Genomic DNA, 57,671 nt, shown 5'->3' on the forward strand with positions numbered 1-57,671 from the left:
GCGAGCCATCATTTCACTGGGTAACTCCATCAATACGCCACTGATTGCCGAGGGCGTAGAAACTGCTGAGCAATTACGCATTCTGGAGGAAGAAGGGTGTAGTGAGATCCAGGGCTTTTTATTTGGTAAACCGACAGACATAGACCATTTATAACGCACTTTGCATTCCTCTGTTTTCCTCTCGCCGGGAAAGTGTGATCCTCCCGGCATAATCTTGTTAACGCTACGCAAAATGTCTTTTAAGGCGTAATAAAACGGCTACGGATGCCGATGTCATTGGTATTGCTTTCTTTGTACCCCTTATAAATTTAAAGAGAGTTATTATGGAAAGGGCAACGACATCTGCACAAACTATATCCGGGTCTGTTCGTTTCTGGCACCACATCCGTCTGGTTCCCCTCTTTTCCGCCATTCTGGGCGGGGTGTTACTACTGTTTGCTTTATGTATCGGTCTTGCTGGCTATTTCCTGGTTCAGGGTAATAGCTCACTCAGTGATGTGACCGATGAAATACAGGTGCGCATGGGCATCTCCAACAGCTCCAACCACCTGCGTACCGCCCGTATTTTATTAATTCATGCCGGGGCGGCCGGGCGTGTCGCAGATATGGATGTCATGAGCAAAGATATTGCTGATGCAGAAGCGCGTATTAAAAAAGCTCAGGAAGGGTTTGCTGTTTACATGGACCGCCGGTCGAAAACACCGCAAGACACCGCACTGGATGGCGCACTGAAAACCCGTTTTGACGACTATGTCGAAAAGGGCATGAAGCCAATGATCAAATATGCCAAAAATGGCATGTTTGAAGCGATTATCACCCAGGAGAATGAACAACTGCGCAAACTGGATGATGACTATAATGAGGTTTTGCTGAAGGCGATTGCCATTCGTACTGCGCGCTCCCAGCAACTTAACGCTATGGCGCATCACGATACAAATATTGGTCTGATGGTGATGGGGGGCGCTTTTGTGCTGGCTTTATTTATGACAGCTATGACCTTCATCATGTTGCGAAAAATAGTGATACAACCCTTGCAACGTGCTGTTAAGCGAATTGAGGCTATTGACGCTGGCGACCTCACACAACCAGAAGAATTAACCAGCCGCAGTGAGATTGGCATGCTCAACAAACATTTGCAACACATGCAGCAATCTCTGGTGAGAACTGTCACCACTGTGCGTGATGGCGCCAGTGGCATTTACCAGGGCACCAGTGATATCTCTGCCGGCAACGTCGATTTAGCTTCACGAACTGAGCAACAGGCAGCCGCTATTGAACAAACTGCCGCCAGCATGGAGCAACTGACGGCAACCGTGAAGCAAAATGCGGAAAACGCGCACCATGCAAGCAAACTGGCTGGAGAGGCCTCACAAAAGGCCTCGCACGGTGGGCAGATTGTTACCGGTGTGGTTTCTACCATGAACAATATTTCAGCCAGTTCACGGAAAATCTCAGAAATCACATCGGTTATTAATAGCATCGCGTTTCAGACCAATATTCTGGCACTGAATGCCGCCGTTGAAGCTGCGCGTGCAGGAGAGCAGGGGCGTGGGTTCTCTGTGGTAGCCAGTGAAGTTCGTACTCTTGCACAACGCAGTGCACAGGCGGCCAAAGAAATTGAGAACCTGATTAATGAATCTGTTTCACTCATTGAACAGGGTTCCGGTGAAGTGCGGGAAGCAGGCAGTACCATGACTGGTATTGTAGAGTCGGTGAAAAGCGTGACTGGCATTATGCAGGAAATAGCTTCTGCATCTGATGAACAAAGCCGCGGTATAGAACAGGTAGGCCAGGCTATTACTGAAATGGATAATGCCACACAGCAAAACTCAGCTCTGGTGCAGGAGGCATCAGCCGCAGCCCGTTCACTTGAAGAACAGGCCGCGATACTGTCTCAGGCTGTCGGTATCTTCCGGTTATCTGGTGACAGCCACAGTGAGCGTACTGCGCCCGGGCGGGCGAAAAAAACGCAGGCCGCATTACCACAGGCTTCATCAACTGGTCAGGAGAACTGGGAGACGTTTTAACACTGCTCGCCATTAGCTGAATACAACCCACAAGCAGATGCCTGTGGGTTGTTTATTTAAACCAGGCGCAAATCTGGATGCGGTTGCGAAGCAGTGATACTCACCGGTACAGATTTGGAAGTAGGAGTCCCTGTACCATCACCAAAGCTGGACAATGGAATTAACGGGTTAGTTTCCGGGTAGTAAGCTGCCAGGTTACCACGGGGAATGGCATAACTGACCAGTTTGAAACCGGTAACTTTTCGTTCAATACCGTCATTCCAGTGGGTTTCGATATCAACGTCATCGCCCGGTTCCAGCCCAAGCGCTGCAATATCATCGGGGTTCATAAATAACACTTCACGCTGCCCGTAAACACCACGATAACGGTCGTCCAGACCATAAATTGTCGTGTTATATTGGTCATGAGAACGCAATGTCTGCAATATGAACGGTGCTTCCACCGGGGTTACTGACTGCGGCAATGGAGCCGGGCTGAACTCTGCTTTACCACTCGGTGTGGCAAAACGGTAACTTGCCGCCGCATTACCCAGCCAGAATCCGCCAGGCTCTGCACATTTCTCATTGAAATCAGTGAACCCAGGTATAGTGGCTGCAATATGGTCACGAATCAGGTTGTAATCAGCACTCAGGGCAAGCCAGTCCAGTTTCTCACATCCCAGTGTCGCTGCGGCGATTCCGGCAACAATTGCCGTTTCAGAGCGTTGCGTGGCTGCCAGTGGTTTGCCTATCCCTTCAGATGCATGCACCATACTGAAAGAATCTTCGACAGTAATAAACTGACGGCCACTTTCCTGAAGATCTTCTTCAGTGCGCCCAAGCGTGGGCAGGATTAGTGCTGAATCGCCAGGATAAAGGTGGCTGCGGTTCATCTTGGTACTGATATGTACTGTCAGCCCACACCGGGATAAGGCTTCAGCGGTACGCTCGCTATCAGGCGCTGCGGCGGCAAGGTTGCCACCCAGTGTTATCAGAACCCGAACTTCATCACGCAGCATGGCCTCAATTGCTTCAACCGTGTTATGGCCTGGTGCTCGTGGTGGCGTGAAGTCGAAATGTTTCGCCAGGCTGTCGAGTAATGCAGCAGAGGGTTTTTCATCAATCCCCATTGTACGGTTCCCCTGAACATTGCTGTGCCCACGCACCGGGCATAGCCCAGCGCCGGGTTTGCCCAGGTGCCCCCCCAGCAATTGCAGGTTAACAATTTCCCGTACACTATCCAGCGAATGTTTATGTTGGGTAATACCCATCGCCCAGGTGCAAATAACCCGTTCGGCATTTTGCCAGATACCGGCTGCTTCACGCAGTTGCTGCTCACTCAGGCCAGATTGCTGAGTGATAAAGTCCCAACTGGTGTTATCGATTTCAGCAAACCACTGTTCAATCCCCTGGGTGTGCTCACTGATAAAAGCATCATCAAAAATGCCAGGTAAGCCATCTGCCAGGTGTTGCCGGTGGGTTTCCAGCAGTGCTTTTGCCATGCCGCGCACCGCTGCCATATCGCCACCTAAATTCGGTTGATAATACGTAGAGCTGATGTTTCCAGCTAAAGGGGTGACGACTTCAAGCGGTTTTTGCGGGTCAGCGAACCGTTCAAGCCCACGTTCACGCAGGGTATTGAACGTTACAATACTGGCACCGTTTTCAGCTGCATGGCGCAGGCTGTGAAGCATACGCGGGTGATTTGTACCAGGGTTTTGGCCAAATACAAAAATGGCGTTTGCTTTGTCGAAATCATCGAGGCGAATTGTGCCTTTACCAACGCCAATACTGCGTTTCAGCCCGCTACCACTGGCCTCATGGCACATATTCGAACAGTCGGGGAAATTATTTGTGCCCAGCATCCGCCCGAATACCTGGTAGAGATAAGAAGCTTCATTACTTGCACGCCCGGAGGTGTAAAGCTCCAGTTGGTTAGGATTGTCCATTTCCTGAATATGGCGGGCAACCAGTGCAAAAGCATCCGGCCAGGTGATGGCTTCGTAGTGATCGGTTTCAGGGTTGTAACACAACGGTTCTGTCAGGCGGCCCTGGTACTCCAGAAAATAGTCACTTTGTTTGCGTAGCGCGCTGACTGTGTGTTGGGCAAAAAACTCTGCGGTGATATGGCGACGGGTGGCTTCCCAGGTAACAGCTTTAGCGCCATTCTCACAAAAACTGAATGTACTTTTATTATCATCACCCCAGGCACAGCCGGGGCAGTCAAAGCCTTTGGCTTTGTTCATGCGCATCAGGTTGCGCAAATTCTTAATTGCGCGTTTGCTGTCAAACACAAACCGGGTTGTTGCTTCCAGTGATCCCCAGCCACCTGCGGCCGCGTGATAAGGTTTAATCGCTGTTTTAAATTTCATAGTGTGACGTCCATACTGGAAATTTACGCAATAGTGTGCGTAATCAATACATGCAGTATACGCCGCAAATTTCCAACATTCGCGCAACAATGTGCGGTTATTGTTTCCTGAACGTTCTAACAGTGTTACTTATCATGCAAGTTGCGCAACACAATACAATCAGGCAATAGTTTGGCGAATGGCATTAATTAATGTTACGGCGTGAACAGAAAGCGGGGTGTCGACACGGGTCAGAATACCAACCGGTTCGCCATTTCCCGGTATGGCAACAGGTAATGAGACCAGTACACCCGTTTTAAGATCTTCTTTTACCGCGCCAGAGGGCACAAACCAAACGTAGTCATAGTCAATTGCGAGTTGCCGGGAAAGTGAAGCAGACAAAGTTTCAACATGGCAGGGCGAAAGTGTACAACCTTGTTCTTTAAGCAAGGCTTCAGTTTTGTCCCTGGGCGGTGTACCTTCAGGCAGCACAACGGCTGGCCAGTCGAGAATACGGCGAAATGTCAGGGTTTCGTTGAGTAGTGGATGCCCCGGGTGAACCACCAGACGCAGTGATTCCAGAAACAGCAATTCGTAGCTTAATCCACCCATTAATTCCGGGTCAGACATGCGGCCGATTCCAAAATCCAGTTCACCACTTTTTAACCCGGATAAGATCATGGTGTTATTCATGGCTGCCACTTGCAGGCTGACACCAATTTGATGGCGATGGAATTGGCCTATTACAGCAGGCAATAACCCCAGTAGTGCCGTTGGCAGTGCACCAAGGCGCACTACCTGAGGCTCACCTTGTGTGGCGGAATGCAAAGAGTGCCCGGCAACCTGAAGTGCATCAAGAATGCGCAGTGCATGGGTCAAAAATTGCTCGCCAGTGGGGGTGAGATGTGCCCCCATACGCCCCCGCTCAAGCAGGCGGGCCCCAATCAAATTTTCCAGCTCATTTAATGTCTTGGATAATGCTGGCTGGCTGAGGTTAAGCGTTTGTGCCGCGCGCCCAAGAGTTCCCTGCTGAGCGACGGCAACAAAAGTGTGTAAATGGCGCAAGCGAATGCGCTGCATGAAGTGACCATAATTTTCCATAACGGATGTTAAAACCAGTTTTTTGCTATTTTCAAGTGACTTAGCTGTATTCTGATAACTTCATTGCAAAATTACATTAACAAACATCGCAATTTTTAAACAAAGTGCGGATTCTGGCTACGCTGACGTTCCGGGTTGCCCGGCTGAATCGAGGCAAATCAACGCCGGTAATTTTTATGTGCCAGGCAACCATATGCTCCGGTTATATAAACGAAGACTGCAGGGGATAAGACCACTAAATTTGGCGCGTTGCCAGGATCACAAAAGCTGAATAATTTCAGTGTGGCGCAAAGGTGTTATCTAACCTTTGGGAAAAGACCTGAGGAAAATAACATGGGCGAGTATGTCAGTGCAGATGAAATTCGGGAAATGTTCGCACAGGCGATGTCTGTGATGTATCAGCAAGAAGTACCGCAGTATGGCACGTTGTTGGACCTGGTTGCCGACGTCAACATTGGTGTGCTGGAAAAACACCCCATGTTGCTTGAACAACTGACAAACGATGGAGAAATTGGTCGGCTCAATGTTGAGCGGCATGGCGCTATTCGTGTTGGCACGCCAGAAGAACTGGCGGGGTTGCGCAAGGTTTTTGCCATCATGGGCATGTACCCCGTGGGGTACTATGATTTGTCTGTTGCCGGGATACCGGTGCATTCAACCGCGTTTCGCCCCACAGAAGACGCCGCGCTGGCACGTAATCCATTTCGTGTTTTTACCTCATTACTGCGCCCGGAACTGATTGAAGACACAACGCTTCGGGAACAGGCGCTGCATATTCTGGCGCAGCGTTCAATTTTTACGCCAGGCTGCCGTGAACTGGTAGATACCCACGCACAACAAGGTGGTTTAACCGCCGTGCAGGCGCAGCGCTTTGTCAGTGAAGCTCTGGAAACATTTCGTTGGCGCCAGCAAGCCTGCGTGGATGCGCAAACATACCAGGCACTGAACAGTGCGCACCGGCTGGTGGCCGACATTGTCAGTTTCCCCGGGTGCCATATTAATCACCTGACCCCCCGTACACTGGATATTGACCGGGTACAGGCACTGATGCCTGAATATGGCATTACTCCCAAGAATGTGATTGAAGGCCCGCCGCGCCGTGTATACCCCATTCTTTTGCGCCAGACCAGTTTCCGGGCACTGGAAGAAAAAGTGGTATTTGGCGAAGGGGCTCAGGGAGCGCATACCGCACGTTTTGGTGAAATAGAGCAGCGAGGAGTGGCCCTGACCCCGAAAGGGCGGCGGTTGTATGATTCTCTGTTAGCTGAAGCGGGTGTCGCTGCGGATAATTTTGCACACCAAAATCAGTTACGTAATACCTTTGCCCGTTTCCCCGATGACGAAGCGACACTGCGCCAGGACGGGCTCGCCTGGTACCGATACCGGTTATTACCTGCCGGAGACGCAAACCGCCAGGCGATTAAACCGGACGACAACCCACAGGCACTAATTGAACGAGGCTGGCTTGCTGCATCCCCTGTTACTTATGAAGATTTCCTGCCTGTCAGTGCCGCCGGGATTTTTCAGTCCAACCTGGGAGCGGAAACGCAGGTCAGGGAGCGGGGGCATGCCAGCCAGCAAGCCTTTGAAACAGCACTGGGCTGTGCGGTGAAAGACCCGTTTGCTTTATATCAGGACACTGAAAACCGCAGCCGTCGCCTGTGCGGGCTGGCTGCGGTTAACAGGCTAACGGATACCGACTAAAGCGCATTCAGGCGTTCGATGTACGCTTCAGGCAGTTGCAACTTCGCGGCATCAATATTTGCCAGCAAATGCGCTGGCTTGCTGGTGCCCGGAATCAACAAAATATTAGGTGACCGCTGTAATAACCAGGCCAGTGCGACTTGCATGGGGGAGGCCGAGAGTTCACTGGCAACAGCGCTGAGTTCGGCCGATTGTAGCGGCGTAAAGCCACCGAGCGGGAAATAAGGTACGTATGGGATGTCGCGTTGTTCGAGCCAGTCAATCAGCGCATCATCACTACGTTCAGCCAGGTTATAACAGTTTTGTACGCAGGCGACAGGGGTTAATGCCAGCGCCTCTTTGATTTGCGTGGGGGTAACATTACTGAGCCCAATATGGCGAATTAACCCCCGAGACTGCAGGTTAAGTAATGTCGTTAACGGGCCTTCGAGGCTACCTTCGGCTGGTTTATGCACATCATACATACTTCTCAGGTTGACTATCTCTAACTGGTCAAGACCGAGGTTTTCCAGGTTTTCTTCCACCGCCCGGGTCAGTTCACTTTCCGACATCGCCGGTATCCAGTTCCCTTTATCATCACGCCTGGCGCTGACTTTCGTCACCAGGCATAACTCTTTTTGATACGGATGGAGTGCCTGCCTGATCAGTTGGTTAGTAATGTGCGGGCCATAGAAATCTGAGGTATCAATATGGTTAATACCTTGCTCGATAGCCAGGCGCAGAACTTCAATTGCCTGTTCCGGGTTATCCGGGGGGCCAAAAACACCTGGACCGGCGAGTTGCATTGCGCCATAACCCATCCTGAATACTTGCTTATCGCCTAATTGCCGGGTGCCTGCCAGTTGAACGGTTGTCATGGGATACCTCCTGTTAGTGTACTCTGAATTGTAGGCAAGCCAGTCTTGTGCGACTATTCCAGTTAATCACGACACTATGTACGGAAATCCGCACAATGGCATATGATTTGAACGACCTGCAGGCGGTGGTTGCTGTTGCAAGGGCGGGCGGTTTTCGTGAAGCAGCCCGTAATCTCAACACTAATCCGTCGCGGCTCAGTGATGCAGTACGGCGAGCAGAACAACAACTGGGTGTGCGTTTGTTCAACCGAACTACCCGCACAGTCGCCCTGACTGAAGCAGGGCGCGCTTTGGTTGAAAACTTGCGCCCGGCGCTGGATGAAGTCGAAACTGCGCTGGATAAAATCAACGGTTTTCGCCATACCCCCCGTGGCACATTGCGCCTGAACGTACCCGTAAGTGCCGCCCGGCTGATCCTGCCAGGTATTATTCCGGCATTTCTCGCCCGTTACCCGGAGATTGACGTAGACATCATCGCTGAAAGTAACCTGGTTGATATTTTCAGTGCCGGTTGTGATGCCGGGATCCGTTATGAAGAGAGCCTGGCACAGGATATGATTGCCGTTCCCTTTGGGCCACGCACACAACGGTTCGCGGTAGTGGCCTCACCTGAGTACCTGGCGCTTGCAGGCCAGCCCGAACACCCGACGCAATTAATGCAACACCGCTGTATTCGTTGCCGCTACCATAGTGGAGTTATTTCAGACTGGGAATTTCACAAAGGCGATGAAACAGTGCGGGTTCAGGTAAAAGGCCCCCTGGTCGTCAGCATCGGTGCCGCAGTTGACCTGGCTGTGGATGCAGCGATTAAAGGCGCGGGAATTATTATGCTTTTCGAAGACTGGCTGGCCCCGGCAATCGCCCGTGGCGAACTCAAGCCGGTGCTGGAGCCCTGGTGGCCTGAATTCAGCGGCCCGTGGCTCTATTACCCGGACCGCCGCCTGGTGCCTGCGCCATTGCGGGCCTTTATTGATTTTATTCATGAACTAAATGCGTATGAAAGGGAAAGCGGGAAACATGATACTGGCACACTCAGTGGATAATTGTCAGGTTATGACAACCAACGGATTGCTTGAAGGGAAGTGTGAAGCGGGTGCTCGGGTATGGCGTGGTGTTCCTTATGCCAGACCACCTGTTGGGGAATTGCGCTGGCGGGCACCTCAACCACCTTCCGGCTGGCAGGGAATAAAACAGGCATATATATATGGCCCGGCCAGTTGGCAGAGTGAAGAATACTGCCGCGAACTGGGTGGCGGGGACCCGGGTAGTTTTAGTGAAGACTGCCTGTATTTAAATATCTGGGCTCCGGCAACACCGCCCGCGCATCCTTTGCCGGTTATGGTCTGGCTGCATGGCGGCGGTTTTACCATTGGCGCCGGTGGGCTGCCGCCTTATGAAGGCCACGGTTTAACCCGGCGCGGTGTCATCCTGGTTACCGTGAATTACCGCCTTGGACATCTCGGTTTTTTTGCCCACCCGGCGTTAGACGGGGAAGACCCCCGAGGCCCGTTACACAACTTTGGTTTACTTGACCAAATTGCGGCACTGAACTGGGTCAGGGAGAACATCGCGGCTTTTGGTGGTGATGCACAGCAGGTAACGTTGTTCGGCGAATCTGCAGGAGCACGAAGTGTGATGTCACTGATGGCCTCACCCCTTGCCAGCGGGTTATTTCACCGGGCGATAATTCAAAGCGGTTACACGTTACCAGACACTCCACGGCCAGAGGCATTACACAATGGTGAACAAGTAGCGGCAGTTCTGGGGTTAAAACACGCCACTACTGAACAGCTGCGAGAATTACCGGGCGATGCCTTCTGGCCTCTGGCCGCACCTTATTCACCAGCACCTGTGCCAATAAGTGGTGATATTGTGCTACCCCAACCGGCACTGGACTGCTTTATGGATGGCAGGCAGCATCCGGTACCGGTCATTGTAGGAAGTAACAGCGATGAAGCCAGCGTGCTCTCTGTGTTTGGCGTGGATGCCGCACAACAAATCCGCCAGATGCGCAAAACTCACCGGGGCGGACTTGCCCTGATACGCACGCTTTACCCGCATGCTTTACAGGATGATGTGCTCGGGCGCGAGGTTTGCCGTGATATGGCGTTTACCACACTGGGCCTGATTATCAGTGATGCACAAAAGAGAGCAGGCCAGGCTTGCTGGCGTTACTGGTTCGATTATGTCAGTGAAGGTGAACGGGACAGCCTGCCTTTTGGCGCGTCGCACGGTAATGAAGTTGCTTATGTGTTTGATACGCTGGCAACCATGATAACCACTACTGGGGCAGACCAAAGAGTTGCCGCTATTCTTGCTGATTACTGGGCCGCATTCGCCAGCCAGAAGAATGGAGAAGCGCATGCTCTTGCCGGGCCGGTCGCCTGGCCGGCACAAGGCGTTTTACAAATTGGCCAGCGGCGGCAGTTTGGTTTTCGCCATCGTCGCTGGTTTATGCCTTTGCGCCTGCGGTTGTTTAAACGGGTGATGAAACACCATGTAAATCTGGACTAAGTAACGCCTGGCGGAAGTCGTTTAAATTGCCTGCTTCGCTACCAGGCTTGCGCAACACCAGGCGGTATGCCGCCCCCGTAGGAACTGCCTGTTCAGACAGCCGCACCAGCCGCCCGGCATTAATATCCGCAGCAACAAGGTGTTCATCGGCAATTGCAACACCAAAGCCCTGAATTGCGGCGCTGATAGCCAGATCCATGGTATCGAAGTGCTGGTTTTTACGCATTACCGGCCAGGGGCGGGGCTGGCTGTTCCACCACAATAACCAGTCAGTTTTATCCCGGGTGGGGTGTAAAAATGTCAGGCGGGATAAGCTTTCAGGTTGTGCTGCCAGTTGTTTTGCCAGCACCGGGCTTACTACCGGAGTCAGGCACTCATCAAACAGTAATTCACCACGTTCAGCTTTCCCATATTCAATCGCAGCGTCGAAGGGTTCGGCATGGAAATTAATGCCGTGATCGGTTGTGGTGGTTAACACCACATCCAGATCCGGGTGGTGGTGTTCAATGGCAAGAAGGTTGGGCAATAACCAGCGCATAGCGCAGGTTGGCGCTTTAAGGCGTACTGATTGCGGTTTCTGGCGTGCCTGCTCAGCTACTATATGCACTTGCCTGAAGGCCTGTTCAAGTTCCGGGAGCAGCGCTTTCCCCCGAGGAGTCAGGTGCAAACCCCGGGCGTGGCGTTCAAATAACGCGAAGCCAAACCAGTTTTCCAGTGAGGCAATTTTGCGGCTTACTGCGCCCTGAGTCAGGTAAAGCTCTTTCGCTGCATGAGTCAGGTTAAGGTGCCGGGCGGTAACAATAAAGGCTTCAAGCGCATTCAGTGGCAGGGAATGGCGGGGCATACACATCTCCAGCTATGCAATTTTTGCATGGCTATTATGACAACAATTCGGTTGTGCTTGCAATGCCGTACCGCTTGAATAGTTATGCAATTCGTAGCTATCACAGGAGCAGCCATGTCCATGCAATCCCCGGTACAGTGCAAGTCAAAACTGCCGGATGTAGGTACCACCATTTTTACCGTAATTGGGCAACTTTCATCCCAGCACAATGCTATTAACCTTTCCCAGGGTGCGCCAGGCTTTCCGTGTGACCCGGCACTGGTCGATGGCGTAACAAAAGCGATGAAGGAAAACCGTAACCAGTACGCTCCAATGACGGGTTTACCTCTTCTCAAACAACTGATTAGTGAAAAAGTCGCACTGGCTTATGGCCAGCATTATGATGCCGCAGATGAAGTGCTGGTCACTGCCAGCGCCAGTGAAGGGATCTACTCTGCTATCAGTGGCCTGGTTCACCCGGGCGATGAAGTAATTTACTTTGAACCCTCCTTCGACAGCTATGCGCCGGTAGTGCGTTTGCAGGGGGCAACACCTGTTGCCGTCAAACTGACTCAGCCTGATTTCCGGATTAACTGGGATGAAGTGTCGGCCGCGATAAACAGCCGTACCCGCATGATAATTATCAATACTCCGCACAACCCGAGTGGCCAGGTGCTGAGTGAGTCAGATTTGAGCGAACTGGTTCGTTTGACCCAGGGTACCGATATCATTTTGCTGGCAGATGAAGTGTATGAGCATATCGTTTTTGATGGTGCACGCCACCACGGTATGGCTACCCACCCACGCCTGGCAGAGCGCAGTGTCATTATTTCTTCGTTTGGCAAAACGTTCCACGTTACAGGCTGGCGCGTAGGGTACTGTGTTGCGCCAAAAGTATTGATGGACGAGATAGTCAAAGTGCACCAGTTCTTAATGTTTGCGGCAGACACCCCAATGCAGTATGCCTTTGCCGACTACATGACGAACCCGGTCACCTGGCAAAGCCTGGGGCCGTTTTACCAGCGTAAGCGCGATTTACTCCAGTCTTTGCTGGCCGATTCACCCTTCAAATTATTACCGAGTGCCGGGTCATTCTTTATGCTCGCCAGTTACGGGCATTTTAGTGACGAACCCGACAGCGAGATGGTAAAACGTCTGATTGTGGAGCATGGTGTAGCTGCCATTCCGTTATCTGCGTTTTACACCGATGGTACAGACAATAAACTGATTCGCCTCTCTTTTGCGAAAGACGATGCGACATTAAAGGCAGGCGCACAGGCGTTATGCCAGGTTAAGCCACGTTAAGCAGGGTTATTCATGAAAAAAATCACATCACTGTTATTAGCCGCTGGGTTGTTATCTTCTTTATCTGCTATTGCTGCAGAAAACACGCTGCGTTTTGGGCTGGAAGCTGAATACCCACCGTTTGAAAGCCGCAATGCTGCAGGCCAGCTGGAAGGGTTTGATATCGACCTGGGCAAAGCTGTTTGCCAAACGGCAAAACTGAAATGCGAATGGGTGGAAACGTCATTTGATGCCCTGATACCGGGCCTGATGGCAAAAAAATTCGACGCCATTAACTCCGCAATGAATATCACGGAGCAGCGTGAAAAAAGCATCGACTTCACTCACCCAATTTACCGGATACCAACCCAACTGGTAGGTAAAGAAGGCAGTGGGATGGATGCAACAGTGGCATCTCTGAAAGGTAAAACCATTGGTGTATTGCAAGGTTCTATCCAGGAAGTTTATGCCAAAGAGCACTGGGAAAAACAGGGTGTAACTGTTGTTTCATATAAAGACCAGAACATGGCATGGGCCGATTTACTTAATGGCCGTATTGATGCCTCACTGGTAATGTCTGCGGCAGGCCAGGCCGGGTTCCTGAGCAAGCCTCAGGGTAAAGGTTTTGGCTTTATCGGCAAGCCGGTCAGTGATGACAAAATTTTGGGGAGTGGGATTGGTTTTGGCCTGCGCAAAGGCGATGCCGAAACGAAAACACGCCTGGATGCGGCTATCAGCAAATTACAGGCCGATGGCACCGTCACCACCCTGGCGAAAAAATATTTCCCTGGTATTGACGTGAGTGTGAAATAACACCGTTTTTGCTGCGACCTCAGGGAGACATGTCTGAAAAACAGGCGCTCGTGCGGGTCGCAGCGTTGTGTTGTTGGATTCACAATAAATTTTGTCTAGAGTGTCATGGCAACGGGCTTAAGTGCATAGTGGGAATGCCCGTTAACTTAACGCTACTATCCTGACAAAAAGGACGATGAATCCGGCATGAATCGCAGACGTTTTATAAAAGCTTCTATGGCGCTGGCTGCTGCCTGTGGCACTCCGGCACTTGCCACTTTCTTCTCGCGCGCTGCGTGGGCACAAGAGTCAGGAATTGCGGATGGCAGTACCCGCACTTTCGATTTTTCCGTGTTGCAGTCTATGGCCCATGATTTGGCGCAAAAGGCCTGGGGTGGCGCACCTCGTCCGTTGCCGAAAACGCTGGCCGATTTAACGCCTCAGGCATACAACAGCATTCAGTATGATGCAGCGCATTCTTTGTGGCACAACATTGAAGACCGCCAACTGGATGTACAGTTTTTCCACGTAGGCATGGGTTTTCGCCGCCGGGTAAGAATGTTCTCTCTCGACCCGGCAACCCACCAGGCCAGGGAAGTGCATTTCCGCCCGGATTTATTCAACTACCACGATGCCGGCGTGGATGTCAGCCAACTGGAAGGGCAGCCAGACCTTGGCTTCGCAGGTTTTAAAGTGTTTAAAGCACCTGAACTGGCACGTCGTGATGTGGTTTCATTCCTTGGGGCGAGCTATTTCCGTGCAGTAGACAACACCTGGCAATATGGCCTGTCTGCCCGTGGACTGGCAATTGATACCTTTACAGATAAACCAGAAGAGTTTCCTGATTTTACGGCATTCTGGTTTGAAACCCCCAAAGCCAGCGACACCACTTTTGTGGTATATGCCTTGCTGGACAGCCCAAGTGCTACTGGCGCTTACAAATTTACCATTCAGTGCGAAGAAACCCAGGTGATTATGGAAGTCGAAAATCACCTGTATGCACGCCAGGACATCAGGCAACTGGGGATAGCCCCAATGACCAGTATGTTCAGTTGCGGCACTAATGAACGCAAAATGTGCGACACCATTCACCCACAAATTCATGACTCAGACCGCCTGTCTATGTGGCGTGGTAATGGTGAGTGGATTTGCCGCCCACTCAATAACCCGCAACGCCTGCAGTTCAACGCATTTATGGACGAAAACCCGAAAGGTTTTGGGTTGTTACAACTCGACCACCGCTTCGAAAGCTACCAGGATGTAATGGGCTGGTATAACAAACGCCCAAGCCTGTGGGTTGAACCGCGCAATGCCTGGGGGAAAGGCCATGTTTGCCTGATGGAGATCCCAACAACAGGTGAAACGCTGGATAATATCGTGTGTTTCTGGCAGCCGGAAAAACCGGTCAAAGCAGGTGACACACTGAACTTCCAGTACCGTTTGTACTGGAGCGGGGAGCCGCCTTATCACACCAATATGGCGCGAGTCTATGCAACCCGCACAGGTATGGGGAGCTTCCCGGAAGGCTGGGCACCTGGTGAACACTTCCCGGAAAAATGGTCCCGCCGTTTTGCCATCGATTTCGTTGGTGGAGACCTGAAAGATGCTGCGCCTAAAGGCATTGAGCCAGTTATCACGTTGTCCAGTGGTGAAGCGCGTCAGGTAGAAATCCTGTACGTTGAGCCATTTGATGGCTACCGTATCCTGTTCGACTGGTATCCAAATTCTGATTCCGTAGACCCGGTAGAAATGCGCATGTTCCTGCGTTGCCAGGGGAAAGCCATTAGTGAAACCTGGCTTTACCAGTATTTCCCGCCAGCACCAGATAAACGCAAATATGTTGATGAACGCCAAATGCGTTAATACCGCGGGGTAAAAAAAACCGCGCAAGGTTTGCTGCCTGCGCGGTTTTTTTATAATTAAAGCAGGGTCAGGCCAACGGGCCGCCCATCACGGTATCTTCAATTCCCGCCATAATGCGCTCTCCGGTTTCCGTTTTCAGTTCATCATACCAGGCATGTGTTGCCTGTTGATCCTTACCGTGTGTCACATCGCATCGTTTACGTGCTTTCAGAACCAGGTCTTTTACCCGCTCATTGCGTTTTTCCTGGTACCGCTGCAGAGCATCTTCAATTCCCAGCGAGTTGGTTTGCAGGGCAATTGCGAGCACCACCGCATCTTCCATCGCCGCACAACCGCCCTGGCCAATATCCGGAGTGGTACTGTGCCCGGCATCACCTAACAGCGCCACCCGGCCACGTACCAGTTGCATAAATGGCTCGATGTCGTGAATTTCTATGCGGTTAGTGGTTTGCGGGTCCAGTGTATCAATCAGCTTTTGAACTGGCGGGCACCAGCCAGAAAAATAGCGTTTAAGATCGCCCCTGAGAGTATCTCTGTCTTCGTCCAGCCCTTTGGGTAAAGGGACATCGAAGAAGAAGTAAAAACGGTTACCGGCAACCGGCATGAGGGAAACGCGTTTCCCTTCTGCAACAAAAGTGGTCCACTGGTCTGCCGGAGCAATAGTTTCATCAATATCAACCAGTCCGTTCCAGTTTACATAACCCGCATAACGGCGTTCCGTCTGGTAACCCAGTACCCAGTTACGGATAACCGAGTGGGTGCCATCGGCTGCAATCAGCAGGTCACCCGTTGCTTTGTGCCCGTCTTCAAACCAGGCACAAACACCATCTTGCTGTTCTTCTATATGGGTAACCCGTTTACCGAATTGCACTGCGTCTTTGCCATATTGCTCCAGCAACATGTTTTGTAATTCTGCGCGCGCTACAGGATAGGGCCGCTCACCCACCGCCTGAACCAGCGGCGACAGACTGAAACGGGTGAGGGTAGTTGCACTGTGCCCGTCATTGTAGGCGAGGTATGCCATATTGCCGCCAAGGGCGGTGATATTTTCATGCAGGCCAAGATAATTCAGGCATTTTACCCCGTTTGGCCAGATTGAAATTGCTGCACCAACAGGTTTAATTTCTTTTACGGCTTCATACACCTCGGTTTCGATGCCGCAACGTTTCAGCGCAATCGCTGCGGATAACCCGCCAATGCCACCACCAATTATGACTGCTTTCATGCTTGTCTCCTGTTCTGTAACAGAAATTTTGCAATTTCTGTACCAGGTTCGGTTATCGCATGATTGAAACTTTAGTTACATAGCGCATCAATGGTTTCAACAACATAACTACAATCATGGCAGAGAGTTGCAGGGCCTGGCATTGCCTGCTTGTGGTGCAATAACAGCAATTGCGCACAATAAAGGGGCAGATAAAGCGCAAGACTTTTCATTAAGAATCCCTTAGTCTTTGAAAATAGTGAAAAGAAAAGAGGTATACCTGTGAATACGCCCCAATCATGGCAGGATGAAGTGATTTCTGTGGATTCGCATATTCAATTGCATTCAGTTCATGAACGCTTTGTTGATCCTCTGTTTGAACTGATTCTGCGTAACAAAGACTGGCTGCAACAAAGTATGAACTGGCCGCAATTTGTCAATGCACGGGAAGATACCGTGAAAACGGTTCAGGGTAATTATCTGTTGCACCACCGCAATATCACCAAAATGTTTATGATTCTGAGTAAGTCAAAACTGGTTGGTGTGGTGTCTTTTAACCTGATAGAACCAACAAATAAAGCTGCCTATATTGGCTACTGGCTGGACGAAGCGGCTCAGGGTAAAGGTATTTTGTCCCGTTCGTTAAACGCAATGATGATGAAATATGCCCGTGAAGGGCTGGTACGCCGCTTTGTTATTAAATGCATTGTAACCAACACGGCCAGCAACCAGGTTGCCCGGCGTAATGGTTTCACTCTTGAAGGCCGGTTGCGTGAAGCAGAATTTCTTAATGGCGAATATCACGACCAGAACATCTACGGGCGGATTATTGATGCCAGCCAGGCGAACAAAGCAGAATAAATTAACACTCAAAAGGCAGGAAAGGGCTGGCGCGGGTGATGCGCTGGTCACCTGTCAGTATTTTTGAGTCGCGCAATAAAACGGTTTCGTTATCCCAGGTTTCAATACAGGCGTTATCCCGGAGTTCTGTGGCATTCTCCAGGCGAACATTTCCCGCAATACGCCCGTGCCCCCGAACGGTGACATGGTCGCATAATACTACCGGGCCGCCGTGCAGGTTTGCGTAATCAAGCAGAGCCACACAGCCGGACAGAACACAGTTGCCTTCAACCACCGCATAATCAGCAACCCGCGCACGCCCGCGCAAAACAGGGATAGCATCTGGATCCTGCCCGGCAACAATACGGGCATGGTCACTCACACTGGTATTGTCACACAGCCAGACATTACAGTTATCGTTCCCCTGAATAATGGCATACCCACTGACACAAGCCCGGTGTTCAAGAAAACCAAAATCAATATATGCATGCCCGCAGACACACACCTGGTGAGCCAGTAAACTCCGCCTGATATGCGCATTGCCGCTGACAGTAAGGATTTGGTCAGGGTCTGCGGTAAATCCCAAACAGGCTATGATGCGGGTGTCGTACAGTTGCGCTTCCCCGCTAATAAGCGCCGGGCCATCTATCTGGCAATCTTTTACCCGCGCGCTTGCTGTCACATTCAGCTTACCCGTTAACCGGCTGAGGCCAAGAATTTGCGCATCACCACTCACTTGTGCACCACCAAAGACTTCAACTTGTTCTTCAAGCCAGGCGCTACCTTGCTGACTCAGGTTGTCTGGCCCTTCTACCCAGCCGCCCAACTGGCCTGCGCATACCGAACCAAAGTGCGCCAATGCACGTATCTGAAACAGGGTGATGCTTTCTCCCTGTGGCGAAATAAGCGTGCGGGATTGGTCGCTCAACTGGTATTTTTTCATTATCATCTCCGGTTATTGTATTAATTTTGGCAGACGATAAAGGCTTTGCCACTGGTTACCGGCGGTGGCAGGAGAAAACCATGCGCACAGAAAACTATTTTCATGAAAATTACGGGCTGACTTTACCTCACTCTGAACTGCGAAGTGCTGTTAACCGGCTGACACCCCACAGCCAGGTGCTGGACCTGGGCTGTGGTAACGGGCGCAACAGCCTTTACCTGGCAGATGCAGGGCACCAGGTTCAGGCCTGGGACAAAAACGTTGCCAGCATAGAAAACCTGCAGCGTATTGCCCGGCAGGAAAAACTGGGGAATCTCGAAGCAGCAGTGGCTGACCTGAACCAGGTCAGTTTTCACGGCGCATATGATTTATTGTTATCAACAGTGGTTATGATGTTCCTTGAGCCTGCGACTATTCCACGGCTGATTAACCAGATGCAGGAAGCTACACGCCCGGGTGGGTTGAATTTAATTGTCTCAGCAATGAGTACCGCTGATTTCCCATGTTCCGTTGGCTTCCCTTTTACCTTCAAAGAAGGTGAGCTGGCGGCGTATTATGCAGGCTGGAACCTGCATAAATACAATGAAGATGTGGGGGAATTGCATAAAACTGACAGCAACGGGAACCGCATTAAACTCAGATTTGCGACGCTGCTTGCTCAGAAGGTGTAACCGGCCATGCGCTTTGCTGAATAACAGTGCGGTAGCCATCATGGTCTATAAACGTCTGCCCGTGATGGTCCCAATAAGGGTTGTAACTGTTAATGGCATTAAAACCGGCAAGGCGCATTTTTTCGCAGCGCTGCCGCCAGCTGGTTGGGTCCGGGTAATAGAGAACCAGTAAGTCCTCGCTCCCGGGTGCAGGTATAACAGGGTGGCGGTGGCACACTGTAAACTCAAGGTGCCATGCAGCCTGCGGGAGCGACAGCATAATGCCACTAAAACCATTATGCTCACTGAATCGCCCCGTTACCTCCAACCCAAGCCCTGTACAGTAGAGCGTTTCACTTTGTGTCAGAGAGGTAACCGGTCTGGCAATGCGTAAATGTGGCGTGTTCATTGTGAAGGCCCTTTATTGACAGTACTTTATGCAGTGTTGCAGTTTCTGGTTTGCCTGTGTTGTCAAAAGTGCCTTTGTGTTACACGCGCCACACTTTTCCTGCTACTTCGGGTGTCAGGCGCTCTTCAGCCGCAACCCGGCACGTAATTTATTGACCGGCACAAACATCACCAGGTTGCCCGCAAGGATCAGAACCAGGCCAATAACCGCATTACTTTTCCACTGGTAATTTTCAAAAACGGTTGAAATAGTTAATGCCACCAGGGGAAACAGCAGGGTACTCCAGGCCGCATTTGCCGGGCCAATACGCCCAACCAACGTAAAATAAGCACCAAATGCAATCACTGAACCAAAAATCCCCAAATAAAGCAGTGCGCTAATATAACGGGTATCCCATTCAGGCATAAAATGGCTGCCACTGAACAGGCCAATTGCTCCCATCACCAGCGTACCGTACAGCATAGCCCAGCTGTTGGTAGTGAGTGTATCCAGCCCACGTTTCTGGTGGCGGGCACTGATCATATTTCCCAGCGAGAAACCATAGGTACCCAGTGCGCTTAACCCAATACCACCAAGTAGCGTCAGGGATAGCGTCTGGCCTACTACATCGTCCCAGAACAACACCACCATACCCACCAGTCCGAGTAGCGCGGCAGCATAAAAACGCGGTGCCGGGCGCTGGCCAAAAAACAGAAAACTGTTCACTGCATTAAACAGTACGGCCATAGAGAAAATCACTGATTCCAGCCCACTGGTTATCCAGGCGGCTGCATGGTAGAAGCAGAAGAAGTTGAAACCGAAAACACAGCACCCTTGTAGCAGGCAGAATAAATGGTCTTCTTTGTGCATAGATTTCAGGCGGCGGGTCATCAACATCACTGGCCATAACACGGCACAAGCCACAGCAAACCGCCAGAAAATAGAAACGGGTACAGCGACCGGCCCTTGTTGCATGGCAATGGCAATCCAGGTAGTTCCCCAAATAACAACGACCAAAATATACAGTACTGCGTTCATAACCAGCCTCATTACCCTGAAAAAGTAACCAGTAGTGTGCCGTGGCCTGCGCAAAGCGGCTTGCAGCGGGTTGTGGTGCACTTGCATATTCTTGCGCTTTTTTTTCCGGTAATGGCTGGCAGAGGAGAAATTGCCACCGTAGACTGTCAAACAGATGAAGCAATGGCAGGGCGATATGGGCTACCACGCATTTGAAAACTTGCGCCAGCACAAGGCAGTATTACACGACAGTGTGCAGCTTAACTCCGGGGTGCAACTGGCATCCTGGTCAAATAAGCATGACACTATCACGCAGATGAGTGACCACCATACACTGAGTTTGTATGTGGCAGACGGATACGAAACCTACCACAAAACACGCCAGGGCTGGAAAAATGGCGGCGGGCCAGACAGATTTTGCCTGATGCCAGAACAGAGTGAATCCACCTGGGATGTGCGGGCAGCCCTTTCGTTTGTCCACCTTTATTGTACCGATACGCATTTACGCACAATCGCGGAAGAGATTTGGGACCGCAGCCCGGCCAGTATTCAACTGGATGAACGGACGTTTGCCGAAGATGCCCAGATTACCCAACTTTACCGCCAGTTTTTGCTTAATAACGCCTGGGGGGAACAGGCAAACCACCTGGTGCTCAGTACTGCGTCTACATTGCTGCTCACCCATATTGTGCAGCATTACAGTACCGTTCAGTGGAAATTACCTCCTGTAAAAGGCGGGCTGGCGCCAGTGGTGCTACGCCAGACAATGGAATGGATTGAACATCACCTTGATACATCTATTACTCTGGATAAGCTGGCAGCACAGGCAGGGCTCAGCGAATTTCATTTTGCGCGCATGTTCCGCCAGTCGGTTGGTGTTGCGCCGCATCAGTATGTAATGCAGCGCCGAATGATCAAAGCCGAACAACTGGTGAAAGCAGGGCAATTACCGCTTACCGATATCGCCCTGCAGTGTGGTTTTAGTTCTTCAAGCCATTTTTCAAACCGTTTCCGCGCTGTTTATGGCTGTACACCTTCCGCTATGCGTGCTTTAGGTGCCAGGCAGGCATAGCATACGCCACCGGCAACCAGCCCCCAAAATGCACTCCCCACACCGCCAAGTGTTACCCCGCTGGCGGTAATTAAAAAAGTAATAATCGCGGCGTCACGTTGATGGGGGATATTCAGTGCCTGAACCAGGCTCCCACTGATAGTGCCCAACAATGCTAATCCGGCAAGCGTCTGGATCCAGGCCTCGGGTACGGCGGCCATCAATGAGGTAATAGTGGCACCAGATAACCCGGCAAGCAGGTAAAATACCCCAGCCGTGGCTGATGCCTTCCAGCGTTGTTGTGCGTCAGGGTGTGCCTCCGGGCTTTGGCAAATCGCGGCAGTAATTGCGGCGATACATACAGAGAACACCCCGAATGGCGACAGCAGCAGCGACAACCCGCCGGTAACCACCATCAGTAATGAAACAGGCAGGTGGTAACCGGATGCTTTCATGGTAGCCACACCCGGTGCATTTTGAGATGCCATGGTGACCAAAAAGAAAGGCACACCAACCCCCAGCAGAGCAGAAAGAGAGAAGTGGGGCGTTACCCACTGCGGTATAACAAAATGGGTATCAATATGCCGGGTATTTATACTGCCGGTCATGGCACAAATAACCAGCCCGGCAACCAGGGTGAACACAATGGCATAGCGTGGCGCGATACGGCGGGCTATGACCCAGCAGGCTAACATTGTGCCGGTTAACGCCAGGTGGCCTTGCAGGTTAGCAAAGGCATCCAGCCCGAAGCGCAATAAAATACCGGCCAGCATCGCGGCAGCCAGGCTGTGAGGAATAATTTGCATTAACCGGGCAAACAGGCCGGTTACGCCGCACAAAACAATCAGCAAGTTGGCAAACACAAAAACGCCAATAGCATCATTGATGGTCAGCCCATGCAGGCTGGTTGCCAGTAATGCCGCACCCGGGGTGGACCAGGCTGTCAGCACCGGAATACGGTACCAGCAGGATAAAATTAACGAACTGGCCCCCATCGCAATTCCCAGCATGGTCATCCAGCCCGCAATTTGGTCAGGCGTGGCGCCAGCCGCGGTCGCCGCCTGCCAGATAATGGCAGCAGAACTGGCATAGCCAACTAATACTGCGACAAAACCGGACATTAACGTGGGGAACGGAAGGGATGTGTGCCTCATAGCGGCTCCTGTATTGTGCGTTATAACGTCCGGACTATATCACCGTGCGTTATAACGCACAAGGCGCTATACTTACCGGCCACACAGGAGAAACTTATGGATGATATAGCAGCCTGGTTGTCATCAACGCTGAAACAGCTACGTCAGCAACGCGGGTGGAGCCTGGCACAAGCCGCAGAGAAAACGGGTGTATCAAAAGCTATGCTGGGGCAAATTGAGCGCAACGAATCCAGCCCGACAGTTGCCACGCTGTGGAAAATTGCCACTGGTCTGAATGTGCCGTTGTCGCGTTTTATCACCACGCCAGGCAGTGAACGGCCTGTCTATGATGCCCAGCAGCAGGCAATGGTAGTAACACCACTTTTCCCATATGACCCGGTATTACGTTTCGATATGTTCAGCATTACACTGGCACCAGGAGCACAAAGTGACTCCAGCCCCCATGAACAGGGTGTTATTGAACATGTGGTTGTTCTTACAGGCGAATTATCGTTGTGTGTTGATGGGCAATGGCACACACTCACCGCCGGTGAGGCATGGCGCTTTATTGCAGATGTTCCCCACAGTTATGCTAACCATAGCGCTATAACCACGGTATTTCAGTCGCTGATTCACTATCCATCGTCTACGGTTTAAAACAGAGCGACTTTCCCGTGAAAAGCGGTTTTGCTCGTACCCGAATCTGACTACAATAGCCGCCTTTCAATAAACCTGAATAAGACAATTATGCGCCTGCAAACTCATAAACTTGAACTGCTCAGCCCGGCACGTGATGCCGAAATAGCCCGCGAAGCCATTCTGCATGGCGCTGATGCGGTCTATATTGGCGGCCCGGACTTCGGGGCACGCCATAACGCATCTAACAGCCTGAAAGATATTGCTGAACTGGTTCCTTTTGCCCACCAGTTTGGTGCCAAAGTGTTTGTGACACTGAATACTATTCTGCATGACAATGAGTTGGCTGGCGCACAAAAGCTGATTACTGACCTGTATCAGGCCGGGGTGGATGCCCTGATTGTTCAGGATATGGGGATCCTTGAGCTGGATATTCCCCCCATTGAGCTGCATGCCAGCACTCAGTGCGATATTCGCAGTGTGGATAAAGCCCGCTTTTTAGGTAATGCCGGTTTCTCACAAATCGTTCTGGCGCGTGAACTGAATCTCAACCAGATTGCCGATATTCATGAAAATACCGATGCCACCATTGAGTTTTTTATTCATGGCGCGTTGTGCGTAGCGTACTCCGGGCAGTGCAACATTTCTCATGCGCAAACCGGGCGCAGTGCTAACCGCGGGGACTGTTCCCAGGCCTGTCGTCTGCCTTATACCCTGAAAGACGACCAGGGCCGGGTAGTTGCTTATGAAAAACACCTGCTTTCGATGAAAGATAACGACCAAAGCGCCAACCTGGAAGCGTTAATCAACGCGGGTGTGCGCTCTTTTAAAATCGAAGGGCGTTATAAAGACATGAGTTATGTGAAAAACATAACCGCTTATTATCGCCAGTTGCTGGATAACATTATTGAGTCGCGTAGCGATCTTGCTCGTGCTTCTGCCGGGCGCACTGAACACTTTTTTATTCCGTCTCCAGATAAAACTTTTCACCGCGGCAGCACAGACTATTTTGTGAACCAACGTAAACAGGATATTGGCGCTTTTGATTCACCCAAATTTATTGGCTTGCCTGTTGGTGAAGTGCTGGGTGTAGCGGCAAAACACCTCGATGTGGAAACCAGTGAACCTCTGGCTAACGGCGATGGCCTGAATGTCATGATCAAACGCGAGGTAGTGGGTTTCCGGGTGAATACCGTTGAGAAAACGGGAGAAGGGCGTTATCGGGTCTGGCCGAATGAAATGCCTGCTGATTTACATAAAATCCGCCCTCATCACCCACTCAACCGTAACCTGGATCATAACTGGCAACAGGCTTTACTTAAAACTTCCAGCGAACGGCGTATTGCAGTAGACCTGGAATTAAGTGGCTGGCAGGAACAACTGGTACTAACCGCAACCAGCGAAGATGGCGTAAGTGTAACGCATACCCTGGATGGTCAGTTTGATATTGCAAATAACCCGGAAAAAGCGCAAAGCCAGCTTCATGATGGCGTGGCTAAACTGGGGCAGACGTGTTATTACCCACGGGAAGTGAACCTGGCTTTAGCAGCCCCATTGTTTGTACCCAACAGCGTACTGAACCAGTTACGCCGTGAAACCATCTGCATGTTAACCGATGCCCGCATGGCAAATTACCCGCGCGGCAGCCGTAAACCGGTGAGCGTTCCACCACCAGTTTATCCTGAATCACACCTGACTTTTCTTGCCAACGTGTACAACCATAAAGCCCGGGATTTTTACCACCGCTACGGGGTTAAACTGATTGATGCGGCGTACGAGGCCCACGAAGAGAAAGGTGATGTACCGGTAATGATCACCAAACACTGCCTGCGTTTTGCGTTTAACTTGTGCCCAAAACAGGCCAAAGGCGTGCAGGGTGTTAAAGGGCGGGCCACCCCCATGCAACTGGTGCATCAGGATGAAGTGCTGACCCTGAAATTTGACTGTAAACCCTGTGAAATGCATGTCATTGGCAAAATGAAAAACCACATTATGAAAATGCCGTTGCCGGGCAGTGTGGTGGCATCAGTGACACCGGAAGAGTTAATGAAAACATTGCCAGGGCGGAAAGGGCGGTAATTTTCAGGCTGTTGGGCTCTGTTGCCCCGTGTACCGGGGCAACAGGTCTACAGAGAATCATCGTGACAGAGTTAAGAAATCAGTCCTCGAATTCCCCGTCAGGGTTAATTGCAAGCAGTGCTAATCTGTTATATCTGAGTGCATGGTATTTTGCATTCATAATCTCAGGGGTTTTCTCTGTGATAATTTTCTCGCATGTGTGGTGCTTGGTTCCACTATAATCGAAACTCCTCCCAAGTACGTTATTGATATATTCCCCATCCATTTTTCCATAATAAAGAATAAGTTCTTTTTCGCTTATGGCGTAAGAGAATTTTCCCATAGGCTGATTTCCTCCTTTGGACACAAATAAGTCCATAAAAGAGTCACTGAAAGTTATTGTGTGTGGGTAGTTAACAGTAATGGCAGAGAAGGCATCATTAAAAACATCAATAATCTCATTTTTATTTTTAACCATCTCGTCAATTTGTAAATCAGTCATCCCATAGTAGGCAGGATCTTGCGCTATATCATCACGAGTAACTTTAGGTATCCAAAGATAACCTGCCACTTTGGGGAGAGACCCGGTAAAAGGGACCTTTAAGGCACACCAGGTACTGGATCGGAATGTATAGGGATTAGTGTATTTGCCCTCTAGTGCCTTGGTATAAACAATAACACGTGCATTTTCCCAGTTAACAGAAGCGGTATGTTCCCCTGTTTCCAGTAAGCCTGCCCTGGCGAGGCTTTGCAAATCAACCGTATCAAAAACTTTGGTTTCTTCTGGTAAATCAGTGATGGTGAGGTTGACATGGGTTTTATGCGGTGTTCGCCGCCGCTCTGCTTTGACCAGTGCTTCGTCCACCCATTCACGGGTATGCTTTGCTTCACCTAATTTCACATAAAAAATATATGTGCCGCCTGATTTTTTCAAATCAGAAACAGTAATTTGCTCACTGGTGAACTTTAGCTTTGTATCAGAAAACAGTGAAATAATCGCTCCGGCATTGAAGGTGTTATGGTCCCCGGACCATTCACCAATAATATCAGGCTCCTTACACCCGGTTAATAGTAGAATTGTGGTGAGAGCAGTCAGCACTATTTTCATTATAACTCCATTTACTTATTGACTTGTCATCCTGTGTTTCGGCGAAGAATATCATGGCGTTGTATTCTATTACAGATATAAACAGGAATTAATAACCGAGTTCTCAAACAGTAATTAGCGAACGAACCACATATTTGATAATGCGAAAATTAAGAAAGAAATGGCAGGTCTCACTGCAAAATAAATACCCCGAAAAACCCCACTTATATGCGGGGTTTTGCTCAAAACTGGTAACGTATTGGTTTACGGTGAGTCACTTCATGGAGTTGTTCGCGGGAATCATGAGCCGCTTCTTCTGCTACTGCGCGGAGCTCATCGGTGTCTGCTTCATGCAGCAACTGGTAATCCAGGCTGCGCAACCCAACCTGCTCAGGTGTCAGCGTCCAGGCGGTGACCTGGTCGGTCGCCAGTGAACAAAAGATTAAGATTAAACAAACGGCTGCATGGCGCATTGCTACACTCCCTCTGGCTGACCCGCTCACTATTGCAGAGAAAAAATCAATCTGTCAGGAGTTTTGCAAAACCTTGCAAAGGGAGTGTAAGAAAAGTAAATGCAGAAAAAGCTGATGGCGGCTCTGGCAGAAATAAAGGCCAGAGCACAGCCCTGAGCATTAATGAGAAACAGTATGAGAAAACAGGTTGATCACCATAACACCGGCGATGATTAGCCCCATTCCCAGCATTGCTGGCAAATCAAGTTTTTGCCCCATATACAACCAGCCAACAATGCCAATCAGCACAATACCGGTACCCGACCAGATGGCATAAATAATGCCGATGGGTAAGGTTCGCATGGATACGGCAAGAAAATAGAAAGCCACGCCATATCCCAGTACCGTCACCAGTGAAGGCCACAGGCGAGTAAAACTGTCGGACAATTTCAGGGCGGAAGTGGCGATAACTTCGCTGATAATCGCAATACTCAGATAAAACCAGGTCATAGACATTACTCCGTCAGCGCTAACAGGCGCTGAACAAGGGTTTCACGTTGTGTGGCTGTCATAGGGTGCACATTACATAAACTGGCATAACACAGGCCATCTGCTGCCATGCGGCAGAACAGGGCAGTAGTGCCATCATCACTGCCTTTATCATCGGCAGGCATACGGGTGTTGATAAAATCAGCCCAGCGCTCACGCAATACCGGGTCTGCAAATAATGCAGCCATAATCCCTTGATTAAGAGCGACTTCCTGCTCACTCATCTCCCTGCAACAAGCGCGAATATAGGCGCGTGTTGCACGTAAACCCGGCCGGGTATCAGCCGCCATTTCGGCTTCTACTTCAGCAAGAAATTGTTGCATCGTCGTGTCAAAAACGGCATCTACCAGTGCCTGGCGGGTAGGAAAGTGGTACTGAAGCCCGCCTTTACTGATACCGGTGCCTTTAACCACTTTATCCATAGTCAGCCCATGCAGGCCTTGCGTAATAATCAAGTGGGTGGCGAATTCCAGCAGTGACTGGCGCAAAGCCTGGGGATCTTTATTGCGGGAGCGGGCCATTGGCATTCCTTTACTGAACAATCAATCTATACGGATTGTTTTGATTTTGCCACAAGAGAAAACCAGCAGCAAGTTTGCAGCCAGTAAATATTTACTGAATGGAAAGGGCTATTTGATGTAGGAATCCAGCACTTTCAGCACAACTTCCAGGTCTTCTTCACGCTTGAGCTCTTCACCCTGGTGGACAATATGCTCAGTCAGGTGGCCCTTGATAACCTCGCGCAGTAAGCCATTTACCGCGCCTCGTATTGCCGCAATTTGTTGTAGCACGGCGGCACACTCATGGGGTTCATCAAGCATTTTATTCAGCGCAACAACTTGCCCCTGAATTTTACTGGTACGGGCTTTGAGTTTCTTCCTGTCACGAATGGTATGTGGCATAGCGCGATCCTGAATACAAAATATTACTACATTATAACATAACCAAAATACTGGGTGGTAGTATTTTTTACTGGGGGGGAGTACAATCCTCGAACTGTCATAAGCTAACTAAGAATTATTATCATGAATGAGTTCACAGTACTTCTTCAGCAAGGAAATGCCTGGTTCTTTATTCCCAGTGCAATATTACTCGGTGTTCTGCATGGTCTGGAACCCGGGCATTCTAAAACTATGATGGCGGCATTTATTATCGCCATCAAAGGTACTGTGCGCCAGGCCGCCATGCTCGGGCTTGCTGCAACTGTATCTCATACGGCAGTGGTGTGGCTGATTGCCTTTGGTGGTATGTATATCAGTAATAGATTTACTGCTGAGTCGGCTGAGCCATGGCTGCAGATAGTGTCTGCTGCCATTATTCTGGGAACTGCGTGGTGGATGTTTTGGCGAACCTGGCAGGGCGAAAAAAACTGGCTTGAAGCTATGCAGGAGCACGAACATTCCCACGAGCACCATCACCACGCTGATATTCAGCAAATTGATACCGGGCATGGGGTGGTGGGGTTGTCGATATTTGAAGAAGGCCAGCCTGCGCACTGGCGGTTAGCCATGCTGAGCGGGCATGCATGGTCCGCGGAACAAGTCTCGCTGGAAACCGTGCGCGAACCAGGTGGTACTGTGGAGGTGTTTAACTTTGTCAACAAAGGCAGTTATCTTGAATCCACAGTGGCAGTGCCGGAACCCCATGAATTTACCGTGCAACTGTCACTTGGCCACAATAGCCATGCGCATAAGTATGAATTAGCATTTACTGAAGATGACCATGGGCATAATCATGGAATGCTCGCAGGGCTGGATGTGAATTCAAAAGAGTACCAGGATGCACATGAATTAGCCCATGCCAACGATATTCGCCACCGCTTTCATGGCAAAGAAGTCACCAACTGGCAAATTCTGTTGTTTGGCCTGACTGGCGGCCTGTTGCCATGCCCTGCAGCAATTACCGTGCTGCTGATATGCATTCAGTTAAAAGCGCTGGCGCTGGGGGCAACTCTGGTTGTCTGTTTTAGTATTGGCCTGGCGCTCACACTGGTAACTGTTGGTGTTGGTGCGGCAATCAGTGTGCGGCAGGTGGCAAAACGCTGGCAGGGTTTCAATACGCTGGCACGGCGTGCGCCATACTTCTCCAGCGTGCTGATTGCACTGGTTGGGCTGTATATGGGGGTTCATGGTTATCTGGGTATTGCCGGGTAACATAACAATATAGTTCCCCGCCAGGCCTGCCTGGCGGGTGTGGTCTAGTGGGAATGCAGCCCGGCCAGTTGCATCAGCAACCGGAACAGGAAACTGACACCCCCCAATGCCAGAACACTGGCAGCCCAAATAAGCAACAACCAGCTAAGTTTGCGCCATACTGGAGCCGGGTTCATTAGTGATACCCTCCATCAGCAGTCACTTTTCCACGAAATACATGGTAACTCCACCAGGTGTAGCCAAGAATAACGGGTAAAATAAACAACGCTCCGGGCAACATAAAACGCTGGCTGGCCGCAGGTGCTGCCGCATCCCATAAAGTCATCGATGGTGGTAGCAGAAATGGCCACAGGCTAACCCCAAGCCCGGCAAACCCAAGAAAAACGAGCATAATTGCCATAATAAAAGGATTCCGGTGGGTATTGTTTTGCCGCAAAGTCCGGGCCAGTTGAAAACTGCAAACACCAACCAGTAATGGCACCGGCAACAGGTACCAGAAACCCGGCAGGCTAAACCAGCGCCTGGCAATAAATGGCTGAGTTAGTGGGCAAAAAACGCTAACGCCCAGCAGAATGACCAGAAATAATCCCAGTAGCAATGTTGAAATGTGGCGCATACGTAACGCCAGCTCACCATCACACTTCAAAACCAGCCAGGTGGAACCAAGCAGACTCCAGGCTACAACCAGACCAACACCACAAAACACAGTGAATGGCGTTAGCCAGGGGAACAATGACGTACTGCTCCCGGAAAAGCCCTGAACAAGAGCGCCTGCTACCATCCCCTGGGTAAACGTTGCCACAAAAGAACCCAGCATAAAGCTTTTATCCCAGAACGCTCGGTGGCTGTGCGTTGCGTTAACCCGGAACTCAAAGGCCACGCCGCGGAAAATCAGCCCCAGGAGCATCAGTGTCAGTGGTACCGCCAGGTAATCAGTAATTGCTGCGTAAGCCTGTGGGAAGGCACCAAACAAGGCCGCGCCCCCCAGAACCAGCCAGGTTTCATTGCCATCCCAAACAGGTGCTACCGTGTTGACCATCACATCACGCCGGAAGCGCGTATGCTCAACGGCAAACAGCATACCCACCCCCAGGTCAAAACCATCCATAATGATGTACATCAGCGTGGCAAAAATAATCAGTGCAAACCAGAAAAGTGATAAATCCATTGTGATTACTCCTTATCACTTATTGCGGCTGAAAGTGGGCGGGCAGGAGTACCATGCATCTGAGAGCCGGTGTCCGCTGTGTCTGTCTGTTCCGGCCCCTTACACATCAAACGCAGCATATAGTGATAACCCACGCCAAAAACAGCACAGTAAACGACAATAAAGGTCAACAGGCTAAGGCTCATATGCAGGGTACTGTGGGCAGAAACGGCATCTTTGGTGCGCAGCAGGCCATAAACCACCCAGGGTTGGCGGCCCACTTCAGTTGTTACCCAGCCGGCCAGAAGCGCTATCAGCCCTGAAGGCCCCATAGCAACTGCAAAACGCAGCAACCAGGTATGAGCGAACAACCGGTTATTTCTGCGGTTCACTAAGGCCCAAACACTGAGCAGGATCATTAAAATACCCAGCCCAACCATGACACGAAATGACCAGAAAACCAGGGGCGACCAGGGGCGGTCACCCGCAGGAAACTCGCTTAGTGCGGGTACTTGTTTGGTTAACGAGTGTGTCAGGATCAGGCTGCCTAATGCCGGAATTCCCACAGCGTAACGCGTTGTTTCCCGTTGCATATCGGGCAGGCCAAACAGTAACAGTGGCGTCGGTTCACCTGGGGTGTTTTTCCAGTGCCCTTCAATAGCGGCGATTTTGGCAGGTTGGTATTTCAGGGTATTTAGCCCATGCATATCGCCCAAAAATGCCTGTAGTGGCGCGGATACAAGTAACATCCACATTGCCATGGAAAACATGGTGCGTACGGTTGCATCTTTGCGCCCACGTAGCAGGTGCCAGGCGGCCGTTGCACCCACAAACAGTGCGGTACTGACAAACGCAGCAACAGTCATATGCATCAGGCGGTAAGGGAACGACGGATTGAAAATAACCGCAAACCAGTCAACAGGTACAACATGGCCTTGTTCGATGCGATAACCCTGCGGGGTTTGCATCCAACTGTTGGATGCCAGGATCCAGAAAGTGGATATTAGTGTCCCCAGCGCCACCATGCAGGTTGCGAAAAAATGCAAACGCGGGCCCACTTTATTCCAGCCAAATAACATTACGCCAAGAAAGCCAGCCTCAAGGAAAAAAGCGGTCAGCACTTCATAAGTCAGCAGGGGGCCAGTAACACTTCCGGCAAATTGAGAGAAAATTTTCCAGTTAGTGCCAAACTGGTATGCCATCACCAGTCCAGACACAACACCCATACCAAAGTTAACCGCGAAAATTTTACTCCAGAAATGGTACAGCGTGCGGTAATGAAGGTGCTGAGTTTTCAGCCATAACCCTTCAAGCACCGCCAGGTAGCTGGCAAGACCAATGGTGATAGCCGGGAAAATAATATGGAACGAGACCGTAAAGGCGAACTGGATCCTCGCCAGATGAAAGGCATCAAACGCCACGATAAAAACCTCATAATTACCGAGTGGTGGCGTTATCTTAAGTAGCCATGTTGTTACATGGCAGCCACAGTTAACGGGTATTTTCCTATAACAGTTTCACAAAAAATGCCAGAATAAAGAAAATTGTTATATATAACCGGTAGCTGTGGCTTCCGTTAGTTAAAAAAGTGTTATTATAGCGCCTCACTGAACCTGCCTGCTGCTATGTGCATTGTGTGCCTTAATCCAGTGTGCCTGCTGTCTGTACCGTTTTTAGTCGGGGAAGATTAACCAGGTGGGTGATTTTTTTGTTAACAGGAAGTCTTGCGATGAACCAAAAAGATGCGGCCTGGATAGAAGAAAAGATTCGCTTTTCACAGACCAGTGTTGCCAAAGTTGTGTTCCCGACCACCATTAACCACCATTCAACACTGTTCGGTGGTACTGCCCTGGCCTGGATGGATGAAGTTTCATTTATTGCCGCCACCCGTTTTTGTCGCAAACGCCTGGTTACAGTCTCAACCGAAAAGATCAATTTTAAACACCCGATCCCTTCGGGTTCGATTGTTGAACTGGTTGGCAGGGTGACCCGGGTGGGTAATACCAGCCTCACTGTCACTGTGACTATCTACCTTGAGCAGATGTATTCCGATGGCAGGGAAGAAGTGATTCACGGCGAGTTTAACTTTGTCGCCGTCGATGATAGTGGCAAATCAACACCGTTGTTCGACGAGACACCCTAGCCTGTGAAAAAATACCAGCAACTGGCTGAGCGTATTGCACATCAGATTGAGTTGGGTGTCTGGCATCCTGGCGACAGGCTGCCATCAATACGTGAACAAACAGGCCATAGTGGCATGAGTTTTATGACTGTCACTCACGCTTACCAGTTGCTGGAAAGCCGGGGGTTAATCACTGCACGCCCGCAATCAGGCTATTATGTCTCGCCCCCTGCGTCTGCAACCACGCCTGGTGTACCAGCATCCCTGGTTCACCAGGAAAACGTAGACATCAACAGTTATATTTTTGATGTATTGCAGGCCAGTAGCCGCCCGGGTGTAGTGCCTTTTGGCTCCGCGTTCCCCGACCCAAGATTATTCCCGCTCGCCCAACTTAACCGCTCCCTTGCACATGTGGCGCGTAACACCAGTGCGGTGAGTATGACGGAAAACCTGCCGCCAGGTCACCGTGCATTACGCCAGGCCATTGCCCGTCGTTACGCCCAACATGGGTTAACAATTTCCCCGGACGAAATAGTGATTACCACCGGTGCGCTTGAAGCCCTGAACCTGAGTTTGCAGGCAGTCACCGAACCGGGAGACTGGGTTGTGGTGGAGACACCCTGTTTCTATGGCGCTCTGCAAGCCATTGAGCGCCTCAAACTTAAAATGATTGCTATCCCCAGTTCTCCCCACCACGGGATTGATCTCGCAGCCCTGGAACAGGCCCTGAATAACTGGCCAGTAAAAGCCTGCTGGCTGATGGGGAATCACCAAAACCCACTGGGGTTCACACTACCTGATGAACGCAAACAACAGATAATCGCGTTGCTGGCACAGCATCAGGTGTCATTAATTGAAGATGATGTTTATGGTGAACTCTACCAGGGAAACACACGCCCAGCCCCGTTCCGGGCTTTTGATACTGGCGGCATCACACTGCATTGTGCTTCGTTCTCTAAATCTCTGGTGGCCGGGTTCCGTGTTGGTTGGGTGGCCGCAGGCAGGCATGCGCGGCGTATTCAACAGTTGCAACTGATGAGCACGCTGTCTGGCAGCGCTCCGGTGCAAATGGCGCTGGCTGATTACCTGACGACCCGCAGTTATGACACCCACCTGCGCCGTTTACGGCGGGTTCTTGCAGAGCGTAAGCACAAAGCATGGCAAATTTTGCGCCAGCACTTACCAGAAAATTGTGTTATCACCCGCCACGATGGAGGGTATTTCTTATGGGTTTCTTTACCTGATGGTATTGATACCCGGGCACTGAATACCGCGGCAATTCGTGAACAAATTAGCCTTGCTCCTGTGAGTATGTTTACCGTGGGCCAGGCCGGGCTTAATGGTTTTCGCGTTAATGCTTCTTTCCCCTGGCAGGAACGGGAGATTCAGGCTGTACAAACACTTGCCCGGCTGTTGCAGCAGGCGCTCAGCGCAGCTTCATAGGAAATTTCAATACCGGCTGTTTTTCACCAACAACTGCTAACTCCCTGTCTACACTTTAAAAGTTCACTCTTTTTCTGAAACTCCTCAGCGCCCGCTGGGTAAAACTGCGCGTTTAATCACAGCCTGGTGAAATAGTCTGATTCCGGTGCCGGGAAAAGAGAAAGAACCGTCTACTGTTTTTACGGGAGATATTTTTACGCCAGGGCGGGCCTGAATACTTTTAATAAGACAGGAGCCTTACTCATGACACATCGTTTAGCACGCAGCCTGTTATCCCTCTGTGTATTTTCCACCATTGCCAGCCCGGTAGCTTTCGCTGAGCCAACATCTGTTGGGCCTGGTGAAGGGCGGCTCGATATCATCGCCTGGCCGGGCTATATCGAACGGGGGCAAAGTGATAAGAACTATGACTGGGTAACGCAATTTGAGAAAGAAACCGGGTGCGCTGTGAATGTTAAAACCGCAGCAACATCTGATGAAATGGTGAGTCTGATGGCGAAAGGGGGATATGACCTGGTGACTGCATCGGGTGATGCCTCATTGCGCCTTATCATGGGTAAACGCGTTCAGGCGATTAATACCGCGTTGATACCTAACTGGAAAAATGTTGACCCACGCCTGAAAGACGCCCCCTGGTTCACGGTGGCAGGCAAAGTGTATGGCACGCCGTACCAGTGGGGGCCAAACTTGCTGATGTATAACACGAAAACCTTCCCGACTCCGCCAGACTCATGGTCAGTGGTGTTTACCAAACAGCAACTGCCTGACGGCAAGAGCAATTCTGGCCGTGTTCAGGCATATGATGGCCCCATTTATATTGCTGATGCCGCGTTGTTTGTTAAAGCGACACAACCTCAACTGGGCATTACCGACCCATACGAACTTAACGAACAGCAATATGAAGCTGTACTGAAAGTATTGCGTGACCAGCACGCGCTGATTCACCGTTACTGGCATGATGCCACGGTCCAAATGAGTGATTTCAAAAATGAAGATGTGGTTGCTTCAGGCTCCTGGCCATATCAGGCTAACGTACTGAAAAGCGAAGGGCAGCCCATTGCCACTACCATTCCGAAAGAAGGTGTTACCGGCTGGGCAGACACCACCATGATGCATACGGATGCAAAACACCCTAACTGCGCATACAAGTGGATGAACTGGTCGCTGACGCCAAAAGTGCAGGGTGATGTGGCAGCCTGGTTTGGTTCATTACCGGCAGTCCCGGCAGGGTGCAAAGCCAGCACACTGTTGGGCGACAAAGGGTGCGAAACCAACGGCTATGGCAGCTTTGCCAAAATCGCATTCTGGAAAACCCCTGTTGCTAAGGGTGGCAAATATGTCTCCTACAGCCGCTGGACTCAGGATTACATTGCGATAATGGGCGGGCGTTAATGCCGGGGGTGCTATGTCTTACGCAGTACAGTTTGAAAATGTCTCCCGGCGTTTTGGCGAGGTACGCGCTGTTGACAGCGTAACACTCGCAATTAATGAAGGGGAGTTTTTCTCCATGCTCGGGCCATCTGGCTCGGGCAAAACCACATGCCTGCGCCTGATTGCCGGCTTTGAGCAAAGCAGTGCCGGGCGCATTTTAATTCATGGGCGTGATGTCACAAGCATTCCGCCTTATGAGCGCGATGTAAATACCGTCTTCCAGGATTATGCGTTGTTTCCCCATATGAGTGTGCTGGATAACGTGGCCTACGGGCTGATGGTAAAAGGTGTGGGGAAAAAACAACGCCTGGCTCAGGCGCAGGAAGCGCTGGAGCGGGTTGCTTTAGGGTTTGTGCGCCAGCGCAAGCCCTGGCAACTCTCCGGTGGGCAGCGCCAGCGTGTTGCACTGGCCCGCGCGCTGGTAAACCGCCCAAGAGTATTGCTGCTGGATGAACCGCTCGGTGCGCTCGATTTAAAATTGCGCGAACAAATGCAACTGGAGCTGAAAACGCTGCAACGCGACCTGGGCATTACTTTCGTCTTCGTCACCCACGACCAAAGCGAGGCGCTGTCTATGTCGGACCGGGTGGCAGTATTCAACAATGGGCGCATTGAACAGGTTGATACTCCCCGGGTGTTGTATAACCAGCCAGCCACTGCGTTTGTCGCCCGCTTTGTGGGCACCGCGAATGTGCTGGCCGGGGAAACCTGCAACACAATTACCGGTAAAACGGGGAGTTTCGCACTGCGGCCCGAATATATACAACTGGATAACCAGGGCGCATTTCAGACCCAGGGTACCGTGCGGGAGGTTCAGTATTTCGGCGCCGCAACCCGGCTGGATGTGCAATTAGCCAATGGTGAACATTTGCTGGTCAGCCAAACCAATACACTGGGCAGTGACAGCGGGCTTTACCAGCCGGGCCAACAAGTAGCGTTGTCCTGGCCTGAAGCGGCAATGGTTCCTCTGGCGGAGGAAAGCCGATGAATATGCAGGGAGCAGCAAAAGGTGTTTCACATTACCGTTTAAGGCGTGATGTCAGTACATTTCTGTGGCGCCGCCCACTGTTGTGGCTGGCATTGTTACTGACTCCACCGGTGATGTGGTTCGCCATTATTTACCTCGGTTCTTTGTTCACATTGCTGTGGCAGGGGTTGTACACCTTTGACGACTTCACCATGTCGGTGCTGCCAGAACTGACACTGAGCAACCTGGCTGCGCTATTCTCCCCGGCAAATTACGACATCATTTCACGTACCCTCATCATGGCTTTGCTGGTCACGCTGGCAAGCGCCGTGCTGGCGTTTCCACTGGCCTGGTATATGGCGCGTTATGCCAGCGGGCGCATGAAAGCCTTTTTGTATATCGCGGTGATGTTGCCAATGTGGGCCAGTTATATTGTTAAAGCCTATGCATGGACGCTGTTGCTGGCAAAAGATGGCGTGGCGCAGTGGTTTTTAACCCATATGGGGCTGGAAGGTGTGTTAAGCACCGTGCTCAGCATACCGGGCATCGGCGGTACCACACTTTCCACCTCAGGCCTGGGGCGCTTTGGGGTGTTTGTCTATATCTGGTTGCCATTCATGATATTACCGGTCCATGCCGCGCTGGTCAGAGTGCCATCTTCAGCACTACAGGCCTCGGCAGACCTGGGCGCCAGGCCAGGGCAAACATTGCGCTATATCGTTCTGCCGCTGGCTATTCCCGGTATTGCTGCGGGTTCCATTTTTACGTTCTCACTCACACTTGGGGATTTTATTATTCCGCAACTGGTTGGCCCGCCGGGGTACTTCATTGGTAACATGGTCTATGTGCAGCAGGGGGCTATTGGCAACATGCCCATGGCGGCGGCATTTACCCTGGTGCCTTGTGTGCTGATTGGTTTATGGCTGGCGTTGGTAAAACGCCTGGGAGCGTTCGATGCACTCTAATCGCGCCCCATTTTGGCTCACTGCCACCGCCTGGTCAGTGATCGTATTTCTTCACTTCCCGTTAATTATCATTGCACTTTACGCATTCAATACTGAAGAAGCGGCCTTCAGCTTTCCGCCTTCCGGATTCACGCTACACTGGTTTGAGGTGGCTGCAGCAAGAGGGGATATCCTGAATGCTGTGACGTTGTCACTTAAAGTGGCGGCACTGGCAACAGTTATTGCGTTAATACTTGGCACGTTAGCTGCAGCAGCTCTCTGGCGAAAGGCGTTTTTTGGCCGTAATGTCATTAGTTTTGTCCTGATGTTACCCATTGCTTTGCCCGGCATTATCACTGGTCTGGCATTGCTCACTGCCTTTAACAAATTGGGGATAACGCCGGGGATGTTCACACTGGTTGTCGGGCATGCCACTTTCTGTGTGGTCATTGTGTTCAATAACGTAGTGGCGCGCTTTCGGCGAACCTCCTGGAGCCTGGTTGAGGCATCCATGGACCTCGGGGCGGATGGCTGGCAAACCTTTCGCTATATTATTTTACCGGGCCTCGCCTCTGCCATGCTTGCTGGCGGGATGCTGGCATTTGCACTTTCGTTTGACGAAATTATCGTGACGACATTCACGGCAGGCCATGAACAAACGCTGCCGTTATGGTTACTGAACCAATTAGGAAGACCGCGGGATGTTCCCGTGACAAATGTTGTAGCGCTGGTTGTGATGGTTGCCACCATGTTGCCCATACTTGGAGCCTGGTGGTTAACACGTGATACCGACACAACAGCCGGTAGTGAAAAATAATGCGACAGCAACACCAAAGCAAACAAGGAAAATAACATGCAAAGCCAACTTTTAATCAATGGACAACTGGTTACTGGACAAGGTGAACCTCTTCCCGTTTACAACCCTGCCACCGGCGAAGTATTGCTTCAGGTGCCCGAAGCCACGGTGGAGCAAGTTAACAGTGCAGTGAGTGCTGCCAGCGCCGCTTTTGACTCATGGAGCCAGACAGTACCCCGTGAACGTGCTGAAAAACTGCTGGCACTGGCAGATATCATTGAACAACATGCAGAGACATTTGCCCGTCTGGAATCGCAAAACTGTGGCAAACCTTTTCACGCAGTGCTTAACGATGAAATCCCGGCAGTAGCCGATGTATTCCGCTTTTTTGCCGGCGCGGCCCGCTGCCTGAGTGGTTCTGCTGCCGGAGAGTACCTGGAAGGGCATACATCTATGATTCGCCGTGACCCGGTGGGTGTGGTGGCGTCTATCGCGCCCTGGAACTATCCGTTGATGATGGCCGCCTGGAAATTAGGTCCGGCACTGGCCGCGGGTAATTGCGTGGTTATCAAACCGTCTGAAATTACACCATTGACCACATTTAAACTGGCCGAACTGGCAAAAGACCTTTTCCCGGCGGGCGTACTGAGTGTGCTGTTCGGGCGTGGCCAAACGGTGGGTGACGCTCTGACGGGGCATAAAGACGTTGCGATGGTGTCACTGACTGGTTCTATTCCAACAGGCGCGCATATTATTCGCCACACATCGCAAAGTGTGAAACGCACGCATATGGAGTTAGGCGGGAAAGCGCCAGTGCTGGTGTTTGATGACGCAGATCTTGATGACGTAGTGGACGGGATCCGGGCATTTGGTTTTTACAATGCAGGGCAGGATTGTACTGCTGCGTGCCGCATCTACGCACAGAAAGGTATTTATGCCCAACTGGTTGAAAAACTGGGTAACGCCGTCAGTACACTCAAGACCGGAGCCCCTGACGACACTGAAACCGAACTGGGTCCGTTAAGCTCACTGGCACATCTTGAACGGGTTGAAAAAGCCGTCAACCAGGCTAAGTCATTACCGCATATCAGTGTGGTAACGGGTGGCAGCCGGGTACCCGGCCCGGGGTATTATTTCCAGCCAACGGTGCTTGCTGGTGCGAAGCAGGGCGATGATATTGTGCAACGTGAAGTGTTCGGCCCGGTGGTCAGTGTGACAGAGTTCGACGACGAAGCGCAGGCATTACTTTGGGCAAATGACTCTGATTACGGGCTGGCCTCATCTGTCTGGACGAAAGATGTTGGCCGGGCTCACCGCCTGAGCGCCCGCCTGCGTTATGGCTGTACCTGGGTAAATACCCATTTCATGCTGGTCAGTGAAATGCCACACGGTGGGTTAAAGTCTTCTGGTTATGGCAAAGATATGTCGATGTATGGCCTGGAAGATTACACCGTAGTCCGCCATGTGATGATTAAACATTAAGGTTAGTATTCGCGGGCGGAATCCTCCGCCCGCAATTAATGAGGGGCCCGGTCAGGCGTGGGATGAAGATGCGGTGTGAACGCCAGATGTTTGGGGAAGCGGGCACACCGAGCGGTAAAGCACCACCCGGTTGCGGCCTTTGTCTTTCGCTTCATACAACGCGATATCGGTCATTTTAATGGCTTCATCAATATTGTCCGCATCTTCAAGCGCAGCAATACCGGCTGAAATAGTGACAGAAGGCAACTGAGGCTGTTTTTCCTGTTCAATACTACAACGGATGCGATCAGCGATTTTCTCCGCATTTTCTGTGCTGGTGCCCGGCAGCATAATGACAAACTCTTCCCCGCCAAAACGCCCAACCAGGTCGGTTTCCCGGCAGATAGTTTTAAGAATGCTACTGACCATCACCAGAACTTTATCCCCGGTATCATGCCCCCAGGTATCATTAACACGCTTAAAGTGATCCAGGTCGAGGGAGATAAGCGCATTCTCGCTGTGTTTCCCTGATATGCTCGCCAGCGTCATAAAGCCGCGCCGGTTAAGCAGCCCGGTTAATGGGTCCGTTGATGCTTCGCGATCCAGGTTTTTCACCTGCTTAATGGTCGAAACCATCCCGGCACTGATTGATACCTTCAGTTTATTAGCTTCGTAATACCAGGCATCTATCTGGCGAATCTCTTCCACCACATGAGCCGTTGGCTTACTGGCAGAAAGTATGGCCAGGCGCCGCAATGGCCGGGCTATCAGTGTTGATAATGCATACGACAACAACGAGGTAAACACCAGAATCAGAATAATAAACCACACAGACTGGCGAATAGTGGACAGCATAATGTCGTTAACCAGCGTGTCGTCGGCGTAAACAAAAACATTCCAGTCTGTTTTAGTCAGGTTGCCAACCCCCAGTAATTGGGTCGCTTCACCGTGGTTAACCACATAAGCGCCACTCACATTCTGGCTCAACATTTTTTTCAACTGGTCATCAATACCAATCTGGCTGCCCACTTTGTTCGGGTCTTTATTAAAAATAATATGCCCGTCATTGGAAACAATGCTCACATTGGCACTGTAATTATAAAAATGGGTGCTGATTATTTGGTTTAAGATGCTTTTCTCTTTCAGGTAAATCGAACCACCGATATAACCAAGGTAATTACCTGCATGGTCAAACACCGGGGACGAAACAAAAATGACATAACGGTTAGTTGTCCCGGTAAAAAAAGGCTGTGAAATATAGGGTTTGCGTGTTTTTAATGCGTTTGCATTGGCTTCAGATTGCAGGCCTATACCCCGCAAATTCAGGCTCTCCGGTGAAGTGGCCAGAATAATCCCGTGATCGTTGACCACAATAACCGAGTTAAAAAAACCAGATTGCAGGCGCAGCCGGTCAGCTTCATCAACCATAGTCTGGTAGTCGCTGAAGCTATGAATTTTACTGGCACTGTAAGCCAGTTCTTGTTGGCTGATACCAATCACTCTGTCTGCAGTTTCGGCCAGTTTACGGGCATACGCGTTGTTGTTCTCAAGAATGGTGTGCTCGATATTGGCTTTTTGATAAAAGTACAATGACGTCAACAGGAGAACACCAGTCAGCACCACTGCACCAATGGACATCCAGGTGAGTAACAGGTTGAGTTTCATGGTTCGTAGTGCAGTCATACAACGATATCCCTCTCTATGCCGGTGGTTACCTTTGCAGACCTTACTCAGTAACCAGGATTAATCTATATTTTACAGGCGAAGTTTGCGATAAGCGATAAACGAAACATAATTTTAGCGCTTAATTACCCCCTGTAATCCTGTGTAGTTCATCTGATTGCTCATACTTTAGGATTAGCCTCACCTTCGGGCTAAATTTGCTTAAGGTTAATCTGTAATTGTCATTGTGTTGTCACATATGCCCGTTTAGATAAATCCTTCACAAAATAACCAAAATGGATAACCTCATGGGCTTCAAACCACTGCTGTTGGCTGGATTTATTCCTTTCTGCTCACTGGCGGCACAACTTCAGGTAGACCGCTATGTTGTCAGTTTCCCCGGAGGGGAGCGTGTTGCTGTCAGCGAGGCACTGCAGCATACCTTTCCCAATGGATTACCCCCAGGTGTAGGTTCCGGCCTGACATTTACCGGTAAGCAGCAGGGCGAACTGACGTTTGCAACGGTAACGGACCGGGGCCCCAATGCTGATTCACCCGATGTGGGGGAGATGGCATCGAAAATCTTTGCTTCACCAGATTTCACGCCATTTATTATGACAATTCGCCTGTCCGGGAATAACGCGCTGGCAACTGAAGAACGCCCCATCCACGATGACAAAGGGAATATCTCCGGCCTGCCGCTGCCACAAGGAATGGTGGGTTCTACCAATGAAGTTGCCCTGAACAGCCAACTGAAAACACTGAACTCAGACTCAGGCGGTCTGGATACTGAAGGCATTACGCCAGATGGTAAAGGTGGATTCTGGCTCTGCGATGAATATGGCCCGTTCCTGATTCATGTCGATGGCGAAGGGAAAATCCTGGCAAAATATGGCCCGGAACCTGCTGCAGGCGAGCAAAGTATGGCCCGGGGGTTACCGGCCATCATCAAGTGGCGCCAGCCTAACCGTGGTTTTGAAGGCGTAACCCGCCTGCCGGACGGAAAAATCCTTGGCGCGGTGCAAAGCACACTCAATATAGACGGCAAAAGTAAAAATAAAGCGGCCTTTACTCGCCTGGTTGTGCTGGACCCGGTTACGGGTAAAACGGCAATGTATGGCTACCCAATTGATACACACTATAAGAAAGCAGCTGATGCGAAAATTGGCGATGTGGTGGCACTGAACAACCATGAAGTGTTGCTGATTGAGCAGGGCAAAGATAAAGACAAAGTCATGCATAACCGCATCTACAAAGTTGACTTGCGCCATGCAACAGACTTAACGCCATTTGACAGCCAGACATCACCGGAATTTAACACACCGGAAGAATTAACCAGCCGTGGCATCAAGCTGGCGACGAAGACTGAAATTGTTGATTTACCGAAACTGGGCTGGCAGCAGGAAAAAGCTGAAGGTTTGGCACTGATTGACGACCGTACTCTGGCGGTAACCAACGACAATGACTTTGGCCTTAAATCGTCGCTGGCTAACCCTGTAGACGGCGCAAAAAAACTGGATGACTACCGGGCGGATGGAAAAGGCAGCCTTACCTACAATGGACAACCGGTTAACAGTACCGTCGCGCTGTCGGCACTCAACCCACCCGAGTCGCTCAGTGAAATTTGGGTCATTCACCTGGCAAAACCAGTCAAATAACCGCTATTTCGCAGACTTAGTTTCCCGTTTCCCGGCAAGTGCAGGGAAACGGGGTTCGTCTACACGAGCCGCGATACCAGTGTGACCAGTGCTTTACGTTGTGTTTTATTCAGGTCGCCGGGGCGAACATAATCCCGGTTGTCCAGCGCACACTGGTACAAGGCTACCAACCAGTCATACACATAATGCGTTGCTGCATGGGCAGGTTGTTCACCCAGCCTGGTCAGGCGAACCGCGCCGCCACTTTGTATATGGGGCGCGAAAATACCTTTACCGCGGTTTACCCGGCTCTGCGGGCGTTGTTCAACCGGCATTTCGCTGTAGCCCAGCCAGGTAATGAAATCCCCGAGCGCCGCGTAACCTGCCACTAAATTTGTAGACAGTTTCTCCAGTTGCTCCCTGAGCCCGGTGCGGTAGCTGGTGGTGATAATAATATCAGCCAGCAACTGCAACTCGTCGGCGCTCATGCCAGTGCAGGTTACGGTTTCTGGTTTCCCTGCCCACTGGCGAACATGACGCACCCATTGAAGAAATAATACCTGTCCCGCAGGAAGTGCCGAAGCATTGTCAGCCGCTGCCGGGGCTGGTTCATCACTGAATAAATCAAGGCCAGGATCAAAGATAGGTAATGTACTCAGAACGGGCTGCTTCTGGTCGTTGTTCAAACTGTCAGTTAACCTGGTCGGCGGTAACAGCCCACTGATAATTTCGCCATGATGCTCTGCCTGGCGTTGTAATGTTCGCACCAGTTGGCTGGCCAGTGATTTGGCCTGTTCCGGGTCTGCCTGTTCAGTTGCTGCATAAGGCGAAAATAGCAAGCAGATTTCTGCACGCAACCGGGCAGTCAGTGCTGCCAGGCGTGACTGATGGCGTTCCTGAGTCAGCGCATCCTGCAGCCAGCGTTTAAGGCGCGACAGGTTATGTTCATCCAGCGCCTGCAATGTTCCCCAGTCAACACCGGGTTTCCCGCACAACCGTTGCAACCCGTCATCAAGTGGGGTTTGCCCGTTTTGGCGACCGTCAAATGGTGTAATAACCCAGGCCATACCGGGCAGATTATCGCCATTTTCAGCCACGGCCTGTGTGGCCTGTTGCCAGCGTTTTAGTAACTGGCTAACTGGATAAATGTCCTGGCGGGAAGAAACCGCCTGGTTAATCAGCAGTAAATCAGGGCTAGCCTGCCATGCATATAAATCCGGTAGTATCAGCGCTCGGGTTTTTTGTAATGACTCTGGCGCGCCATAAGGCGGGAGATCCAACAGATCAACGCCATCCAGCGCTGGCGCAGCCGCCAGGGTAAACACCACTTCATAACACAGCAGCGCCAGGGAAGAGAGTGCGATACAGACCTGGCCTTCAACCCGGTTAAGCTGCACCGGGCAAACAATCACATCACCCTGGTCATGGTCGATGGCGAATTCGGCCGGGCAAAGAAAATTCTCAGTTGGCAGTGAGAAGGCATCCACCAGAAGATCCAGTGGCGCACAAACAGTTTGTGCGCCATTAAGCCGTGCCAGTGCGTCGGCCAGAGTACGCCATTGAGTGGTCAGCTCCGGGTTATCTCCCCAAAACAAACTATACAGGCTCTGGCGGTCATCAAGACCCAGCTCTGGCAACAACCGGGCTATCCGGAACCAGTCAGCTTCATCAATTTGCCAGGTTTTACGTGCCGGAAGTTGTGCCCAGTGGCGGGCCAGTAAACTAACTTCTTGCGGATTCACGTTAGTTTGTATCCCCGGTTGGCGGCGCAAGGCTGCCTGCTGTAACCGGTTTTGCAGGCGGGCAGATGGCAATGCCTGCACGCCTGGCTGATGGTGATAGTGGCTCATAAACAGCGCAACTAACGCTATTTCACTCAGCAAACGTAAAGTAACCGGGTAGCCTTTGGCGGTGGTTTGCGGTTGCGCAGTGAAACGCACGGCCATGGTTGCTGAAGTATGCCCGGGTTGTATATGGCTTAAGTAATCAATACTCCGCCCCTGAGCACTAACCTGTACGCGCCCATCCGGGCTGTCAGTCAGAGTACGTAACAGCCATGATTTTGCTTCATGGCCCTGGCCGTAAAGCCCCAGTGTTGGCGGGGATTCAAGAGACTGTTCGAGCTGGTTCAGCCTGAATTGTTTTGCCTGAACATGCTGGCACAAACGGTCACCATCTTCATCCAGTATACTGGCCTGCGCACGGTACTTCTCAACCCAGTTAATCAGTGCGGCCAGCGTATCCGCAGTGGTTATTTTACGGCTCATGCGTAGACGCTCCCGCTATCAATCCAGTAATAATTTGCGCTGTTTTGCCGGTAAGCCAGCGTATTGAGTTTCAGGCTTAACTGCGACAACGGCACTTTGCGCCCGTCCTGTAACCAGGCGTCTGCCAGTTCAAACGACAACGGGGTATCACCACCGTGAGTCTGGAGCTGCAGGCGAACATTCAGTACACCATCACCAGCAATGGCGCGGGACAGCCCGGCATCGTCAATCGATAAGGTATACAGCGGCGTGGCAGGCCAGCGGGCGTTATCCAGTTGCCGGAAACCCAGCGTCACGTTTCCGCGCAAGGGGAAACTTACCTTAGTAGCCAGTTTCTCGCCCGGGTTATCCAGGTCAATATCCTGATACCAAACATTTTCTTCACTCAACATGTTGTTGCTGTCCAGAACACCCAGGTGGCGAATGGTCGAGTAGGCCTTGATATCCGCAGCCTTGAAGTTAAAACCCGGTAGCCGCAGGTCCAGCGCCAGGCTGCACAGCATCGCGCCAATGGCCGCAGTGGATTTAGGGTTGCCAATTCGCCCTTGTTCACTGAACGGGTACCATTCATGAACCGGGTAGTTTTCCAGCCACACCAGGCGGTTAACAGGCACGGGTTGCAGGTAACGAATAAGTGCCTGAACCCCAGGCAGGCAACCAGGCCTGCCGGTGATTAATAATACGTCACAGCAATAGTGCGATACCGCTTCACACAATGCATGCAATGGCGCGGTTATGCGGAATTTGCCCGTCATTAAGGCGTCATGAAGCATGGCGAAAGGTACATCAAGAGGTACGGCCATCAGGTTGAACCCGTCACTCTGCGGAGGTAATGCCCCTTGTACGGCTTTATTAATGTACTGGAGAACATTTTCACCCGGCGCAGTTGTCAGCAAATCGCCGAAAGTACTGTAAAGCCCGGATTGTGGGTCACTGGAGTCCTGTTCTTCCCAGGCGCTCAATAATTTGTGCCCCAATGGCATAAACAGTTGCAAAGCAGCTTGCTGGCGCAAAATCCCCTGGGTGTCCATCCGCCCGGATTCACCAAACAAATGCCCCATAAGGCCAGATGCGTCTACCACCCCGGCTTGCTGAAAAGCCTGCTCAAGCGCGGGTAAAATAGCCAGTTGAATTACATCGAGCAGAATATCATCACCGGCAATTTTAAACCCTTCTCGGAACAGTAATGTCGGGGCGATTTTTACGTTGCTGCCAGTACCTTCATCCAGTTGATAGCGGGTAATTGCCATATCGGTTGTGCCGCCACCAATATCAATGGTTGCCACACGAATTGCCCGGCCCGGTTGTTCATCGTCTGCCAGGCGGTCTTTACGGGCCAATGTGGAGAAAAACTGATCCGTTTTACCGGCAAATTTCATCACGGCTTCGTTATATAACCAGACTAGCTGACCACAACTGGCTTCATCCCAGTCAAGGTGAATTGCCGGCACCGGAACAACAGTGCGCTGGCGCTCTGCCGGGCGGGAAAAATCGTCGTCGGCCGGATGCCAGCCCAGCGCTTTCCAGATAACCGCAATCGCATCTTCCATTCTCTGGCGGAAAATGGCTTTCTCTTGTTTCGGCATTGCCGATGGTAACGTCAAAATCAGTGTTCTTAACTGGCGAGGTGAAGTGGGGTAGCCCTGAGCCAGGCGGCTGGAAACACTATTAATCTGTGCCAGCGCCTGCATCAGCAGCTCACACAGCATATGCATCATTAATGAGCTACGCGTGTAATGGGGGGAAAACACCGGCAGGCGTTCATCTGGCGGCAACTGATACAGTGGTTGCCCCTCATCATTCATCAGGTTCATTAACGGCCAGGCGGTTGCCAGAGGCTCACGCTGGGTATGGGTATTAAACTGGCTAAAACGCCACTCTTCATTACCTGGTGTTTCATCCCACAGGTAACGGCGCGGGCTGGAGATGCCACTGTTGCCCTCGGTACCACGGCGTGCTATTGCCAGGTTACGCGCTTCATCGCCTACGCGCACAATAGCAGGCCACATAAACGCTTCATCACGACCACTCTCGACAGAGAAGTGGGTTTTACCAAACCGCGCTTCATTAAACTCCATCCGGCTGGTAAACATCAGGGCATTCAGGTACTGCGGCTCGCTTAAATTACGAATCTGTAGGGCCATTGTCTGGCGTAAACCGTCGTTTGTTGGGCCATGGTCTTCAATCAATACGCCGCAGGTATGGGTATTACCTACATCCAGTACCAAATCGACCGGGATCGCCGGCGTTTGCAGGGTTTCACCAACAATTTTCACTTCAGGAATGTTGAGCGAGCTAAGCAGGGTGAGCACATTCATCCAGTGAGCCTGGTACTCAAACAACTTCATCGAACGTGCAATATCTTCTTCGCTACGCCCTTGTTCGCGAGTAGCGTACTGGGTGAAAACTTCACGCAACCAGCCATCGACCCAGGTTTGGTCCAGAAATTCCGCCACATCCTGATTCTGCCAGGCCAGAGTAAAGCGCGTGCCATTACGCACATCACTTTGCAGCGGCGCCAGGCCGCCAAGATGTTCATCTTCTGCCAGTTGAGTATCAAAAGCGACAACAATACGGTGGGTATTGCCTTTGCTGTCTGGCGCTGCCAGTTGGCGAATCTGAATACGAGCCCAGTTATCCGGGCCACCCACAAAAGTGCGGGGCGGGTTGAAGCGCAGGAAAGGAAGGGGCAACCATACGCCATCCATCATTTGCAGTGACTGGCTGAGTGGTTGGGTCACTTCCGGTTTAACCACTTCAGGAGCACTGGCATCGAGAGTGGGCAAGCTGTATTTCCCAGGAATAATATCGTAATCAAGGCGCAGTAACGGCCCGTTTGCTGTTTTACGGACGAAACAGCCCTGGTTGGGCATATCAAAAGGCGTTACGCCAAAATCCAGAAACTGCACACCGCTATTCTGAATCAGCGTGACGCTTTGTTTGTAATCACTCAGGGGTGCCAGCATGGGTTACTTACTCACTTTAATTAACGTTACAGGCGTTGCCGGGTGCTCGCTGTAGTTTGCGCTACAAACAGCGAAGTTGTTTTCACCCTGTTCACAGGCAATTTCCGGCATGGGATAACGGCTGCCATTACTGCACCGCGCGCTACCACGGGGTTTAATCATCAACTGACCAGTTTTCAGCAAACCAGAAAAGATCTCCGCCCGGCAGGTCACATTTTTCTCGGGGTTAAAGCGCACGGTCCCTTTATTTTTTTGGATCTGGTAATGCATCACCTCGGGCACATCCAGCCCATTCAGTGGTTTTACCACCACTCGCCAGTTACCATTAAGGAAACGGGTGGTGCCCATCCGCACATCTGTTACCGGCATTTCCAGAGCATTTTTCGGCGGTGCTACTGGCTTAATCTCTTGCTGTGGCGGAGGAGGTGGCGGAGGTGCCACAACGGTTGCACTGGCAACAGGCAGTGTCATGGGTAGCGGAGCTATAGCCACTTTGGGAGCAACGGGTTGCACAGGTTGCACAGCGCTGGCCTGAACGGGGGCACTGTGCTGGCTCATACCCCACCAAACTGCAGGTGCGGCAATCGCGACTGCCACGGCTGCGGCGGCAGGCAAAAGCCACACTGGCCGTTTTTTGGCTATTACAGGGGCAGGCGCGGCTGGCGCCACAGGTGCTTCTTCAGGTGTATCCGAATCTTCCGCGTAGACAGCATTCAATGTTTCCACATTGGGAGCCGCCTGTTTTGGTTTGCTGTACAGTAATGGTTCGTCAGGCGAGCTGATTGCGGGTTGGCTGACCAGCGGTTCAGGTTCTTCAGGCTCTGGTTCAGGTATCACCACCGGTACAACAGGCTCCTGGTGGCGCAAACACTGCAGAACATCGTCCTGCATATCCTGATTCAGTTGCAGGAATCCCCAAAAAGTAATTACAGGTTTATCATCAACCAGAAATAAATGGTTTGCTCCTGGGAAATGCACAGCCTTTGCCAGCAATGCGCCAAATAACTGAATCGAAGCATTCCCGGACTGCAAACAGCGCTGGCTCAGAGTGGTGATGTTATCAACGTACTTTTCCAGCGTTTTTAATGCTTGTTTGCGCTGGCTGTCGCTGGCACCGCTCCATGTGGTGACTTTTCCCGAAAAGCTGGCATACCAGTCTACCCGGTCACCATCATCATTAAGTTGGGGGATAGCCAGGCTGTCTGCAACAACCTGCAGGCGACGCAAACGCAAGGTTTCTCGAATTTGCCGCGCGGAATCAAACACAGGCTGGCCGTTCTCGCCAAGGGCCAGAAAATCATCAAGAAAACCGCTTCGTAATAGTGTTTTTGCCACAGTGTTGGTCTCAAAAGCTATCTTCACGTTTTTACTATAAATTGCACTTAGGGAAGCTAAACGGTAGAAGAGAGGGCAAAATGGGCAAATCATCGCGCTATTAATACAGTGGCTTTTTCTTGACTAAACCAGAAAAAGCGCTTTCACTTTTCTGCTAACTGCTTGACGAGCCGCAAAAAAAATGACAAACAGAAATACTAACAGGTAAGCATCAGGCTAACAGGCAGCTGTTGTATCAAAAAAGGAGCAAACCATGGTCTCATCGCGCCCGCTGTTGGTTGTGCAAATGGGCTATCCCCCGGCAGTTTTACAGGAATCCATTGGCGACCAGGCTGCCTGGTTTGCGCAGGCTCTTGGCCCCTCGTGCCCGGTAAGGGTGGTGCGGCCATTTTTGGGTGAAACATTGCCTGCGGCACATGAGCTGAGTGCGGTGGTGATTAGCGGTTCATGGTCAATGGTGACGGATCATGAACCCTGGAGCGACGCAACGGGCGCCTGGGTGCGGATGCTGATGGACAATCGGGTGCCGTTGTTGGGGATTTGTTATGGCCATCAATTGATGTCATGGGCATTAGGTGGCGAAGTGGGTTACCACCCAGAAGGGCCGGAAATCGGGCAGAAAACCGTATGGTGTGCCCCCCGTCCGGGAACAGACCCGTTATTAGGCTCATTTCCAGAATCATTTGACGCTTTTCTGACCCATGAACAAAGTGTGCTGGCACCACCTCCCGGGGCCGAAGTACTGGGCTCATCAGCCCATGACTCACACCAGATAATTCGTTACTCACCGGAGGCTTTGTCTGTGCAATTTCATCCGGAATTCTCAGGGCAGATAATGCGGGAAATTATCCGCTACCGGGCCAATAAACACGCTATGCCAGTGCAACAACAGGCTGAATTAGAAACCGGAATCAGCCAGACACCATGGAGTGCGCAAATACTGCAACGTTTTGCCACACACTATGCCCGGGGGCAGGCAGATAATGCAGTTGCCGGCTGAGCCGGGCATTCTTATATTTAAAACAGGAGGTGAGCATGTCAAATCAGGAAACCATCATTGCCCAGGTGGACGAGGCGATTCGTTCTAATCAAATCATTCCAATGAATGAATTACTGGTTGAGTTGAGCAATAACGCCGAATTGACGCGTGAATTCAGGTATGAGCAGCAACAACGGCTGCGTATCACCATTGCCCACCATGGCCAGCGCCATAAAGAAGACCAGGAGTCGCCAGACGAACGGGTTGCACATTTACGTGAGGGTGGTGAAATCCCGGTGCATAAACAGCCGTAGCTACAATAAAAAACGTCTCCTTGCGAAGACGTTTTTTACTCTGTATTACCCGTTCACCGAGTAAAACGTTTAACCGCGTGGGCCGCCACCCATCATCATTCCCGGGCCGCCACCTCCGCCATGCCCGCCATGCCCGCCGGGGCCAGGCCCCCACCAGGGTACACAACCAGACAGACTGGCAATTGCCAGTGCTGCACATAAAACCATTACACACTTTTTCATAGCAACCTTCTCATACAACCCTGAACACGATGTGCAGGAAGGGCACTTTGCCAGAATGCCACGGCTAAAAAATGAAGAATCTGTGGAGAAATTCACGCAGGCCTTAAATTCAGAATTCGCGACGTGCAACCAGCCAGGCACCAATAATCAGCAAAATGGCACCACATAATGGGCTGACTAATGCCCGAAAACCAACACCACCACTGCGCATAATATCCATCACCAGGCCACCAATAAGCTGGCTGGCAACCAGCACTGCAATGGTGGTTGCAGCACCCAGAAACTGGTAACCCTGAATGCTGGCAAAAACAAAAAATGAACCCAGTAACCCCGGAATAACAGTCCACCAGTGGATGCTGCGTGCCAGTTCAACAAAACCACCAGTACCATTGCGGGCAAGCAGAAAAGCGCAAAACAGCACAATACCTACCAGTGAATTAAGTAGCATGGCAATCAGTACACTCGAGGAGGACTGCGTTATACGCACCATCAAAGTGTTCTGAATAACTAACCCAACGCCTGCCAGCACCAGGCAGAGCAGGGTAAGCGGGTTACTCATGGGCGGCTGTCCGGGTCAGTGCGGGTATCCAGTTGCAATTGCATAAAGGTTAAATCCAGCCAACGGCCAAATTTAGTGCCCACCTGCGGCATTTGCCCGGTCACCACAAAACCGAGTTGTTCATGGAGGTGGAGTGATGCCATGTTCTGCGATTCAATCGCTGCAACCATGACATGCACGCCTTTATCGCGGGCAACATCAACCAAATCCGCTAATAGCGCACGCCCGATACCTTTTCTGCTATGGCTGGGGTGAACATATACAGAATGTTCAACACTGTGGCGAAAGCCATCAAAAGACCGCCAGTCCCCATATGATGCGTAACCGATAACAGCACCATTTTCCTCAGCGACCCGCACCGGGAACCCCTTATCCTGGCGCTGACGCAACCAGTTAACCCGGTTTTCTGTATCTACTGTTTTGTCGTTCCAGATTGCTGCGGTATGTTTTACTGCGTGATTGTAAATCTCGGCAATCGCCTCGCAGTCTGCCTCTGTCCCCTGACGAATGTGCATACATCACTCCTGGTGATATTTTTCAAAAGTGTCACTATAATGGACTATATGAATAATATAATAGACGGTTTAAATCAACGAATCTGTCAACGGATTCGAATAGAACGTGAATCTCATGGCTGGTCTGTCAGTGAACTGGCGGAAAAAGCCGGGGTTTCTCGGGCTATGATTCATAAGATAGAGCGGGGCGAAAGCAGCCCGACGGCAACTCTGCTGGCAAGGCTCTCCGGGGCGTTGGGCATAAGTATGTCCACCCTAATTGCCCGTGCGGAAATGACATCCGGGCGTTTACTCCGCTATGGGCAACAACCCGTGTGGCAGGATCCCCAAACTAGCTACATCAGACGCCATCTTTCACCACGCAGCGACATGCCTGTTGACCTGGTGCAGGTTGAATTACCTGCTCGCCAGCATGTGCCAATGCCTGCTGCGGCATATGCACTTGCACGTCAGTTAATTTGGGTACAGCAAGGTGCATTAGTTTTTGTTGAAGGTAATGTTCGCCATGAAATGGAGCAGGGTGACTGCCTTGAGTTAGGGCCGCCAAATGATTGCGAATTTCGCAACGAATCAGACAAGTCCTGTATATATATTGTTGTCAGGTTAAATCTACCCTCCTGAAAATTGTAATAATTTGACTTAAAAAAAGTGAAATTGCGTATTGTTCCTAAAGTCATCCACACTCAATGCCGTTATAGTATGATTTATTAAGTTACTCATATTTATAACGATTAAAAATACGCTTTTTGGCTGTTTATTTTATTTAGACACTCACGCAATACGTGTTCCATCCCGCGCTCTATTGGCCCGGGAGGGTTTTTTATGTGTCCATAACAGGGAGGGAATGATGCTGGATTTGCACAATGCACAACACCTGAGTTTAACCATGCAGGTTGAGTTACGTCTTAAACACGCGCTTATTGCTGCCCAAATGGCACCCGGCGAGCGTCTGAATACGCGTGATATTGCAGAAGAAATGCATGTCAGTATTACCCCGGTACGCGAGGCTGTATTACGCCTGGTCGCGGAAGGTGCGTTATGTATTGCACCGGCACAGGCATTTACTGTGCCTAAAATCACCCGGTCACAATTCGATGAAATCGCCCTGATTCGTAAGGAGTTAGAAGGGGTGGCGATTCAGAGCCTGATTGAGCACCAGCCGCTGGGAAATATGGCACAACTGGCTGAGCTTAGTGAGATGTTTAATACAGCCCGCGATAAAGGTGATGCCCACAGTGCTCTTCAGGCACAGCGCGAGTTTCGTTTTGCTTTATATGAACAAGCCCAATTGCCACTACTACTGGGAATGATAGAGCAGTTGTGGATCCGTGTTGGCCCTTGTTTTCATTTTCTGCGCCAGGTGCCTGAACATATTACTCAGCACCGCCACAGTTACGATGCACTGCTGGAAGCGATAAAAAAGAAAGATGTTGCCAGGGCACAGGATGAACTGGTTTTAGCAATAGAGCACAGCAACCAACTGGCAATGACCCATTTTTTTAATGCTGAGGCTCAGTCATAAAAGTCTTGCGGCGAAATAACACGCAAAACATAACAACGCAGTTGTGAAATAATACAGCCTGTTTTTACGACATAAAAAACATGGGTGGTAAGAGTTACTTACCACCCATGTTTGCACTACGTTTAAAATTTACTGAAATTGCCAGGTGACGGACAAACCAACACCATAATTACGGCCAGGAGCCGGTTCGTAATAGCGCCCGTTACTCTCGTTGACAATCACTGAACCCACATACTCTTTATCAAACAGGTTATCGACGCGAGTATATGCATCAACCAGCATGTTGCTGTAACGGAATTTGTAGCCGCTTGTTAGCCCGACAGTAGTCCAGGAGGGCGCTTTGGCGGTGTTTTCATCGTCTGCCATAATACTGCTCAGGTAATGAATATCGCCACTGGCATACCAGCCATCTTCCGGCTCCCAGCCCAAAGAAGCCCAGGCATTATTACGGGCGATTCCCGGAATACGGTTACCATTACAGTTACTGTCACTGCACACATTTGACTGGTAGGTGGCATCAAGCCAGGTCCAGGCAAGTTTCAGTTTCCAGTTATCCGCAAATTGTTCATCAAGCCCCAGTTCAACACCGCGACGGCGTGTTTCACCGGCATTTTTATAGGTGGTACGGCCGCCAGAGCTACTGTCCACCACAATTTCATTATCGGTGTCAGTCTGGAAAATGGCAGCACTGAGTAACCCATAACCAATACGCGTTTTACTGCCCAGTTCAACGGTATTACTGGTTGATGGCTTCAGGTTTAAATTCAGCCCAGGTGCATCATCATTACGGTAAGAAAGTTCCGTGATAGTGGGTGTTTCAAACCCACGGCCAGCAGACAAATAAACATTCCATGCATCTGTGACGGCGTAATTAAGTGAGCCAACCGGCAGCCATTTATGGTAATTGGTATCACCGCTACCATCACCGTTATCAGCAGTAATATAGTGATCGTTGGAATCAAACCAGACATTACTATAGCGCAGCCCCGCATCCAGACTGAGCTTGTCGAGCAATTGCCAGTGCGTCTGGAGATACGGGTCAAGGTTCCACATCAGGTTACGTTCGTCGCGCCGCAGTGCACCTTTCTCGCCATAAACCGCAGAGCCATCCACCATATGGAAATTTTCGTATCCTTTCCGGTGTTCCTGCATGTTCTCGTAATCCAGCCCGGTCGTTACACTGAAGGGAACTGGCCCGGCATCACCACGGTGTGTCCAGCGGGTGTCAATGCCCTGGTATTCGCGGGTTAAATCAATAACACCGCCTGCGTGTGTGGGCTTCAGTTGCGGTGTATAAGGAATGGACTGGTACTGCGTCATATCCCGTTGCCCGGCATACATCATGACACTCAGGTCGTCATTCAGGCTCAGTTGCCTGTCATAACGCAGCCCTGCCTGGGTTTGTTTGACGGTCTTGCGGGTGTTGTACTGGTCGCCCCGCGGGGACTGGCGAGGATCACTGCGCCATTCCGACCGGCTCAGTCCGCCCGGGTCATTGGCTTTAATATCCACGCTGTTAAACAATAACGTCAGTTTGCTGACATCATTAAGGCGCACGCCAAGCCGGGCATTGGCCAGGTTTTTACGCGCACCGCTATGGTCACGGTAGCCTTTGGTGGTCATGCGCTGAGTTGAAATGGTGTAATCAACATCGCCACTGTGGGTACCATCACCCGTTGCGCCTGAGGCTTTCAGGCCATAACGCCAGGTTCCATAACTGCCGTAGTAGCTGCTGGCTTCAATCTCAGGGGGCTGTTTCCCTTTTTGGCTCTGAATATCAATAACGCCGCCAGAAGAACTGCCATAGAGTGCTGAAAACGGGCCACGCAAAACAGTAATGCTGCCCACGCTGCTTAAATCAATATTTGAAGTCTGGCCTTCACCATCTGGCATAGTTGAAGGGATACCGTCTTCATAAATTCGCAGGCCACGTACACCGTAGGTAGAGCGTGCGCCAAAACCACGAATTGACAGCTGTAAATCCTGTGCATAATTCTGCCGGTTGAGGATTTGCAGACCAGGGACTTCACCCAGGCTTTCAGAAAGGTTTATCCGGGGTTTGGCATGGCGAATATCCTCACCATTAACCACTGTAACCGCCGCTGGGGTATCCAGTTCTGAAGGAGTGAGCGGTGTGGCAGTGACAATCATGGTTGAAGAAGCGTCACTGTTATTGGTGGTTTGTTCAGCTATTGCAGCCTGAGGGATAACACTCGCGGGGATCAGCAAGACAGAGCAAGCGAGCTGTCTGGCAGAATAAATTTTCATAAATAGCCTGTTACTTCAATGGGTAATTACATAACAATTGTGAATGCATAGTAAATGTTTTGTAAATACATGAAAAGAGGAAATAGTTAGCCATTACGTGCTATAGCACTGTGCCAGTGCGGTTTTCAGGGCATAGCTTGCCAGGAAGAGTGGTATCGCAGGAGAAAAACCGGGAAGGGTGTTTTTACACAGCAAACACTACAGGGTGAGGGGAAACGCGCTTTTATTTGTCAGTGCCTTCCCTGGCAATGACATACCGATTACACCAGAGTATTACTCGGCGTCACGTACAAGCGTTTGTGGCGCAGACTCAGCGGTTTTATCAGCCTTTGGCTCAGCATCAAAATCCAGCTCACTGTGAATCTGGTGTACACGGTGACGAACACCGTACCAGCCCGCAACCAGTAACACTGCAATTAACGGAATCGACGCGATAGTCCAGGTGCCGTTAGGGTAATCAAACGCCATAAGCACCAGCACACTGAATAAAAACAGCAGAGTCAGCCAGGATGTGAAAGGGGCACCCGGCAGTTTGAAGCTCACGTCTTTAGCTTTGCCTTGCTTAATGGCCTGGCGAAGTTTCATCTGGCAAACCACAATAAATGCCCAACTGGAAATAATCCCCAGCGATGCCACGTTCAGTACAATTTCAAAAACTTGAGAAGGCACTAAATAGTTCAGGAAAACGCCGACAACGTACACACACAGTGTCACCAAAATACCCGCGAAAGGAACGTGGTGCTTACTCATCCGTGACATAAACTGCGGTGCAGAGCCGCCCATCGACATAGAGCGCAGAATACGCCCGGTGGAATACAGGCCAGAGTTCAGGCTGGAAAGCGCTGCCGTCAGCACCACGATATTCATGATACTGCCTACATAAGGCACACCCAGTTTAGAAAAGAAGGTCACAAATGGACTCTGCCCGGCCTGGTAAGCATTCCAGGGTAACAGCAGCACCAGCAGCAACACCGAACCGACATAGAACAGACCAATACGCCAGATAACGCTATTGATAGCTTTTGGCACCATGGTTTCCGGGTCTTTACATTCACCCGCCGCGGTTCCCACCAGTTCAATAGAGGCAAAGGCAAACACTACACCCTGAACCAGCACCAGTGCAGGTAATAAACCGTGGGGGAACATCCCACCATTGTCTGTGATCAGATGGAAGCCTGTAGCGCCGCCATCAAGCGGTTTACCGCTGCCAAGGAAGACCACCCCAACCACCAGGAACAGGACAATCGCCAGCACTTTAATCAGAGCAAACCAAAACTCCATCTCGGCGAACCACTTCACGCCAATCATGTTCATGGTGCCGACAATACCCAGAGCCGCCAGAGCAAAAAGCCATTGAGGAACATCGCCAAACGCGCCCCAGTAATGCATATACAAGGCGACAGCCGTGATATCAACAATGCCGGTCATCGCCCAGTTCACAAAATACATCCAGCCTGCGACATAAGACGCTTTCTCACCGAGAAATTCACGGGCATAGGAGACAAAACTACCACTGGAAGGGCGATGCAACACTAACTCACCCAGTGCGCGCAGAATAAAGAAGGAAAAAATACCGCACACTAAATACACCAGTGCCAGTGCGGGGCCCGCGGCCTGAAGGCGCGCACCAGCACCTAAAAACAGCCCGGTGCCAATCG

The 57,671-nt window shown here is 51.0% G+C and carries 52 protein-coding genes (2 of these 52 only partly in view); 26 read left to right on the forward strand and 26 right to left on the reverse strand.

What is annotated here, in order from left to right:
* On the forward strand, window positions 1-154 hold the 3' end of the coding sequence (locus DES37_RS05690; RefSeq protein WP_110025152.1) for a putative bifunctional diguanylate cyclase/phosphodiesterase. Its footprint begins 1,490 nt before the window's first position; the window shows 154 of its 1,644 coding nt (coding positions 1,491-1,644); its start codon lies beyond the left edge, outside the window; its stop codon occupies window positions 152-154.
* A 169-nt stretch (window positions 155-323) separates the two neighbouring features.
* On the forward strand, window positions 324-2,027 hold the full coding sequence (locus tag DES37_RS05695) for a methyl-accepting chemotaxis protein (protein WP_110025153.1): 1,704 nt from the start codon (window positions 324-326) through the stop codon (window positions 2,025-2,027).
* Between the two features lie 56 nt (window positions 2,028-2,083).
* Here the strand turns inward: DES37_RS05695 and DES37_RS05700 are convergent, their stop codons facing one another.
* Together DES37_RS05700 and DES37_RS05705 are read right to left on the reverse strand one after the other, a co-directional pair.
* Window positions 2,084-4,378 (reverse strand): FdhF/YdeP family oxidoreductase, encoded by a 2,295-nt coding sequence (locus tag DES37_RS05700; protein ID WP_110025154.1) that lies wholly within the window; start codon window positions 4,376-4,378, stop codon window positions 2,084-2,086.
* Window positions 4,379-4,537: 159 nt separating this feature from the next.
* Window positions 4,538-5,458 carry a LysR substrate-binding domain-containing protein gene (locus DES37_RS05705; RefSeq protein WP_110025155.1) on the reverse strand — a complete coding sequence of 307 codons (921 nt, stop codon included), beginning with the start codon at window positions 5,456-5,458 and terminating at the stop codon, window positions 4,538-4,540.
* A gap of 333 nt (window positions 5,459-5,791) precedes the next feature.
* On the opposite strand from DES37_RS05705, the gene hglS reads away from it, so the two are divergent.
* On the forward strand, window positions 5,792-7,162 hold the full coding sequence (gene hglS, locus DES37_RS05710; RefSeq protein ID WP_110025156.1) for a 2-oxoadipate dioxygenase/decarboxylase HglS: 1,371 nt from the start codon (window positions 5,792-5,794) through the stop codon (window positions 7,160-7,162).
* On the opposite strand, the gene DES37_RS05715 is transcribed toward hglS, so the two are convergent.
* Window positions 7,159-8,019: an oxidoreductase gene (locus DES37_RS05715; RefSeq protein WP_110025157.1), complete on the reverse strand. Its 861-nt coding sequence runs from the start codon at window positions 8,017-8,019 to the stop codon at window positions 7,159-7,161. The genes hglS and DES37_RS05715 overlap by 4 nt on opposite strands.
* Window positions 8,020-8,114: 95 nt before the next feature.
* Between DES37_RS05715 and DES37_RS05720 the strand changes: the two genes are divergently transcribed.
* Together DES37_RS05720 and DES37_RS05725 are read left to right on the forward strand one after the other, a co-directional pair.
* Entirely contained in the window at window positions 8,115-9,062 is a 948-nt protein-coding gene (locus DES37_RS05720; RefSeq protein ID WP_110025158.1) for a LysR family transcriptional regulator, read from the forward strand.
* Window positions 9,037-10,533, forward strand: a complete 1,497-nt coding sequence (locus DES37_RS05725; protein ID WP_425451687.1) for a carboxylesterase/lipase family protein — start codon at window positions 9,037-9,039, stop codon at window positions 10,531-10,533. Before DES37_RS05720 ends, DES37_RS05725 begins: the two co-directional genes overlap by 26 nt.
* Here the strand turns inward: DES37_RS05725 and DES37_RS05730 are convergent.
* Window positions 10,496-11,377 (reverse strand): LysR family transcriptional regulator, encoded by an 882-nt coding sequence (locus DES37_RS05730; protein WP_110025159.1) that lies wholly within the window; start codon window positions 11,375-11,377, stop codon window positions 10,496-10,498. The two genes, DES37_RS05725 and DES37_RS05730, sit on opposite strands and share 38 nt — an antisense overlap.
* A 114-nt stretch (window positions 11,378-11,491) precedes the next feature.
* On the opposite strand from DES37_RS05730, the gene DES37_RS05735 reads away from it, so the two are divergent.
* The 3 genes from DES37_RS05735 (at window position 11,492) to DES37_RS05745 (ending at window position 15,295) form a co-directional block, all read left to right on the forward strand.
* Window positions 11,492-12,661 (forward strand): methionine aminotransferase, encoded by a 1,170-nt coding sequence (locus DES37_RS05735; RefSeq protein ID WP_036112985.1) that lies wholly within the window; start codon window positions 11,492-11,494, stop codon window positions 12,659-12,661.
* Window positions 12,662-12,673: 12 nt separating this feature from the next.
* Window positions 12,674-13,453, forward strand: coding sequence for an ABC transporter substrate-binding protein (locus DES37_RS05740; protein WP_110025160.1), 780 nt, complete (start codon window positions 12,674-12,676; stop codon window positions 13,451-13,453).
* 186 nt (window positions 13,454-13,639) lie between these two features.
* Window positions 13,640-15,295, forward strand: coding sequence for a glucan biosynthesis protein D (locus tag DES37_RS05745; RefSeq protein ID WP_110025161.1), 1,656 nt, complete (start codon window positions 13,640-13,642; stop codon window positions 15,293-15,295).
* Window positions 15,296-15,362: 67 nt separating this feature from the next.
* Here DES37_RS05745 and hpxO read toward each other — a convergent pair whose 3' ends face one another.
* A complete protein-coding gene (gene hpxO / locus DES37_RS05750) occupies window positions 15,363-16,520 on the reverse strand; it encodes an FAD-dependent urate hydroxylase HpxO (protein WP_110025162.1) in 1,158 nt (385 codons plus the stop codon).
* A gap of 261 nt (window positions 16,521-16,781) precedes the next feature.
* On the opposite strand from hpxO, the gene rimL reads away from it, so the two are divergent.
* Window positions 16,782-17,360, forward strand: coding sequence for a 50S ribosomal protein L7/L12-serine acetyltransferase (gene rimL, locus DES37_RS05755; protein WP_110025163.1), 579 nt, complete (start codon window positions 16,782-16,784; stop codon window positions 17,358-17,360).
* A gap of 1 nt (window position 17,361) precedes the next feature.
* Here rimL and DES37_RS05760 read toward each other — a convergent pair whose 3' ends face one another.
* A complete protein-coding gene (locus DES37_RS05760; RefSeq protein WP_110025164.1) occupies window positions 17,362-18,282 on the reverse strand; it encodes an LbetaH domain-containing protein in 921 nt (306 codons plus the stop codon).
* An 80-nt stretch (window positions 18,283-18,362) separates the two neighbouring features.
* Between DES37_RS05760 and tehB the strand changes: the two genes are divergently transcribed.
* A complete protein-coding gene (tehB, locus tag DES37_RS05765; protein ID WP_036113003.1) occupies window positions 18,363-18,953 on the forward strand; it encodes a tellurite resistance methyltransferase TehB in 591 nt (196 codons plus the stop codon).
* Here tehB and DES37_RS05770 read toward each other — a convergent pair.
* Complete coding sequence (locus DES37_RS05770) at window positions 18,919-19,341, reverse strand: VOC family protein (RefSeq protein ID WP_036113006.1); 423 nt, start codon at window positions 19,339-19,341, stop codon at window positions 18,919-18,921. The genes tehB and DES37_RS05770 overlap by 35 nt on opposite strands.
* A 114-nt stretch (window positions 19,342-19,455) precedes the next feature.
* The gene (locus DES37_RS05775) at window positions 19,456-20,358 is read right to left on the reverse strand and encodes a DMT family transporter (RefSeq protein WP_110025318.1); all 903 of its coding nucleotides are present in this window, start codon (window positions 20,356-20,358) and stop codon (window positions 19,456-19,458) included.
* Between the two features lie 154 nt (window positions 20,359-20,512).
* On the opposite strand from DES37_RS05775, the gene DES37_RS05780 reads away from it, so the two are divergent.
* Complete coding sequence (locus tag DES37_RS05780; RefSeq protein ID WP_245929994.1) at window positions 20,513-21,409, forward strand: AraC family transcriptional regulator; 897 nt, start codon at window positions 20,513-20,515, stop codon at window positions 21,407-21,409.
* Here the strand turns inward: DES37_RS05780 and DES37_RS05785 are convergent.
* The gene (locus DES37_RS05785) at window positions 21,358-22,542 is read right to left on the reverse strand and encodes a benzoate/H(+) symporter BenE family transporter (protein ID WP_110025165.1); all 1,185 of its coding nucleotides are present in this window, start codon (window positions 22,540-22,542) and stop codon (window positions 21,358-21,360) included. The genes DES37_RS05780 and DES37_RS05785 overlap by 52 nt on opposite strands.
* Window positions 22,543-22,638: 96 nt before the next feature.
* On the opposite strand from DES37_RS05785, the gene DES37_RS05790 reads away from it, so the two are divergent.
* Window positions 22,639-23,178, forward strand: coding sequence for a helix-turn-helix domain-containing protein (locus DES37_RS05790; RefSeq protein ID WP_110025166.1), 540 nt, complete (start codon window positions 22,639-22,641; stop codon window positions 23,176-23,178).
* A gap of 90 nt (window positions 23,179-23,268) precedes the next feature.
* Entirely contained in the window at window positions 23,269-25,236 is a 1,968-nt protein-coding gene (locus DES37_RS05795; RefSeq protein WP_110025167.1) for a peptidase U32 family protein, read from the forward strand.
* Window positions 25,237-25,315: 79 nt separating this feature from the next.
* Here DES37_RS05795 and DES37_RS05800 read toward each other — a convergent pair whose 3' ends face one another.
* From DES37_RS05800 to rcnR, 5 genes are all read right to left on the reverse strand, one after another.
* The gene (locus DES37_RS05800; protein WP_110025168.1) at window positions 25,316-26,323 is read right to left on the reverse strand and encodes a hypothetical protein; all 1,008 of its coding nucleotides are present in this window, start codon (window positions 26,321-26,323) and stop codon (window positions 25,316-25,318) included.
* A gap of 221 nt (window positions 26,324-26,544) precedes the next feature.
* Entirely contained in the window at window positions 26,545-26,775 is a 231-nt protein-coding gene (locus DES37_RS05805) for a DUF2554 family protein (RefSeq protein WP_110025169.1), read from the reverse strand.
* Between the two features lie 159 nt (window positions 26,776-26,934).
* Window positions 26,935-27,264, reverse strand: a complete 330-nt coding sequence (locus DES37_RS05810) for a DMT family transporter (protein WP_072006990.1) — start codon at window positions 27,262-27,264, stop codon at window positions 26,935-26,937.
* Between the two features lie 5 nt (window positions 27,265-27,269).
* Window positions 27,270-27,824 carry a TetR/AcrR family transcriptional regulator gene (locus DES37_RS05815; RefSeq protein WP_051691466.1) on the reverse strand — a complete coding sequence of 185 codons (555 nt, stop codon included), beginning with the start codon at window positions 27,822-27,824 and terminating at the stop codon, window positions 27,270-27,272.
* A gap of 108 nt (window positions 27,825-27,932) precedes the next feature.
* Window positions 27,933-28,205 carry a Ni(II)/Co(II)-binding transcriptional repressor RcnR gene (rcnR, locus tag DES37_RS05820; RefSeq protein ID WP_036113026.1) on the reverse strand — a complete coding sequence of 91 codons (273 nt, stop codon included), beginning with the start codon at window positions 28,203-28,205 and terminating at the stop codon, window positions 27,933-27,935.
* A gap of 123 nt (window positions 28,206-28,328) precedes the next feature.
* Here rcnR and DES37_RS26105 point away from each other — a divergent pair, with 123 nt between their 5' ends.
* Window positions 28,329-29,456 carry a nickel/cobalt efflux protein RcnA gene (locus DES37_RS26105; protein ID WP_110025170.1) on the forward strand — a complete coding sequence of 376 codons (1,128 nt, stop codon included), beginning with the start codon at window positions 28,329-28,331 and terminating at the stop codon, window positions 29,454-29,456.
* A gap of 44 nt (window positions 29,457-29,500) precedes the next feature.
* Here DES37_RS26105 and DES37_RS05830 read toward each other — a convergent pair whose 3' ends face one another.
* The 3 genes from DES37_RS05830 to DES37_RS05840 are packed head-to-tail and all read right to left on the reverse strand — an operon-like array spanning window position 29,501 to window position 32,027.
* A complete protein-coding gene (locus DES37_RS05830) occupies window positions 29,501-29,632 on the reverse strand; it encodes a DUF2474 domain-containing protein (protein ID WP_110025171.1) in 132 nt (43 codons plus the stop codon).
* Window positions 29,632-30,630 (reverse strand): cytochrome d ubiquinol oxidase subunit II, encoded by a 999-nt coding sequence (gene cydB, locus DES37_RS05835; RefSeq protein ID WP_110025172.1) that lies wholly within the window; start codon window positions 30,628-30,630, stop codon window positions 29,632-29,634. The genes DES37_RS05830 and cydB overlap by 1 nt, the downstream gene beginning before the upstream one ends.
* Window positions 30,630-32,027 (reverse strand): cytochrome ubiquinol oxidase subunit I, encoded by a 1,398-nt coding sequence (locus tag DES37_RS05840; RefSeq protein WP_110025173.1) that lies wholly within the window; start codon window positions 32,025-32,027, stop codon window positions 30,630-30,632. Before DES37_RS05840 ends, cydB begins: the two co-directional genes overlap by 1 nt.
* 305 nt (window positions 32,028-32,332) lie before the next feature.
* Between DES37_RS05840 and DES37_RS05845 the strand changes: the two genes are divergently transcribed.
* The 7 genes from DES37_RS05845 to patD all read left to right on the forward strand — a co-directional run bounded on the left by DES37_RS05845 (window position 32,333) and on the right by patD (window position 39,788).
* The gene (locus tag DES37_RS05845) at window positions 32,333-32,746 is read left to right on the forward strand and encodes an acyl-CoA thioesterase (RefSeq protein WP_036113036.1); all 414 of its coding nucleotides are present in this window, start codon (window positions 32,333-32,335) and stop codon (window positions 32,744-32,746) included.
* A gap of 3 nt (window positions 32,747-32,749) precedes the next feature.
* Window positions 32,750-34,168, forward strand: a complete 1,419-nt coding sequence (locus DES37_RS05850) for an aminotransferase-like domain-containing protein (RefSeq protein ID WP_036113040.1) — start codon at window positions 32,750-32,752, stop codon at window positions 34,166-34,168.
* A gap of 243 nt (window positions 34,169-34,411) precedes the next feature.
* Complete coding sequence (gene ydcS, locus DES37_RS05855) at window positions 34,412-35,560, forward strand: putative ABC transporter substrate-binding protein YdcS (protein WP_110025174.1); 1,149 nt, start codon at window positions 34,412-34,414, stop codon at window positions 35,558-35,560.
* A 13-nt stretch (window positions 35,561-35,573) separates the two neighbouring features.
* Complete coding sequence (locus DES37_RS05860) at window positions 35,574-36,587, forward strand: ABC transporter ATP-binding protein (protein WP_036113046.1); 1,014 nt, start codon at window positions 35,574-35,576, stop codon at window positions 36,585-36,587.
* Window positions 36,588-36,589: 2 nt separating this feature from the next.
* Window positions 36,590-37,531 carry an ABC transporter permease gene (locus DES37_RS05865; RefSeq protein ID WP_110025320.1) on the forward strand — a complete coding sequence of 314 codons (942 nt, stop codon included), beginning with the start codon at window positions 36,590-36,592 and terminating at the stop codon, window positions 37,529-37,531.
* Window positions 37,521-38,327 (forward strand): ABC transporter permease, encoded by an 807-nt coding sequence (locus DES37_RS05870; protein ID WP_110025175.1) that lies wholly within the window; start codon window positions 37,521-37,523, stop codon window positions 38,325-38,327. The genes DES37_RS05865 and DES37_RS05870 overlap by 11 nt, the downstream gene beginning before the upstream one ends.
* 36 nt (window positions 38,328-38,363) lie before the next feature.
* Window positions 38,364-39,788, forward strand: coding sequence for an aminobutyraldehyde dehydrogenase (gene patD, locus DES37_RS05875; protein ID WP_110025176.1), 1,425 nt, complete (start codon window positions 38,364-38,366; stop codon window positions 39,786-39,788).
* Window positions 39,789-39,839: 51 nt separating this feature from the next.
* Here patD and DES37_RS05880 read toward each other — a convergent pair whose 3' ends face one another.
* On the reverse strand, window positions 39,840-41,450 hold the full coding sequence (locus tag DES37_RS05880; protein WP_110025177.1) for a sensor domain-containing diguanylate cyclase: 1,611 nt from the start codon (window positions 41,448-41,450) through the stop codon (window positions 39,840-39,842).
* 287 nt (window positions 41,451-41,737) lie between these two features.
* Between DES37_RS05880 and DES37_RS05885 the strand changes: the two genes are divergently transcribed.
* On the forward strand, window positions 41,738-43,087 hold the full coding sequence (locus tag DES37_RS05885) for an esterase-like activity of phytase family protein (RefSeq protein ID WP_110025178.1): 1,350 nt from the start codon (window positions 41,738-41,740) through the stop codon (window positions 43,085-43,087).
* Window positions 43,088-43,146: 59 nt separating this feature from the next.
* On the opposite strand, the gene DES37_RS05890 is transcribed toward DES37_RS05885, so the two are convergent.
* Genes DES37_RS05890 through DES37_RS05900 form a run of 3 tightly spaced genes read right to left on the reverse strand, consistent with a single transcriptional unit; the run spans window position 43,147 to window position 49,634 of the window.
* The gene (locus DES37_RS05890) at window positions 43,147-45,333 is read right to left on the reverse strand and encodes a virulence factor SrfC family protein (protein WP_110025179.1); all 2,187 of its coding nucleotides are present in this window, start codon (window positions 45,331-45,333) and stop codon (window positions 43,147-43,149) included.
* A complete protein-coding gene (locus tag DES37_RS05895) occupies window positions 45,330-48,299 on the reverse strand; it encodes a virulence factor SrfB (RefSeq protein WP_110025180.1) in 2,970 nt (989 codons plus the stop codon). The genes DES37_RS05890 and DES37_RS05895 overlap by 4 nt, the downstream gene beginning before the upstream one ends.
* Before the next feature lie 3 nt (window positions 48,300-48,302).
* On the reverse strand, window positions 48,303-49,634 hold the full coding sequence (locus tag DES37_RS05900; RefSeq protein WP_110025181.1) for an SrfA family protein: 1,332 nt from the start codon (window positions 49,632-49,634) through the stop codon (window positions 48,303-48,305).
* Window positions 49,635-49,887: 253 nt separating this feature from the next.
* Here DES37_RS05900 and DES37_RS05905 point away from each other — a divergent pair, with 253 nt between their 5' ends.
* Window positions 49,888-50,634 carry a glutamine amidotransferase gene (locus DES37_RS05905; protein ID WP_110025182.1) on the forward strand — a complete coding sequence of 249 codons (747 nt, stop codon included), beginning with the start codon at window positions 49,888-49,890 and terminating at the stop codon, window positions 50,632-50,634.
* 35 nt (window positions 50,635-50,669) lie between these two features.
* Window positions 50,670-50,927: a DUF2526 family protein gene (locus DES37_RS05910; protein ID WP_036113070.1), complete on the forward strand. Its 258-nt coding sequence runs from the start codon at window positions 50,670-50,672 to the stop codon at window positions 50,925-50,927.
* 69 nt (window positions 50,928-50,996) lie between these two features.
* Here DES37_RS05910 and DES37_RS25605 read toward each other — a convergent pair whose 3' ends face one another.
* The 3 genes from DES37_RS25605 to DES37_RS05920 form a co-directional block, all read right to left on the reverse strand.
* Window positions 50,997-51,149 (reverse strand): hypothetical protein, encoded by a 153-nt coding sequence (locus DES37_RS25605; RefSeq protein ID WP_170123732.1) that lies wholly within the window; start codon window positions 51,147-51,149, stop codon window positions 50,997-50,999.
* Between the two features lie 109 nt (window positions 51,150-51,258).
* Complete coding sequence (locus tag DES37_RS05915) at window positions 51,259-51,708, reverse strand: DMT family transporter (RefSeq protein WP_036113073.1); 450 nt, start codon at window positions 51,706-51,708, stop codon at window positions 51,259-51,261.
* Window positions 51,705-52,223: a GNAT family N-acetyltransferase gene (locus DES37_RS05920; protein WP_110025183.1), complete on the reverse strand. Its 519-nt coding sequence runs from the start codon at window positions 52,221-52,223 to the stop codon at window positions 51,705-51,707. Before DES37_RS05920 ends, DES37_RS05915 begins: the two co-directional genes overlap by 4 nt.
* Before the next feature lie 48 nt (window positions 52,224-52,271).
* Between DES37_RS05920 and DES37_RS05925 the strand changes: the two genes are divergently transcribed.
* Both DES37_RS05925 and DES37_RS05930 read left to right on the forward strand, forming a co-directional pair.
* Window positions 52,272-52,844, forward strand: a complete 573-nt coding sequence (locus tag DES37_RS05925; RefSeq protein WP_110025321.1) for an XRE family transcriptional regulator — start codon at window positions 52,272-52,274, stop codon at window positions 52,842-52,844.
* A gap of 223 nt (window positions 52,845-53,067) precedes the next feature.
* The gene (locus DES37_RS05930; RefSeq protein WP_110025184.1) at window positions 53,068-53,745 is read left to right on the forward strand and encodes an FCD domain-containing protein; all 678 of its coding nucleotides are present in this window, start codon (window positions 53,068-53,070) and stop codon (window positions 53,743-53,745) included.
* A gap of 129 nt (window positions 53,746-53,874) precedes the next feature.
* On the opposite strand, the gene pqqU is transcribed toward DES37_RS05930, so the two are convergent.
* Window positions 53,875-56,013: a TonB-dependent receptor PqqU gene (gene pqqU, locus DES37_RS05935; RefSeq protein WP_110025185.1), complete on the reverse strand. Its 2,139-nt coding sequence runs from the start codon at window positions 56,011-56,013 to the stop codon at window positions 53,875-53,877.
* 273 nt (window positions 56,014-56,286) lie between these two features.
* Window positions 56,287-57,671, reverse strand: the 3' portion of a protein-coding gene (gene ansP, locus DES37_RS05940) for an L-asparagine permease (RefSeq protein WP_110025186.1). The gene runs 127 nt beyond the window's last position; 1,385 of the gene's 1,512 nt are visible here — the last part of the coding sequence; its start codon lies beyond the right edge, outside the window; its stop codon occupies window positions 56,287-56,289.

Origin of the sequence: Mangrovibacter plantisponsor (assembly GCF_003182475.1) — a bacterium.
Taxonomy (GTDB): Bacteria; Pseudomonadota; Gammaproteobacteria; order Enterobacterales; family Enterobacteriaceae; genus Mangrovibacter; species Mangrovibacter plantisponsor.

Coding starts and splice junctions, on each gene's coding strand:
- ydcS (WP_110025174.1), top strand. CDS start 34,412: ATGACACATCGTTTAGCACGCAGCCTGTTATCCCTCTGTGTATTTTCC.
- DES37_RS05805 (WP_110025169.1), bottom strand. CDS start 26,775: ATGCGCCATGCAGCCGTTTGTTTAATCTTAATCTTTTGTTCACTGGCG.
- DES37_RS05715 (WP_110025157.1), bottom strand. CDS start 8,019: ATGACAACCGTTCAACTGGCAGGCACCCGGCAATTAGGCGATAAGCAA.
- DES37_RS05790 (WP_110025166.1), top strand. CDS start 22,639: ATGGATGATATAGCAGCCTGGTTGTCATCAACGCTGAAACAGCTACGT.
- DES37_RS05760 (WP_110025164.1), bottom strand. CDS start 18,282: ATGAAAAAATACCAGTTGAGCGACCAATCCCGCACGCTTATTTCGCCA.
- tehB (WP_036113003.1), top strand. CDS start 18,363: ATGCGCACAGAAAACTATTTTCATGAAAATTACGGGCTGACTTTACCT.
- DES37_RS05845 (WP_036113036.1), top strand. CDS start 32,333: ATGAACCAAAAAGATGCGGCCTGGATAGAAGAAAAGATTCGCTTTTCA.
- hpxO (WP_110025162.1), bottom strand. CDS start 16,520: ATGAAAGCAGTCATAATTGGTGGTGGCATTGGCGGGTTATCCGCAGCG.
- DES37_RS05740 (WP_110025160.1), top strand. CDS start 12,674: ATGAAAAAAATCACATCACTGTTATTAGCCGCTGGGTTGTTATCTTCT.
- DES37_RS05860 (WP_036113046.1), top strand. CDS start 35,574: ATGTCTTACGCAGTACAGTTTGAAAATGTCTCCCGGCGTTTTGGCGAG.
- DES37_RS05885 (WP_110025178.1), top strand. CDS start 41,738: ATGGGCTTCAAACCACTGCTGTTGGCTGGATTTATTCCTTTCTGCTCA.
- DES37_RS25605 (WP_170123732.1), bottom strand. CDS start 51,149: ATGAAAAAGTGTGTAATGGTTTTATGTGCAGCACTGGCAATTGCCAGT.
- DES37_RS05705 (WP_110025155.1), bottom strand. CDS start 5,458: ATGGAAAATTATGGTCACTTCATGCAGCGCATTCGCTTGCGCCATTTA.
- DES37_RS05925 (WP_110025321.1), top strand. CDS start 52,272: ATGAATAATATAATAGACGGTTTAAATCAACGAATCTGTCAACGGATT.
- hglS (WP_110025156.1), top strand. CDS start 5,792: ATGGGCGAGTATGTCAGTGCAGATGAAATTCGGGAAATGTTCGCACAG.
- rcnR (WP_036113026.1), bottom strand. CDS start 28,205: ATGCCACATACCATTCGTGACAGGAAGAAACTCAAAGCCCGTACCAGT.
- DES37_RS05930 (WP_110025184.1), top strand. CDS start 53,068: ATGATGCTGGATTTGCACAATGCACAACACCTGAGTTTAACCATGCAG.
- DES37_RS05745 (WP_110025161.1), top strand. CDS start 13,640: ATGAATCGCAGACGTTTTATAAAAGCTTCTATGGCGCTGGCTGCTGCC.
- DES37_RS05795 (WP_110025167.1), top strand. CDS start 23,269: ATGCGCCTGCAAACTCATAAACTTGAACTGCTCAGCCCGGCACGTGAT.
- DES37_RS05770 (WP_036113006.1), bottom strand. CDS start 19,341: ATGAACACGCCACATTTACGCATTGCCAGACCGGTTACCTCTCTGACA.
- pqqU (WP_110025185.1), bottom strand. CDS start 56,013: ATGAAAATTTATTCTGCCAGACAGCTCGCTTGCTCTGTCTTGCTGATC.
- DES37_RS05910 (WP_036113070.1), top strand. CDS start 50,670: ATGTCAAATCAGGAAACCATCATTGCCCAGGTGGACGAGGCGATTCGT.
- DES37_RS05810 (WP_072006990.1), bottom strand. CDS start 27,264: ATGACCTGGTTTTATCTGAGTATTGCGATTATCAGCGAAGTTATCGCC.
- DES37_RS05775 (WP_110025318.1), bottom strand. CDS start 20,358: ATGAACGCAGTACTGTATATTTTGGTCGTTGTTATTTGGGGAACTACC.
- DES37_RS05865 (WP_110025320.1), top strand. CDS start 36,590: ATGCAGGGAGCAGCAAAAGGTGTTTCACATTACCGTTTAAGGCGTGAT.
- DES37_RS05895 (WP_110025180.1), bottom strand. CDS start 48,299: ATGCTGGCACCCCTGAGTGATTACAAACAAAGCGTCACGCTGATTCAG.
- DES37_RS05720 (WP_110025158.1), top strand. CDS start 8,115: ATGGCATATGATTTGAACGACCTGCAGGCGGTGGTTGCTGTTGCAAGG.
- DES37_RS05695 (WP_110025153.1), top strand. CDS start 324: ATGGAAAGGGCAACGACATCTGCACAAACTATATCCGGGTCTGTTCGT.
- DES37_RS05800 (WP_110025168.1), bottom strand. CDS start 26,323: ATGAAAATAGTGCTGACTGCTCTCACCACAATTCTACTATTAACCGGG.
- patD (WP_110025176.1), top strand. CDS start 38,364: ATGCAAAGCCAACTTTTAATCAATGGACAACTGGTTACTGGACAAGGT.
- DES37_RS05870 (WP_110025175.1), top strand. CDS start 37,521: ATGCACTCTAATCGCGCCCCATTTTGGCTCACTGCCACCGCCTGGTCA.
- DES37_RS26105 (WP_110025170.1), top strand. CDS start 28,329: ATGAATGAGTTCACAGTACTTCTTCAGCAAGGAAATGCCTGGTTCTTT.
- DES37_RS05830 (WP_110025171.1), bottom strand. CDS start 29,632: ATGAACCCGGCTCCAGTATGGCGCAAACTTAGCTGGTTGTTGCTTATT.
- DES37_RS05735 (WP_036112985.1), top strand. CDS start 11,492: ATGTCCATGCAATCCCCGGTACAGTGCAAGTCAAAACTGCCGGATGTA.
- DES37_RS05780 (WP_245929994.1), top strand. CDS start 20,513: ATGAAGCAATGGCAGGGCGATATGGGCTACCACGCATTTGAAAACTTG.
- DES37_RS05890 (WP_110025179.1), bottom strand. CDS start 45,333: ATGAGCCGTAAAATAACCACTGCGGATACGCTGGCCGCACTGATTAAC.
- DES37_RS05730 (WP_110025159.1), bottom strand. CDS start 11,377: ATGCCCCGCCATTCCCTGCCACTGAATGCGCTTGAAGCCTTTATTGTT.
- DES37_RS05815 (WP_051691466.1), bottom strand. CDS start 27,824: ATGGCCCGCTCCCGCAATAAAGATCCCCAGGCTTTGCGCCAGTCACTG.
- DES37_RS05700 (WP_110025154.1), bottom strand. CDS start 4,378: ATGAAATTTAAAACAGCGATTAAACCTTATCACGCGGCCGCAGGTGGC.
- DES37_RS05905 (WP_110025182.1), top strand. CDS start 49,888: ATGGTCTCATCGCGCCCGCTGTTGGTTGTGCAAATGGGCTATCCCCCG.
- DES37_RS05785 (WP_110025165.1), bottom strand. CDS start 22,542: ATGAGGCACACATCCCTTCCGTTCCCCACGTTAATGTCCGGTTTTGTC.
- DES37_RS05880 (WP_110025177.1), bottom strand. CDS start 41,450: ATGACTGCACTACGAACCATGAAACTCAACCTGTTACTCACCTGGATG.
- DES37_RS05725 (WP_425451687.1), top strand. CDS start 9,037: ATGATACTGGCACACTCAGTGGATAATTGTCAGGTTATGACAACCAAC.
- DES37_RS05920 (WP_110025183.1), bottom strand. CDS start 52,223: ATGCACATTCGTCAGGGGACAGAGGCAGACTGCGAGGCGATTGCCGAG.
- DES37_RS05915 (WP_036113073.1), bottom strand. CDS start 51,708: ATGAGTAACCCGCTTACCCTGCTCTGCCTGGTGCTGGCAGGCGTTGGG.